Consider the following 57,671-nt stretch of genomic DNA (forward strand, 5'->3'; position numbering starts at 1 on the left):
TCGCATCCGGCCTTAGCCCCGGTTAGTCCAAGACCTTCGCGCAGCACGCGCAGCAGCGTATCTGCTGAACGAATGGTCACCTGGTGTTTTCTTCCGTTAACCGTAAGCTCGACTTCTCTTTTTCCGCTACCACGTGCTTGCATCGTCAACCTCCCCTTCGTTCCAGTGCGGCTAATGTATCCGATAAGGTATTATGAAGCACGAATCTGCGATAGTCGGCTGAAGCGAGCATATCGTTTAGCACTGGTAGCGGCCAGCTTCGAATAGCCTGATCGATCCGCATTTCAGGACGAAGCGAATGATCGTTCAGCCGCTCATCGATTTGATGTGAGCGAAACGGCACTGCGCTTACACCAGCGAAGGCGAACCGCATCCAACCTCCTGTTTTCATTGCGCAAATACGAACAATTGGATAATCGATGTACGCTATCTTAGTACGCTTCACTGTGAAGGTGAGTTGATCCAGATACCTCTGATCAGTGATGATTTGGATCAGCATTTCACCTTTCTCCAAACGTAGTCCCCCGTTAAAGACGGTATGGATCGATGCCTGCCTCACACCTTTGGGACTCGCAAGAACAACTTGACTGTCGGTGAGTAAGAAGGGCAACAATGCCTCCCGATAAAACAACTTCCCGCAGAGATGGCCACCAATGGTTATCTTATTGCGGTTCGTCTGATCAGCTAAATGTAGAACTGTCTCGGTGAGCAGCGGAAACGAATTGTCATCGGCGAGCTCTGTAAGCGTCCGGGCTGCTCCGACGATCCATTGTCCATCTTTATGCATGAGCACATTGGATTCTGGAATGGCCTTTACATCGATCATCGCCCCCGTTCGAAGCTGATTTAACCGTGCCATCGTTATTATTTCCGTACCTCCGGAGTAATAGATCGGATCCAGCCCTAGCAAGTCGGCGCGCTGAAACGCTTGAATGGCTTCCTCAATCGTAGCTGGTAATTCATACTCGAAGTCAAAAGAAATCATGGGCAGCCCCCCTTGCACGCCAGATGTACTCGGGTGTAAGCGGCAACTGATTGAGTTCAACCCCTGCGGCGATCGAGAGTGCATTTGCCACTGCGCCAGGCATGCCGATTGTTCCATTCTCTGCTACGCCTCGGGCACCGTAAGGGCCATCGACAAATGGCGTCTCAACAAACTCAACCAAATATTCAGGTTGATCGCCGAACCGGTTTATTTTATAAGTTCGTAACTGATGATTCAACACAACGCCTGCTTGGTTGAAAAGGAACGCTTCACGGGTCGCAAAGCTTAGCCCCATATTCATCCCACCAACGACTTGCCCATGCGCAGTCCCTGCATTGATCACTTTACCGGCATCGATGACGGACGCTGCCTTCAAGATCCGGTACGTGCACTCCCGTGTATCGAATTCGACGACAACCGCTTGTGCGCTTACCGTCCACTGTTGGCCGGGAATGCCCTTGCCCGTATTCGGGTCCAACGCCTTCTGATGATGCACGCGATATCTTCCACGGCCGATTACCAGATTGCCTGAAGCACTGCCATCCGGGTACATATACCCGCTAACGAGTGTTCGTATCTCCAATGAAATATTCGGCTGATTTTTCACATACACGTTCCCACCGCCAACCTCAAGTTCCTCCGGGGGTCTCTTCATCACAATAGAAGCATTATGCTTTAACTGTGAGATCGCATCCTCCGCTGCATCAAGCACGGCCCGACCGACCATCATCGTGCTGCTGCTTGCAACCGTCTTCCAATGCTCCGGCGTGATTTGAGTATCAACATCAAGTTTAATATGAACCTGATGAACCGGCATATTCATTCTCTCTGCTGCGAGCTGTGCCATAACAGTTCTATTCCCTTGACCTAGCTCGATCGAACCAACACTCAAGTTCAGCGATCCGTCATGATTGAACGTAATGGTAGCTCCTGATCCGGTATCAATCATTGAACCGGACACTTTCCAAATGCACGAGAAACCAGTGGCTCTGACCTTAAAGGGATCTTGCTGCACTCGCAGTACATCATCCCCCTGCATCAGCTCTTTCAACTTGCGAATGCATTGCCTTAAATCTCCAACGCTGCTTCGGTTCAATAGCGTTTGCGTTGGCGTCGTGTCCCCAGGCTGAATGGCATTAAGGTCCCTTAGTTCTAAAGGATCCATATGCAGCTTCTTCGCCAGCTTATCCATCGCTCGTTCTGTACAATAAAGCACTTCGGTATGACCAAACCCTCGAAATGCGGTTGCATAGGGGTGGTTCGTATACATGCTTAGTGCGTCACAATGAACATGCTCAATGCGATATGGCCCTGTACAATCCACAGCCGCAGATTCCGTTACGACAGCGCCTTCATCCGTATAACCGCCATTATCAAAAAGAAGCGTGATTTCTGCCGCAGTTAACAGCCCGTCACGAGTAGCACCAAGCTTTACTCGCGCCTCCAATCCGATATGGCTTGGCGAACCGATCATGTCGGTCTCGCGGGTATTGTTCAGCTTGACCGGGCGACCGCCGCAGGCGAGCGAAGCCAAATAACCGATGTATTCAAGTTGTACAGATCCTTTTCCTCCGAATGCACCCCCGACAAGCGGTACACGAACGATGACTTTAGATTGGTCAATTCCAAAGAAGCGCTGAAAAAATCTTTTCATCGTGAAAGGGTCCTGCGTCGACGTCTCAATTTCTACCGTACCATCTGGCTTGACCTCTACAATGGCGCAGCGCGGTTCCATCGCGCAATGATCCGACGTATTGAAAGCGTAACTTTCCTCAACGGTCACTTCGCTTAACGCCCAGCCAGCTTGCATGTCACCTTTTCGTATCTTGACGTGATTTCCGATATTGGTCCCTGGCACAGGATGAACCGCACTTAACTTGGGATAGCTCGCTATGTTCTCATGAATTAAGGGTGCTCCGGTCTGAAGCGCCCTGCTGGGCGAATTAACGACTGGGAGCGGCTCGAAGCCGGTTCGAATCAACCTCGCTGCTTCCTTGGCAATGTGCTCGTTATCCGCCACGACGACTGCATAGGGCTCGCCGTAATATCGCACCTTACCTCTGGCTAGCGGCGGCCGATCGGCGAGCACACTGCCGACAAGCACGGAGTGATCTGCTCCCGTGACAACCGCATGGACGCCAGTTACCTCGAGCGCAGCAGAGTAATCAATATATTCAATCCGGGCATGAGCGTGGGGACTTGTCACCAACCAGCCATGCAAGTGACCAGGTGACTGCGTATCATTCGTATATCGAGCAACGCCTGTCACTTTATCTTTCGATTCAACTCGCGGAATTGCTTTGCCAATGACGGTCAAGCTTTCCTCCCCCTTTTCCAAGGCCATTGTACATCTTATATGGAAAAAGGTTGTCCTATACTTGCTACTTAACGGCTGCTCAACAAAAAAAGACCCCATAGCGGAGTCTTTCCTTGTGCTTGCTTTGGGCCTCCTACACGATGTGAATTCCACTCAAATCCCCATGTGGTACTTGCCGATAGATATCTCCTGTTCTATCTTAGGAAATACTTCCCTTAGGGATGAATTCGTTCTGACGGTACTGTCCTGGTGTGATGCCTTCATACCTCTTAAAAGCACGAATAAACGTGTTACTATTTGTAAATCCGACTTTAACGCCTATATCGTTCACCGTCATGTCAAACTCCTTCAACAGTTGCTTGGACTGCTCGACACGCTGCTTATTGATAAAATCAACGAAATTCTCACCTGTTTGTTCTTTGAAAAATTTGGACAAGTAAGATGAATTGACCTCAAATCTTAATGAAACGCTCGTTAAACTGATATTATAATCTTCTAGATTTCCTTGAATATAGGAAACGATTCGATCGATCAGTTCCGTATTATGACTTTTTTTCTTAGAGCTAATGTAATCACACACCATTTGTAGAAATACGTAGATCTTATTCTCCATCTCGGCGATCGTTTCACATTCCGTCAATATCCCGATCACTTCGGACTTTTCAATGGCTAACTCTTTCGAGCTGAGCTGAATTTGTTCAACCGCCTTTAACATGGTACCAATTACCTCAAACATGAGCAGCTTGCCGAGCTTAACCGACAGTGTTCCGTCCGATACATTGACGCCAATAATCCGACTTATCACCTGTGTTGCACCCTCATAATCGCCAGATGCTATGAAATTTATCAACTGTCGCTCCGTTTCCAGTGGGTAATACAGTTCGTTCTTCGGCTGTTTAATTAAATCGTAAGGAATAATTTGATCCGAGCCAATAATCAGCTTATGTTCCAAAGCTTGAACCGCTTCATCATAACAACGCGGAATCCCTTCCAAGAACAGATGTATATCACTGATGCCCACCGAAAGACCAATTAAAAACTTATCCTTAATAAACTTTTGAGCCGCTTCAGCTGCTTCGATGAGATCCTTTTTAGCATCCTGATGACTGCTTCCGATCCCGACAAGGCAGGCCACCATACCGTCAATTTCAGTAAAGTAAGCCTTATGCTTGCGATTTACGAGCTCGCCGACGATATTCGTCACAATTAAATAAACCAATTCCAGCTTCTTTTCGATATCAACCTTCTCGTTAATCCGGAAAAGTCGTTGGAAATCGCCGATATGAAACAGCAGCGCAGCAAATCGATCCGTCTCGAATTGCATATCATACGATTCAAAAGCAAGCGCTAAAGCTGATCCAGTCTCGATCCTGCCTTTGAGCAGCCGGGCCAAAAAATGATTACGAAGTGCTTGCTGCTGGCTTTGAATCGTACGATTCGCTTCATCCCGATCTGCCGCACTTTCCCTCATGAAAGAGCGTAAGATCGAATATTCATCATTCGCTGTCTTCAAATTGTCTTTGACCTGATTGGATACAAGATCAACCAAATTGCGAATCGGCCTGTAGTTGCGGCGTGTTAGCCAATATGCCATGAAACCGCCTAATCCGATGCATAATAACAGCCCAGCTATCATTAATCGGTTCAACTTCGCCACTTTCGCGGAATATAGACTGGTTGGAACGGATACGACGTATGTCCAATCCGTTTCATCCGAGGTCAAATAAGAGACGGACACATCCTCTCCTTTTATCTTTTGTTTAAACCCGCCCTCATTCCCGGAAATATTAGCGAAATTTAATTCTTTCCATTCATCCGACTTACCCGTTGACATGACTAGCTCGCCTTTATGATTAAAAATATACAATTGCTGCATATTAGCAGGGTTTACCCCTTTTATTGCCTTTTTAAATCTGTCCTGATTAAGTTGCACAACCAGCGTTACCGGAGCGTTATATAAGTCTTGAACGGGAAGTGACTGAATGAAAACAAGTGAACTGGCATTCACATCCGGATTCCGATTAATGTTTATGAAGTTGCCTGGATAAATTTCTTTCATCAATGATTTCCAATCGTTATATGAAAGCCCGATCCCGCTATGTTGCTGGGAGTACAAAATATCAGCTTGATTTAGCGTTGTGCTTGTGATGCCCAATTCCGCATCTTTTCGATAAACATATAGATCAGCAATCGTACCATTTGATGTCGCATAAGAATGAAGCAATTCGATGAGATCACGTGCATTCAAACGAGCTTCAGTTGAAAGAGAGTCACCTGTATAGATGAATTTAAGTAACTTCGGATCGAGTGAAATTTGCAATCCAAGTCGTCTAATATCTTTTACTTGATTATCAATAGACTGCTGTATTTGTCCTAAAAGCGTCGTATTTGACTTCTCTACCTCGTCAAACAGCATGCTCTGCGATTGGAACAAAACAACCATCGCTATCGCAATCGGAATCAATAAAATTAACAAGTTGGAGTAAAGCCAGAACATAAATACGCTACGCTTCAAGATGAACCACCTTCTCTAACCTGATTAATCAAAATAGTATATCATCCTTCCGGCGTTACCTCCAATCAATTACAATTCCGGTTATTCTTTGATCGCGCCAACCATTACGCCTTTGACGAAATATTTCTGCAAGAACGGATATATGAGTAGAATAGGCAATGTTGCGACCACAATCGTCGCGTATTTGATGCTTTCCCCAATTGCCTCTCTATCAATGGAAACAGTTCCAGTCATCATTGAGTCTGTACTATTTTGCACTAAAATTTCTCTTAGAATTAACTGCAAAGGAAACATTTCGCGTTTATGCATGAATAGCATCGCGTTAAACCATGAATTCCAGTGAGCAACGCCGTAATATAACAACATAACAGCAATAATCGGCATAGACAGCGGAATAATGACTTGAGAAAAAATTCGAAATTCGCCGGCGCCATCAATCCGCGCTGATTCCAACAAACTTTCTGGAATCGCTTCGAACGATGTTCGCATGATAATTAGGTTCCAAGTGCTGATTGCACCTGGAATAATAAGCGCCAAATAGTTATTTCCCATATGCAGCGTATTGTTAATGAGCAAATAGGTTGGGATCAAGCCCCCACTGAAAAACATCGTGAAAATTATGCCAATCATGATGCCTTTGCGAAGTAAAAATTTACGTGAAAGCGCATAAGCACCAATCGAAGTTAAGACTATATTCACAGAGGTTCCAGCTAACAAAATAATGAGTGTATTTTGATATCCGGACAGAATGTTCGGATTTTTCAACACCATTCCAAAGGCATCAAAGTTTAAACCTAGCGGCGCCAAAAGCAACCCTTCATGTTGAAGGAGTAAACTTGAATCGCTAATGGAGGCCATTATGACATAATAAAACGGATATAAGGTTGCAACGACTAATAGGAGTAGAAACAACCCGTTCATCGTATCAAACACGCGATCTGCCACAGTACGTTTCATATATGAGTTCCTCCTACCATAACCGGTTCCCAGAGTAACGACGAGACAGCCAATTTGCACTGATAATGAGTACGAAATTAATAGCAGATTCGAATAGTCCCACTGCTGTTGTATAGCTGTAATCGTTTCCAGAAGATAAGCCCATTCTGTATACAAATGACGAAATAACGTCGGCCGTTTCGTAAGTATTCGGGTTATATAATAAGATGATTTTTTCGAATCCGACTTCCATCATCCCGCCAATCCGAAGAATAAGCAGAATCATGATCGTTGGAATTAGACTTGGAAGGGTTATGTTAAAAATCTGCCGAAACCGACCGGCTCCGTCTACTTTTGCCGCTTCATACAACTCAGGGTTTATCCCGCTTAAAGCAGCTAGATAAATAATGGAAGACCAACCTATTTCTTGCCAAATTGATGAAGTAACATAAACGGATCTAAAATTTCTGGCACTCCCTAATAAAGATCCCTGCTCGCCGCCAAAATATGCGACGATACTCTGAATAATTCCACCGCGGTTAGTGAAATCAATGATGAGTCCGCATATGACCACGAGCGAGATAAAATGAGGAAGGTAGGAAACCGTTTGAACCAGACGTTTAAAAACGGCTTGTCTGACTTCGTTTAGAAGTATAGCCAATAGGATCGGTGCTGGAAATCCAAAGAACAGATGGTAAAAGCTGATTAGAAACGTGTTTCGGAGCACCCGCCAAAAATAAAAACTCGTGAAAAAGTCATGGAAATTTTTAAGACCTACCCATTGACTTCCCAAAATCCCTTTCATTGGTGTGAAATCCTTGAAAGCAATTACAGCACCATACATCGGAAAATATTTAAATATGACATAGAAAAGCACAACAGGCAAAACCATTAGGTAAATTACTTTATTTTTGCTAATGTCGCTGGTAAGTCTACGCATGTAGTACATTACGATCTTCCCTTCCCACCGGTTCAACCAAACCGCTAAAAGGGGGAGTACGCTTCCCCCCTATCGATTAGTTTTTATCGTTTATTATATCGATCTAACGCTGCTTGTTGAATTTGAATCGCACGATCGATGTTCATCTTCTTAAGTTGCTCAATGGCTTTGTCAAACTCAGATACGCTTGCTGCACCCATGACGATCTTAACAACAATTTCATTTAAGTACGTATTGACATCATTCATAATTTTTCCAGTTTCTTTGCTTTCTTCAGGCGTCAAACTTACTGGTGGCATTAGAACTGTATAAGCATTATTGGCATATTTGGCATACGTTTTCACGGCATCCTTTTGTTGCTGCAATTGATAATACTGGTCATTGTAACGATCGTCGTTAGCCCCAACGAAAGGGAAATTTGCAGCAAAGTATTTTCCCATCGCCTGAGCAATCGGCAATTTATCAGGGTTCTTCAGGATGAGATCAGTGTAAACAGGCTGACCATTCACTTTCGTATAGGTTTGACCATCGATTCCGAAGTTTTTCAACATAGCCCCATCTTGGCTGAATAAATAATCAAATGCCTTAACAGCTTCTTCAGGATGCTTATTGGCTTTCGTTATGACGACACCAGTCCCGGAATACTCGTAGCTTGCTGGAATGAACTTAGGCTCATCACCTTTTTTCAAGACAGGATATTGTGTAGCCGTTAGATTAGCTTTAGGGTCAGTTGCCTGCATGGCAGGAAGAACCGAACCAATTGACCCTCCGATAAAGCCGTAAAATGCTCCTGCTTTTCCAGTTGTCACCTTAGTCGTCATTGTCTTGCCATCATTTGTTGCAAAATCGGGATCAATTAAACCGTTCTTATACCAACTTTGCATGATAGATAAATACGGCTTAAACGCAGGCTCCATAGGTCCGAATTTCACCGTGCTCCCGTCTAAGTAAAAGGAATTCATACCGCCGACACCGAATGCGCCTGCAAAATCATTTGATGAAATGACACTATCTTTATTGAGCTCAAATGGTGCCTGTGCTCCTTTCTTTTCCTTAAACGCTGTAAGCACGGTTTCCCATTCATCAATGGTTTCTGGAGATTTCAGGCCAAGCTCATCCAGCCAGTCCTGACGAATGATTAAACCGCTAAATGTTCGATATTTTCCATATTCACCGTAAGTAAGGTTCGGAAGCGTTAATATATCCCCGTTATCTGCTTTAATCTGCTTAGCTACTGAAGGGTTTTCCGCCATAATCTTCTTCAAATTAGGTGCATACTTGTCAATCAAATCGTTCAGCTTGATGATAGCTCCGTCGTTGTACAACTTAGCAATTCCGCCGGGCAATAAGGTCCATTGCATAATCATCGTATCAGGCAAATCATTGGAGGCAAGCATTACCCCTAATTGTTGAATGTAATCGTTCGTCGACGTACCTGAAGGATGGATCCAGTCAAATGTGACATTTGATTTTTTCTGCCATTCTTGGACCATGGGTATCTCACTCATGCTTTTAATAACGGCTGATTGATTTCCATTTAGAGGATACCAAACCTTTATCTTAACCGATTCCGATGACTTATTTGTGCTAGCGGAATTCGCAGAACTTGCAGAATTCGATGTGCTAGCTGAATCATCATTGCTGCATGCTGCGATTAATGAAATCGAAATTGCTGATGCCAGTACAGGTAACCATTTGATTCGCATTCTTTTTTTCATAGTTACAACTCCCCAGTTCATTTAGTTACTAAACAGTTGGGCATCGAGCCCGTGGCATAAATGTAATCGTTTGGAGCTTACTATGTACATCGACGATTTTTGATTTCATCGTACTTTTTGGCGAATAGGGATCATCATTACTGCTTATATCGACAGAATTGGGGATTCTGAATAAGAAGTGCCTACTACTACTACTAAAAACTGTATTTGAGCAATCTCTTTCTCTCTCCTTACACGTGTCTAACTACATATGAAAAAGGCGTTCACCCCAATGAGGAGTGAGCGCCTTTTGTCAGCACATCTTATCTAATCAGCATTCCAAACATCATGCAATCCCTTATGGAATTGAAATTGTTAGCGAATCCGATATTCGTCAAAATATCTAGGAAGAATAGTTGTCGAAGCGCCCGGCATTTGCGGCAATACATAGTGGCCATTCTTCACCGTAGCAGGCTCTTCAAAAATATGTCTAATCCAAGGGATATACTCAAGCATGATGGCATTTTGCGTAGAAGCTACGAGATGCTGATGGATCTGGCCCATATCCCCGACGTGCGGACAGATTGGCACATCATATGCAGCCGCTAAACCTGCCACTTGCAGCCATTCTGTAATGCCTCCAACACGGGTAACGTCCACTTGGCAATATTCGATTGCGCCTTGGTGAATATAGTCCCGGAACGCATATTTGTTATATACGTGCTCCCCTAAAGCAATTGGAACATTGAGTTCATCAGCTAGCTTCTTATGCCCCATGATATCATCTGGGTTAAGCGGCTCTTCCAGCCAGAACAGATCGAACTCTTCCAGCTTCTTGCCCCACGTCATTGCCGTATTAATATTCCATTGTTGGTTTACGTCAATCATGAAAATCACATCATCGCCGATCGCCTTGCGAACTGCCTTACAACGATCATAATCCTCACGCGGATCGGGTTTACCCACTTTAATTTTCACACCGGTAAAGCCTTGTTCAACAATCTCCGTTACATCTTTAAGTAAACGGTCTTTGGACCAGTTTAACCAGCCACCGTTGGTATTATAAGCTTTAATCGGTTGTGATTTAGCTCCACCAAGATACTGCCAAAGCGGTTTGTTCGATGCCTTCGCCATAATATCCCAAATGGCGATATCCACAGCTGCAAGCGCCATATGCGTCACGCCGGATCGGCCAATCCAATGCATTTTGCCAAAACGCATGTCATTCCATAACTCCCTTACCATAAACGGGTCTTTTCCGATCAGAAGAGGTGCATAATATTTATCAATCGTATCCACAATCATATCATCGCCATGGGCACAAGTACCTGTGTAACCGCATCCAATAAAGCCTTCATCTGTAAAAATACGAACACCGGCTAATCCCCAATGCGTAGCCACATTAATGGCGTCTGTAATCGGCGGGGTAATCGGTACATGAAGAACAAAGCTTTCAACTTTTGTAATTTTCATAGTTACATCTCCCTAGTGAATGAATGTAGTAGCAGGCTAGCGAAGCGCTTCTTATTGAATAAAGCTTCTGGTCCGAAGGTGAGAATTCTGTAAATGATTAAGCAGAGCCTCTTCCGCCATCGCTGCATCTCTTGTCACTAAACCTCGTACGACCAACATGTGCTCATCCCATTCGTCTTGCAATAATTGCTGTTCCATCCCCTTTTGAAAAAGAGACGAGTATCTTTGAATGCGATCAATATACATGTTTATCAAGCCTTTTAGCGATTGGTTGTCACAATAATCGAGAATTAATCCATGCAAACTCTGATTCATTTCTGCAATGACATTCATTTTTTCATTATCATTAACGGGTTGGCCTGTCGACCATTTTCTCATTTCCTGATCCAGATGAACTAATCTAGCTTCGGGAATTTGGGAAACTGCTTTGCGAATCGCTAATGATTCCAGCTCTTTGCGAATTTCGAACATTTCGTCCAATTCTTGCAGTGAAATTTGCGCGACATACATGCCTTTAAAAGGTACTGTATACACCAGTTCTTCTGCCATCAATCGCGTGAGTGCTTCACGAATAGGGATGTTACTGACTTCAAGATCTCGGGCTAGTTGATCGATGTTAATTTTTTCACCAGAGGGTATATCATGGTTAATGATTTGTTCCTTTAGCAACGCATAGATTTCGTCGGTTATCACAGAACGATTTAAACCCTTTTTCAAATCCATCACCTTCTCTTCGTTATATCATGTATCATACACGATTTATGATTTGGAATAAAGAGTTATCTTTTACGTTTGATAACCAACATTTCATATGTGTGTATGTTAGAAAACAACTTTGCTTAGAGACGAGCAAGAAGCCAGCCACGGGCCTTATCTACCCGATAGAAGCGGTCGAAAATGCTTTCCGAATCGTATCTTTCTTTATCATGATGTCTGAGTGCATGCTAAGCGTCATTTTAAAAGGAGTTCCTCCGAGCTGTGCGGAATTACCCTCCTAGAGCAGACCGACATTGATCGGCATACAAAATGGGGGATGAAAATGAGTATTTCGACCATGTTCAACAGACAATATTCAAATCAAGAATCACAAGTTTCGCTTCGTGACCAAGACGTCATCCGAAGGAACTTTATTGTGTTCCTTGCCATTACCGCAACCGCTTTACTCATATATATGAGTGTGCTTGCCTTAGGCGCGGGAGAGATGGATTTTAGTCTTAAGTTTACGCTCATATTCGAAACACTCATTTGGTTGACGTTTGCCTATTTGCACTTTACCAGGAAGTTTATTCATTATTTATGTTATTTCGCGGTCATTACCAGTGGCATTTCGACTACAGTACAATTGGTTGGAAAAACGGATGTCACCAACATCTTTTCCGTCTATTACATGATGATCATGGCGCTTATTTTCATGAAAATGCTGCCTTGGCTCATCTCTGCTGTATGGGGACTTGCGCTGGTACTTTACCAATTCGTCGTCCACAAAGATGCACTCCAAATAGATCCACAGACAGCACCTACTTATCTCATTTATTTTGTCTTAATTAGCGTTCTGATGTTCGCAGCTTTGAAGGTTACCGGCTATATGAACAAAAGTATGGAAGAAGCCCGGACACAAGCGGAGCAGTTCCTTGCCCTCCAACAGGAGCAACGCGAAATCGCGGCCAAGCAAGTTACGTTGGTCACTGAGCATCTGCAATCCATCTCACAATCAGCGGAAGAAGACAGCTCTTCCTTTGATGAAATGAACAATGCCTTCCAGGATATTGCAACAGGCGCAGGAGACCAAGTCGATTCCACACTATCCATTAATGAGTCCGTGAATCATATGAATAAGCTGATTAAAGAAATGTCTGACTCGATCTATAACTTGCTCGGAAAAACATCAGAAGCGGCTACGCTCTCTGACCAAGGTCTTGGCCGCATGGAGCAGCTTTCGGATACTTTCTTAGCTTTTACCAAAGATATTGAGGCGGTTTCGCAGGACACAACTTCTCTGATCGAGCGTTTAGATGAAACAAGCCAATTCAGCGACACAATTCAGGATATTGCTAATCAAACGAACCTACTCTCTCTCAATGCCAGCATTGAGGCGGCAAGAGCCGGCGAACATGGCAAAGGTTTTGCAGTCGTCGCGAATGAAATTCGTAAGCTGGCCGATATGACGGCTAAATCTGCGATTCGCATATCCGAGCAACTGAAGGAATTCACAACGCTGTCTAGCCAAACCCGTTCCCGAATGGATCAAGTCTCTCTGCGCATGCAGCAGAGCACGGAGATTACGGGCCAAACGAAGCAAGCATTTGAATCCATTACCGATTCCGTCACGATGCTTAAGGTGCTTTCCACGAATTATGGCGAGCTTATGGATCGGATTAGCAACTCCTCCGTGACGATTAGTGATTCCACGAACAACTTGGCTGCAATCTCGGAGGAAGCATCTGCGACACTCGAGGAGTTGTCTGCAACCTTGCAATCTCTGCTCGTTAACAATCGTATGAACTTGTCTCGTATTAAGGAAGCGGAACAAAACTTGCGAGTGGTTACTCAATAATGCCATAGATCAAAAAGCTATCTTCCGGGTTGGGGAGATAGCTTTTTGGCTCATTTAACAAGGATCTTTTTCATGCAGCAGCCTGCACTCTGAGTTAAAAATGCTACTGCATTTCCGGTCCAAGGCCCCTTTAACCCAATACGCTTGGATCCTGGCATAGCAAAATGGGAAAAATGTTTCATTACATACTATTCTGGATTTCGATCAAACAGATGGGATTGGGGATCAACTGTGAGCATCGAATTCTGCTCCCACCCTCAAGTACTTCTGCCTTTTGGCACCAATATCATATTCCAACACTTTAACGCCATCGATTTTAGGTTTTGTTGTTTCCCAACTTTATTGTAAAATAAATTGTCGTTAATTTTGAGAGAAGGACGGGATATCGTGTTGAATGCTGCCTATTGGTTAACGAATGTGAGATTAGAGCAGGGCTATGCCAAAGAAGAGGGACAAGTCGTTGGTACGTCTACGAAGATTTATCATATTAGGATTGACGGTGACGCTATAGCTGAAGTGATCGGATCGGAATTGGAGCCTCAAGGGCATCTTCCCAAGTACGATTGTAAGGAATCCCTGCTGCTGCCCTCTTTCGAGGAGGCGCATATCCATTTAGATAAAACATATTATGACGGGCCGTGGAAAGCGGTCAACAAAGTCTCCAGCATTTTCGAGCGGATTGAAGAAGAAGAACTACTTTTGCCCAAACTGCTTCCTATGGCAAGACAACAAGCCGAGAGCATTCTGGCGCTTATTCAAGGGTTTGGTGCCACACATGTCCGCAGCCATTGTAACATCGAACCCATCAGTGGATTACACCGTTTGGAAGCGACCAAGCTAGCTTTAGAGACGTTCTCTGGTAAAATATCCTCTGAAATCGTTGCTTTCCCACAGCATGGACTGCTTCGATCAGATTCTGTTGGGCTCGTAAAGCAATCTTTAGCAGAAGGAGCGACCCTTGTTGGCGGGGTAGATCCCTATACAGTAGATGGCGATATTGAAAAATCATTGCACACCATGGTAGAGTTAGCAGTTATGAACAATGCCGGCATCGATCTGCACTTGCATGATGGCAATGAAGCCGGGAAGCAAACTTTGCTACGGCTGGCTAATTTGACAGAAGAAGCCGGCTTACAAGGCAAAGTGACGGTTAGCCATGCATTTTGGTTTGCTAGTGCTTCTAAGCAGGAATCCGAAGAAGTAGCTGCAAGGATGTCATCTTTGGGCATGTCTATTGCCTCGACAGTGCCCATCGGGAAATCAACAATGCCTCTCCCTATGCTGCACAGCAAGGGTGTTCATGTGAAATTAGCAACAGACAGCTTGACGGATCACTGGTCTCCTTTTGGAAGTGGCGATCAGTTGGAGAGAGCCGGACGGTTCGCAGAACTTTATGGGTATAACGATGAGTTATCTCTATCTCAATCCCTTGGCTTCATTACCGGCGGGATCACACCGCTCGACCACAAAGGTGAACAAGTATGGCCTAAAGTTGGTGACACCGCAAGCTTTGTTCTCCTGCCTGCCAGCTGCTCGGCAGAAGCCGTAGCGCGAAGAACGAAGCGTCAAGCCGTTTGGTACAAGGGATCGCTCGTAAGCGGAACTCTGTGAATTTATCTGAACGATGACAACTCAAATCGCAAAAAAATTGATATATTAATATAACTAATCATTTTAATATTAAGAAAATCTCCCAGAGTAGTTCCCTAAATTGGGGCTACCACATCCCCATCATTCAAAAAAAAACACGATAACCCCTATTTGGGGTTATCGTGTTTTTTTGAGACTATCCGCAAATTAACTCAGTAACTTGTTAATAACTTCACGCCAATCTCCTGCACCAATTGAAAGATCTAAATACCATTCAAATGATGCATCTGCCGGTACTACTTGTGCAGATCCATTGCTTACGGCCCGATCAAGTGAATCATAATAGCCAATACTAGGCTCCAATGCACAAGTAACGCGATCATTGAACATCCCTTCATCCACCCATACCCCTAGATAAGGAACCTTCTCTTTGGGAACCGATATGATCAGGAAGTTTTCACTTTCCTGACTGTATAAACCAGACCAACTTACGGGCACTTGCCCCTCGTAATAAAACTTTCTTCCGTCCCCGGTAACCGCGGGGGAAATCTGAGAGACATCATCCCAAGCATACGCTTCCCCATTCTTCAGCTTATGACCTTCAAACACGCAAAGCATTTTTGTCATCGATTCGGGGAGAAGAATACGAGTTGGCTCTGTAACAGTGAACTGCGGGTGAGGCACCCACAAGAACGGCATAGGCTGATCACTCGTATTATCAACTCTGTAATTCATCCTTACTTTAGTTGCCGAATGAAAAGAGAGGCTTCTTGTAAACCGATACGGGTGCAATGGACTTTCTACCGAACACACAACCTCATTCTCTTCGACTCTATACGTCCAAGGAATCGACCAAATTTCGCCATGGTCGGGCAGATGAATGTTCTTCTCCAATTGACAAGCATTAATCGTCGGAAAACATTCATCCCAACCACTCATATCCCACTCGCCAAAGGAGGAGCCGTATACAGGCTGACTTAAGGGTCTCGCGCCTGAATCCATCAGCCACTCTTTACCACTAGGCTTGTAAAGGATTGAAACCAACTTCCCACCGAGACTTGGTACAATCTCCAATCGGATTTGCTCATTTTCAATGGTGATGGATAAGAATCCTTTATAGGTTCCCGTTGTTATGCTAGTCTTAGTCTCTTTCATCAATGACTCATACCTCGATGAATACGTGCCCCTGCATGATTAGCCTCTAGATTCAGGGCTTTATCGAACTGCTCTCTAGCCATTGCCAGGTTACCCAGTCCGAGGTGCCCCAGTCCCATCATATATAGACAGTGAACTTCATTGCGTACATTCAAATTATCCTCGAAAACCAAGAAGTCAGGTAAGGAAACCGCGAAGTAGTCAAATTTCACTTCGTCGAACACGTGTTTCTCAGCGTAATCTATTAGCTTATTGAAACGACGCTTCGCTTCCTTTTCGTTCCCTCGTGCAAGCCAAGCCATTCCTTGATAGAAGATCATATCGGGCGGTTGATCGTTGTAATACATGGCACTAGCTGGCTCCTCTAGTCCCTGTGAAGCGATTTCGAAACATTCCTGTGCTTGCTGCGTTTGGTTCAAACCCTCATGAGCGAGTCCAAGATAATAGTACACATTATTTTCTTGCGCACCAGACAGTTTACCTTCACCCAGATTCTCAGGATAAATAAGCGCTTCATGTAAAAATGATACTGCTGCTTCATAGCGATTATCGGCTAATGCAGCCTTCGCAAGCTCAACATGGGCACATACATGCTGACCCGTTACTTTGCCCTCGCCACCTTCCCAAGGATGGAAGTTGCGTGCTTGAATAGCTTGAACGGCTTTATCATGAAAACCTTGCGCATTCAGGAGAGTAACATACTCCACGTAAAGGTCGTCGCGTTTGTTCACTAAATCTTGGTGTTCCTCTAGCTTCGCGCAACGAATCGCAGCGCTGTAACTAAGCTTCTTATACAATTGATCCAGTTCATAGAAGACGCGTGCATCATCTTGATTGCAAGCAAAAGCTCTCTCCATGGCGATAAGAGCCGCTGCCGAATCCCCTCGTTTGTTATAATACGCGAGAGACAGGTTGCGATGTACCGTCGCGAAATCTTCGCCAATTGAGCGTGACGCTTCCCAGTGTAGGATGGCATCCTCGTGCCTTTTTTTATCGTAACACCAATTGCCTAGATAATAATGTGCTTTATCATCGTCATCAGTATCCGCCGAAATAACGCTTGTCAGCACTTGCAGATCGAATAAATTATTCGGGAAACAGTAATCCGAAGTTGCGTTATTCCCCTCATTCCTGTGAATACTAGCCAGTTCCGAATGCCCTGCTTTCTCATAAAGAAAGCTTAATGTGTAATGGACCATCGGGTTCACTTTGGAGGAATCGTGACCTTGGACAATTCGCCCAAGCAATTCGATGGCTTCCTCGAACAAACCGCAATTCGCATAATCCGATGCCAGGTTCAAATAATTATGCGCATCCCCGCGCATGAGGCGAGTCAGTTCCGATAATGCTTCAATAGCAAGATCCTGCTCTCCTTGGCTTGCAAGCGTAAGGTAGCGTTCGTTGGCCGCTCCAAAATCAGCGATATCAAGAGCAAGTGTCTCCTGTGAGAAGACAACCGCTTCCTGCAATTGTCCCAACTTCCGAAGAAGTGCAGCTTTCAGGTGACGAGCTTTGTAATTGCGTGAATTGCGGACCTGTGAGCGCTCAACCAATTCCAACGCTTCACTATACGAACCCTTCTCACAAGCAATTTGTGCCAAGGTGAAGAACCCCGCATCTTGCCAATTCGCCGACCATGTCGATTTGTAGAGAGCAGCGAATGCTTCTTCCTTACGTCCCTGCTCTTTAAGTGCTACGCCTAATTGATAGAGCGCTTCACTATCATATGGATTTGGATTGCGCCAAGTAAGCGACTTGATCGCCGTCCGGAAGTGTTCCTCCGCCTGGGAGAACAGCCCACGACGCAGTAAGAGTGTACCGTAAGCGACATTAATACGGCTATCGCTTGGGTCGCGCTTTAGGCCTTCTACATAGTAATCCTCTGGCTCGAAGGTAGCGTGACGATATTGTTCTAAATGCAGGCCAGCAAAATATAACTGCTCATTCGTTTTCAACTCCGCAGGCTCCAGCAGTGGTTTAGCGGCATCCGGCACTTGCTCAATGGAAGGCTTCGCAGGCTGGTAAGCAATGAGCAGTATCCCCGTTGCATCCCTGACAGTCAGTTTCAAGTCATGTGCTTGGTCGTTTTCATCCAATGTAAGGACTGACTTCAATGTTTCAGTTGGAGAGAGCTTCACAATCTCCTTCAAATACGTTCGGTTGCGACCTTTCAACTCAACAACAGCGCCATCAAATACGGAAGTTGCGTAGGCCAATACGACCACTTCACGCGTCTTCTCGTCAACTTCTAAGTTGACGGCAGCATCGATCGAAGCATTTTTAACGACGCAAATATTTTTGTAAGGCATGAAATATTGCTTGAACGATTTTTCCTCATAAGGTTGCAGCCACGTGAAGTCCGGTTGGTTGTCTGTGTAAACACCAGTCATGAGTTCAATGTAAGGTCCGTCTTCATCCGTCAAGTTGCGATCCCACGCTTGCCCGAATTCGCCATTTCCCCATGTCCATTGTTTCTTTCCAGGTGAAACATGATGATTGGCTACGTGCAACAAACCTGCTCCAACTCCATGATCATAACCGCCAACGAAATTGTAATCGGATTTGTAGGCCATATACGAAGTAGGAACGGGAATGTTCTTATAGCGAGATATATCTACGCCAGCCGAATAATCCATTTTGTAGTACGTTCCAGTTGCAATAGGGAACCTGGAGACGTCACGTTTACCATGGTCAAAGACAGCCGTTACATCTGGCGGAAATACAGATTGCGTATTGTCATTAACCGCGACCGCGGGGTTCGCCCACCACAAGAACGTTTGTGGTTCGGATGTGCGATTATATAACTGCGCAGAAATTTCTAGGTAGGCTTTGCCCGGATACAAAGTGAAACCTGCCGTCACTTTCGTGCCGTACATGCGGTCGATCTCACTCACCCATACGGTAGCGCTTCCGTCTTCTTGCTCGGTAAGTTTATATTCAACTGGACCGTACGTATTCGGACGGTGATGCTGCGGCCAATTGAATTCGATGCCACCGGAAATCCAAGGCCCTGCAAGGCCAACCAAGGCTGGTTTAATGACACGATTATAATAAACGAAGTCATAGTCGTTCGTTTTGTCCAACGCACGGTAAATGCGTCCGCCAAGCTCAGGCATAATCTCGATGCGAACATACTCGTTTTCCAAGATCACCATACGATACGACTGGGGCTTCTTCTCGTCTTCAATTTTATCAATAACGGGATGCGGATATACCTTACCAGAGCTTCCTTGATAAACACGTTTCTCCAGGAACATCGGATTGCGATCAGGCTCACCAATGCCATACGTCGGGATCGACGTCTCTTCTTCCCATATGCGAACTTTCTGACTCAACATCATCACTCCCTTATTCGATTGTCTCTACTTTACCTCGGATGCTGGCAACAGCCAATTGACAAAATGCTTAATGTAATGGATTATATTCTTATTATTAAAAGGGAGGCCATACAAATGGATATGACTAGAAAGCCAGAAGGGTTCGAAGAAGAGAAATTGTTCATCCTTCCAGAATATATGCAGACGGAACTCTCCCGCTCCGAGCTGACGCGAGATTTATTCGTTAGTGATATTGGCTTCTTCCCGCATGCCCGTCATCATTATCGGGAACGTCCTGAGGGCAGCAGCTCCCATATTGTCATCTTTTGCTCAGAAGGAGAAGGCTGGATTGAAGTAGGGCAACAAGCTGCATTCACCTTGACTCCAAATCACCTAGCCGTCATACCTGCCCACACACCACATCGATATGGTGCCTCTACCCATGCACCATGGAGTATTTACTGGTTTCATCTCCAAGGCAACCATACAGCGGCTTTTATACAGATGTACGGGATGGATACGGGTCCCCTACATTTACCCATCGGCGCAATGACCGAATATAAGGATGTTTTTGATACATGTTACTACCTGCTTTCTGATAAAACCTACTCATTACCTATCCACACACACGTTTCCCAGTCTATCCGGCAACTCATTAGCAGCATCGGTATTAGCGTGGGAGGTACAGCTAGAGACAGAAAAAGAGAGCAATATCTAGAAGTGGCCATCCAATACATGAATGATCACTTAGAAGATGCCATTAGGCTCCCTGAATTGGCCAAACACACAGGTTTATCCAGACAACATTTAATTTTATTATTCAACGAGGTAACAGGGATTCCACCAATTGAATACTTTTTGCGAATGAAAATTCAAAAAGCGGCTCAAATGCTCAGTTTAACGTCTCTTTCCATCAAAGAGGTTGCCGCAACCATCGGTATTTCGGATCCCTACTATTTCTCGAGATTATTTAAGAAGATAACCGGTTCTGCTCCTAGCACTTTTCGAAACGTTCCAAAAGGGTAATAATTGGATGAAATGATTTTGTCCTGGCATCCCCCGAATTAACAAAATGAACCCATCCAACTCAACTAAGAGTTCGATGGGTTCATTAATGTTTTCGTTCCTAACACTCTGCCCCTGTCATTTCATTCGTAAACATCCGTTTATATTCCTTCGGTGTAAGCTTGCTTGCGGAAATAGGTGCATAGTGAACTTGTAGAGCACGCCGTCTCTTTGCAGAGAAATTCGGTGGTGTTCCGTGATGAAGCAGCCCGTGAAAGATCAAGACCCCTCCTGGTTGTAGCGGAACAGCAACATCATGATCGACTTGCACAGATCTGTCGCAGAGCTGCCAGTCACGGACAGCATAGTGTGGTGCACCGCCCTCACGATGTGAATATGGGATTACATGCATACAGCCATTATCTAATTCAGCAGGATCAAGCGCAGTCCATAAGCCAATAACAGCTTTGTCATAGGCAAGCGGACCATAAGCCATGTCTTGATGCCAAGGCTTCTCGGCGCCGCCTGTTGGCGGCTTGAGAATTGCTTGATCTTGAGCAACCTTGGCTTCTTCGCCGAAGAGCTTGCCCAATGCTTCCATGATTGATGGGTGATAAGCGATGTCGCGTAGACGCGGTTCATGATCGATATAATCACTGAGCTTACGAGCGGCTAGCTCAATCTCTTCTAACGTTGTCAACTCATTACGTGGCTTGACGAATTGAATCTTAGTGCCGGTAGATGCACCTGAGAGAATATCCATGACCGCTTCCAGCGACGTGTTTACTTCTTCTATGGATAAGGCTTGCTCCACTACAAGATAGCCGCGTGCCCAAAATTGCTTCACATGCTCTTCTGTCAAATCACTCAACGTCGAGATACGATTGTCTTCGACTTGATCATAACGATACAAAGTATTAGCGATAGTATGAGCCAGCTGACGCTCTTCCTCATTTTCATAAGCATATAGCGTCTTCTGTTCTTTCGTTGACATGTGTGCAGCCCCCCTCTTCAAGCTTGGATAAAATGTCATTGTATCTAGCTTTATTCTAGCGTAGGAGGGATTCGAATGAACATGGCTCAAGCCAGTAATTCTTTGTACTTAAACCGCTTTTTTATAATTTCTTCTCTCCATGTAATCTAGGTTGAACACCGTCAAACTTAAAGTTTGAGGGCGGGAGACCATAGTGCTGCTTAAACTGCTTGCTAAACAAAAATATCGAGGAATAGCCAAGGGCATCGGACACTTGAGACACATTCATGGAGGTTTGTGAAAGTAAATATTTGGCGCGCTGCAATCGAATACGCGTGATATATTCTTTCACTGAGATCCCCGTGCACTGCTTGAATATTTTAGACAAATACTCAGGTGTTAATCCTACTAACTGCGCAAGCTCCTCGTAGGGCCTGCTCCGCCCATTGTCCTCTTGAATACGACGCATAACCTGTGTTATAACCTGACGTTGTTTTTTGGAAACCGAGGTAGAAATTAGCTCTTGAGACTGCTTTCGACTACGGTACAATTTCATGAAAAGTTGCTTCATTAAACAGTCAAACTCCTGAGCTGTCCATTCATCCCTCTTGAACTTCGTTTCAAGTACCTGATTTAACTGTTGCTCAAGCTCATAAACTTCCTCTAGATAAATAACTCGCTCAGGTAGCAGTTCCTCTGTGTATGGAGCTAGATCTTTCTCTAATCTAAAATGAATAAAAACAACCGTCAGTCTATTCTCGGGGTCTTGATCAGCTTCGGGTTGGTCGCCGGGATGTACTAGGAAACAGGCACCTTTCTGAATTGGGTATGAAATCCCATTAATACGCATTGTACCTTTGCCTGCTAAGGCACACCACAGGTCATAATCTTGAAGAGGGGCAGTACGCCAATTCCAGCCAATCTCGCATAATGCTTTCCCACTATTATTACCGTCTATGACACTAAATTTCACTTAGGTCGCCTCCTTACGTTAAGCGCTCTTGTGCTAGAGTGGTTGAATTAGAAGCAATAAACCATGTTGTAATGCAATATATCTCTTACTAAACTACTAACCTTAAATTGCTAATCTGTCAAGAAACGAAAAAAGAATGGTCTGCCTTTTATCAGCAGCCATTCTTATAAGCTCATTCCCTATATGTTTCACGAAGCCGATCAGCCATCCACCGACACGTCTCCCATAAATCACTCACAGGCTCATTCGTAAAGGGGGCTCCAGGATGCGGGACTTGAGGACCTTGCGCATAGCCGACTCGCGCTTCTTGATACGTCGATCCTTCCATTCCCCACAACGATTTGATTAATCGAATCTCCATGGCTGCATTCCCCTTATTTAGAATGGCCCCTTGGCTTTTTCCCGCTCCATCTTTCATCTACCTTCTCATTCGCCGACTGATACCTCGCATCTACACTAATCCGGTACTGATTCGTCGTATTTTCAAGGGAACAATGCATCAAGAACATGCCAAAGATGAGCACATCGCCTGCCTGAAATTCCGTTGTTGCCCATTTACCGCCAAACTTCTCCGTAATGAACAGCGGATCATCCGTATAGTGATTAACCCCATCACGATCAGAATCCTTGGAGCCATAGGACGCTTTCAATGACTCGAAACGGTGTGAGCCGAGGCAGATAGCTAGCCCCCCCATGTCATAAGGTACATCGCCAAGCGGGGACCAGACCGTATACACATTATGAGTTCCTCTACCCATGTAAACGATATCATAATGCGCCCCGGTGAAATCACCTTTCCCTACAGCTCTCAGCCATTTGTAATGGTAAGTTAATGATTGATCACCAAGAAATTCATCAAAGAAGCGCATGATATGATCGCCATTCAATACATTCAAGAGTGCAGGCAAATCTTCATTCGTCCCACCCATGAAAATGGTTTTGCTGCCATCAGCCATCACACCCTCCTCAAGCTGAGTGTCGCGATTGAGCTTGCCCATCTGCGCCATTTTTTCCAAAATGCTTGTACGAGCTTCTAACACCTTGTCCCGATTATGAAATCCGCGAATGAGTAAGTACCCGTCCTCTTCCATTCGCTCACGTAATGCTCCAATATCATGAAAAATATCATTTGAGCTTCTAAGTTCCTCTAAATGCTGCCCATGCATCTCTAATTCGCGGTTACCGACTTTCACCATCATCTTCATCCACACTCCTCCGTGTTTTCTTGCTTACTTATAGTCTAAGTATAGGCCGCACAGCTGATTTCAACCATGGATTAGCGTTATCATTTCATGTATAATCGTACAATAACAACGCCTAAAGCGAGGGATCCTACCATGACCTTTATCAACATTCCTTATAAATTAGAAAAGAGAGATGTCCCTCTCCCCGTCTTTCACTCGATCTGGATGGTGCATGCTGACAATAGCTATGAAGTAACGAAAAGGGAAGGCTTTGATTTGCCAGGACTATTCCTTACTTTTGATGGGAAGGGCAGTATTACACTGGCTAATCAGACGTATGAGCTGGATAAAAACACCTTTTTCTTCGTGGAAGACTTCATCCCTGCCATGTACAAATGTCTGAATAATGATTGGAAGTTTTACTTTTTAGATTTCAGCCAATTAGACATGACCCGCTATCTACAGATTCCAATAAGAGAAGTTATCTCTACCGGTAAAATGGCAGAAGCCATGCAACTGTGCGAACGAATGATTGACGGTTTAATCGCTCAGCCCCTTGGCTACGAATATGCGTCAAATATCTCGCTGCAAGAATTGTTACTCTTGTTTTCTAGAGAACACGCCTTGGTTGCCATTTCTCACCACACCGAGCTTAACCAAATTCTCATCTACATCCATCGAAATTTGGACAAACAAATTCGGATAGAAGATCTGCTCCAGCTATGTGGCTGGTCGCGTACGACCTTCTTCACCCGATTCCGTGCAGTGACAGGCTTGTCTCCCACTGACTATCTACTAAAACTAAAGCTAGCAGCTGCGAGAGTTGCTCTCGAAACTACTAGCTTATCGTTGAAAGAAATTGCAGCTAAGCTGCATTTTTATGATGAATTCCATTTTTCCAAGCTGTTTAAGAAAGCATTCGATCAATCCCCTAGCACATTCCGCAAGCTGAAATTAATGGGTACTGAAAAGTCCGAGTAAGACTAGTTCAGAATCTTAGTCGCAATCCAAGCAAGATCCGCAATATCGATCATGCCGTCCCCATTAACGTCAGCAACTTTAATCGAATTCCAGTCTGCATCCGCTGAAGTTGCGCCATAGTACTTCGCTACAATAGCCAAGTCACCGATACTCACTTTCGTATCATTGTTTAGATCGCCTGCTGTTCCCGTAATGACTAAAGCTTTGAAAGTTGCAAGGGCAGCACTCAATGTACTCGCTGCTTCTGCAACGTCATCTTGGCTTGCAGACGCATTATTCATGACCGTCATCGCCGAGCTAATGGCCGCAAGTAGAATCGCTTTGGAACCTCCTGGATATTGACCGACGAGTGTGCCTTCTGCTGCCCCATCATGCCATTGCTGAGCTTCGGATATGAGGGCTTGCAAGGCTGCTTTATCCACATACGCAATGGCTATGCCATGCGAAGTGATTGCGAGAGCTGTTTCCTCTCCAATGGCATTCGCAATCAACAGCTTGGAAATCGTAATCGTGGTACTCGACGACTCGTGGAGTGATTTGGATTTCCAATGAAGCTGCAACAGATCGTCGTTAACAGCCGCTTCTGCATGTCCTCCAATTTTGACAACAAGAATTCGAACCTGACCTTCTGTTAGCTTCTTGTCTACAATTGTCAAACCATCACTAACGGATTCCACACCAAGGAAATCTACTTTCGCTGGATCGTAGGTGAACGTCAAATCCTGAGCTAAGATGTTATCCGCTGTATTGGCCAATCCATAGGTCAAATCAAACGTACTTCCAGTCATGACCGTATTCACGCCATCGAGCAGAACTTTATTAGGTTGTTCCGATTTAGCTGGTACAACAATAGGTAAGCTCATAGTCACTGCTTTTGTACCATCGGATATTCGTGTCACTTCCAATACGAGATTCACCGTGTGTGCCACACCAGATGATACGATAGTTCCATCCAGTTGAATGACGGCAGGTTGATCCGTACTTTTAATTGCAATGCTATAACCAGCTGGCACATTGGGCAGTGTCACATTGCTGGCATCCTGTGCAGGAGCTGCGATCCTCGTAATGCCAGCAGCCACTTGTGCTGCTGTAGGCGCTTGTGCATTCGTTAAATCATCGACAACTAAATCATCCACAACCAGCACAACATCTATCGCTGATAATTGTGGCTGCGCCGTTTGTTTAACCGACTCAATAGCAATGTAATAATCGTCCTTGCTGCCTGTTTCAAAATCTATTACCGCGCTCGCAGTATCCGTAGATTTAATGATCGGCAGCGTAAAGCCAGGTATTAAGGATTTGCCTGTACCTGTTGCCGTAGACAATGGCACGCTATACGTCTGACCATTCGATCTTGATTTGGCCGAGAGTTGATACAACCCGGCTTTATTCGCTTCATAACTCATGCTGACTTTATAATGGGTATTCGGCAATAGCTTCAACGTTGATGGCACCGTAGCCAAGAGCTCAGCAACAAGTGGTGTACTCCCATTTGAAATGAAATCTTGTTCGTTCGACTTCAAGGAGAAATTCCCATTAATGACGTAAGTCATCGGCTGCGTAATATAAGGATCGGCAGCTTTCAGCTCGTCACTCACCTTCTCAGCCAAATGCGTCTGACCGCCGCTCGAAGCGGCTTGGAACATAAATGGACCATACCCTTCGGAGACATTCTCGAAGTCCTCATAGAAGTAATGCGTGCCAAAATCTGTCTTACTTGGATTCTCCCACAGCTTCACATCATCCCACCATACATTGGAATTCGCAGCGCTCGTTGCATCAGCTTTCAAATAAATCGTCGCTTTCCCCGTGGCATCCGCCGTAAAATCAACCTTCATCCGTTGATAGTACGTATTCTTGAATTTGCTAGGCTCTTCTAGGTTTTTAATCTTCGATGACGTGATAAAGTTCGTTACTTCCGGTCCGCCGTAGTTTTTCACGCCAATTGTGACTTTTCTGTCCGAGGTGCTGCGTGATTTGTTTTCGTTACCGTTCGATGTAGTTGCGTTATTGATGTCTACCCAAACCGAAGCCGTGTACGTTTTCCCCGCTTCCAGTCCATAGACGTTCTGTGTAATTGTCGCATCGTCTTTCCCTGCTACTTTCAGGAAGTTGTTTTTCAAGGAGTCATGCTCTACGGTTACATTCGCTGCTGCCGCATTCGTTGTAGACGTTTTCTCCCATGAAGCAAAAGCACCGCTATCAAAACCTGGATCCTTCACAGGTCCGCCGAATCCGAAATCGCCAGCTTGCTGCGTATCTGCACCTTGTTCTTCTGCTTTGGATTTGTAGATGACATACGGAACACCGATTGTTGTGTTGTTGATCGTTACCGAACCATTGGTAACTGGCAGCGTACGATCCCAAACACGACCTGTATCCGTCAGTTTATACATTTCGATGGAAGACAAACCGCTCCAGCTGTTAGGCAATTCCCACGTTGTTGAACCACCTTTTGGATTCCAGTAGTAGATCTTGGATTCATGTTGTGGATCCCATGGCAGGAAGAGCTGGCTCTTCTGGTTACTTACATCTAATTGACCTACTCCAGTGTCTCCCCAATCTTTATGGTTCAGCACATCATATTTGGCAATCGTTTTGCCGTCCTTCTTGAGCGAAGCTGTTCCAATGATATAGTTCGCATCTGCGCTATCTGCATGGTATTCATCTAAGGAAGCGACGACTCCACCCTCGAAAATGACCGTTTTATCCATACCAGCAGCATCATGTGTCGTATTGAGAATCGGGAAATGCTGCATATATTTGGTTAACAAATTGTTATTATAAAATAAATCAATCCCGTTCTGAATGTCCGTTCTTCCTTGCCAAGTACCAACCCCAGCCTGAAGCATGCCTCTCAATAAAACACTGGTATACGGGCTTGGTGCCTGGAACGTATCTTGATATTGATTTTTAATAAAGCGGATAATCTGACTTCCTGGTGTTTTACTTGGATAATAAGGATCGGTTCCCCAGTGGGTCCAAATCACATTTTCCTCTAAGGGTCCAGAGAACTCTGTGGCAAACCAAAAGCCTAATTTGTTCTGAATCACATTCGCAAATTGATTGGCGTGCCAGCCAGCTCCGCTATACACATCATCGTAAATCATCGCAAGGTTGGGAACTTCTTGTTTAAGCTGTGTATACCTTTTCTCCAAATCTCCGCCTGCTAAATCTTTCGCGCGATCAGACGGATACGTAGGGTCAACCCAGTCATAGTTCGAACTTGTGCTGCCCCAATTGTCTGGTTTTGCATAATAAGCATCAGGATCTTGACCATCAATGTTCGTATGAACGCCGACTTTTACATTGTATTTTAACCCTTCATCGACAAGTGTGTTAAAATCTTTCAGCCCACCTTCACGAATGCCGAAGTGGCCCGCGAGATCTGGATGACTGTCGTCATGCCCTTCTGCTTGATATCCTTTTTCCAAAATAAGCTGTCCGAAGCCATCGTACAAATTGTAAAGCTTCTTCGCGTTATCCAATGTACGTAAGAATGGGTTTTGCGCTAAGCTGTTGAAGTTCATCGCGATATACGAGACATAATTATTGATTTCGCTTGCGCCTGGGAGGAGATTCTCCGACCAGACATTGCGGAAATCAATTGCTGCATCTTTCCAATCGGCTGTGTGATCATCGTTTCGGTCTGGAGAAATGATGATCTTCGATGAGAAATCAAATTTTGGCGGGAATTTGCTATCGTCAATGATATCTCCTCTTGCCTTCCAAACCCCGTTCCACATCGAAAGCTGTTTATTGATGTCATCGGGCTCGTTGGCAATATTCATGACAATTTTAGCTGGCGTGTCAACGACGTCATTCATGATTGCTGCCGCCAATGTGCCATCACTAACAAAACCGTACGATCTTAGCATACTATCTGCTGTTTGATCTTTTAATTTCGTTCCATAGGTAGCGTCATTTGTATAGAACTCATCATTCATCTGATTCCACTCCCCCGTTACCCAAGAGGATACCCCTTGTGCATCGGGATTGCTGCTCGACACCGTAACTAACTTATGATTCGGGAATTCCACAGTTCGTACTTTATAACCCGCAGGCTCACTATTGATATGCGTTGCCATGTTCACAATATTACCCCTGACTTTATAAGTAACCGTCATCTTCACTATGCCTGCTGCAGCTTCTGAGTTATCATCCACAACGGGAACGTCTAGTTGATAAACAACCGTATCCCCTGCCGTTTTCGTTGCACTTTGTACTGTTGCAAAGCCGTCATTGCCGTTTATTTTCACATTGTATAGAAAATCACTTTGACCTTGCAGAGTTGCATTCGAAGCCTCGCTGCCCAGCCACGTATAATTGCGTACGGTCGGGAAGCGGTTATCCATCGTTACACGCAACTTGTCTGATGCGATTGATATTGGCTGTAACTCCGTCGGTTGCGGAGGTGTTGGTGGAATGTACGCTTCTTGTGAGATTTGGCTGATCGTTATATTTTTGGATGTGAACCAGCTTCTCAAACCAACCTTGCCTTCGGCAACTGGGAAATCTGCACTTCCGCTGACAACCAAACTATCATTCAACCAAACTTTAATGTTTTTGCCGATATATTTGATTTTGAGCGTATAATCAGTATTCGCTGTAAGGTTAGGCCCGCTGGTCGTCAGATCGCCGTAATGCGAAGCATCGGTTTGCCAGCCCCAATTGCCGTTTGTATTATAGTAAATCATCGCGTAAGGCTGAGAAGGTGAGATGTATCTGAAAATAAATCCGATACGCCCCGTATCGATATTCGTTCTGAACTTGATGGTGTAAGTACCATCTTGAATCGGCAGCGAATCGTTATCATAGATTTCCCCAAACAGATTGGTCATGTTCAGCTGATTATTCACGATGGCTGGCGTAGGCGAGTAGGCCGTTCCATCAATTTTATTCCATGTGCCTGCTAAGCCATCGTTATAGTTTCGAATGTATGTCGTTGGTTTCGGCGGCGTGTAGACGTCACCTTCTTTATACGTAACTTGCATATCATCCATATAGGTCGTTAAGGTTCCCATGGAGCTTGCGGTGTACCCCTGACTGCCATTCACAACAGCCATCCCCACTTGTGTACCCGTATAAATCTCCGTGCCATCTATGGTAAGTGTATAGGTATCCCCTTCATAAGCCACACCCACATTGTGTACCGCGCCAGGACTTAGAGGTTGATGCGTACTCGTTAAGTTATACGAGACATCTGCACCCTCTTTTTTCCCCGTCAATGTCCAATTCCCAGCGCTATCCGTTCTAACTGAACTCCAGTTGCTCTCATCGACATATCGAAACAACAATCCTGCAGAACTATAAGTGCCGTTCAGCTGCAGCTTGGTACTATAGGTTCCGTTAATGGCTAAGGGCGACTTACTATCAACAACCTGACTTGTGCCGTTCGTTGTCGTGATTTGCGCAACTTTTCCATCAAAGCCTTGTAACGGAGTTTTAAACGAATACGTAGGAACAACTGCACTTGCAGCCCCCATCTGTAAGCCGGGCGTTGCGTCATCTGTATAATTCCTTGTATAGACGACCGCATTTCCTTTATCGCTATCCGTTACTTTCACATCATCGATATGCAATGTCTTGGCCGCATAGTAAGATCGAAAACCAACCTTTCCACCTGCTGTGGGCAGCTTACCTCCTGAAGTTGACGTGTAAAAAAGCGCACCGTCGATATAAACTTCGTACGTATCACCGCTGAAGGTCATTTTGAAATCATATGTTTTGCCAGGATCCAGTTTGAGCGTCTTGTTTAGATAAGACCCCCACACTTCACTGCCGCCATTAAAACCATCCCATATCCAACCGTTCCCATCACGGGAAACCATCGCATAATGCGTTGGATCCTTATATCTAGCAATGAATCCGAACTGCTCGGAAGCCCCTCCATCAATGTTCAGCTTCGCTTCAAACGTCCCATTAGCCACATCAGGCATATCGTTAAAATAAAAGATTTCATTGCCGCCATTCGGATTTTGTGCAGCTAAAAATTGTCCGTTCATTCCCGAGTAGGTCGCCCTTGCACTGACCGTAGTGTCGGACGTTACAGCCCCTTTATCAGAGAGATTTACTTCTGTTCCATCTTCAAAATGGTTCGTGTAGGTCACACTCTGACCACCCGCTGCTAATACTGTAGAATTGCCGAGCACCTGTAACACGCCTGGTAATGGTAATACACTTGTAGCTAAGAGTGTAGTTGAAAGAATAACGCTTAATTTACGCCGGGTTGCCCTCATCTTATAACCTCCTGCTTCTTTTTTTGAAAAGACCCGAAAGATGACTATTATTCGTGTAGCTTTCGGGTCTTCTGTTTAGAAAATACGTGTTATTCCAAAATCTTGGATGCTACCCATGCAAGGTCATCAATGTCTACATCATTGTCATTGTCGATATCCGCCAGCTTGTATTGATTCCAATCTGCGTCTGCGGACGTTTTGCCATAAGCGGAGGCCACAATCGCTAAGTCACCAATGGTGAATTTGCCGTCTACATTCAAGTCTCCTGAAATTGATCTGATTTGAACACTGAGCGAGTTTCCGATGGCGTGTGTTTCCACCCCGTTACCATTCGCTACCTTTACGTCGCTTAATGTAATCGCTGCGGATTGCGTGACCGATTTGGCCTGCCAATGCAAGGCTAGCAACGGACCATTCACACTGGCTGCATCTGCTGTCGTACTGGCAAGAATTAGTCTAATCCGGCCAGGCTCTTCTGATTTATCCACAATAACTAGATGTGGATAAAGTGAATCCACCGAAATAAATGACATTTGATCCGGGTTATACGTAATCGTTAGATCCTGTGCATACACATTCTGCATAGGAGTCACAGCATATTGAACGGTAAAATTAGCACCGGAAGTAATGAATGCCGGTCCAGTTAAGCTCGCTGTCGGTTCACTTGGGACAACAGCAGATACAATCACATCTTGAGTAGCCTGTTTTCCTCCCCATGTTGCAATAATGGTTGCTTGCCCTGGGGTTAAGGCGTGGAGGACGCCCATGCTGTCGATGGAAACCACCAACGGATTACTGCTCTCATACGTTACGCCCTCTGTAACAAGTGAGATATCGTTCGCGCCATATGTCGCATAGACGACTGAACTCACTGTGTCTCCGACTTTCATCGCTGTCGGAATATTCGTTAGTGTAATTGACTGGAGGGAATTCGATGCAGCTGCTGGCGTATACGCAAAAGCATCGATGGCGCCAATTGCGCTGCTGGATGCAGCATTTTTCGTTCCTTTCACGACAACCTTAATCGTGTGCGTTCCCCTCTCTAACCCACTTCGACTAAACAGGACGACTTGTTTGTTCGTCGATGTGGCATAGCAATCAATGTCCGCCTGTGCTAATACGCCGTCCAGATACACATCGATTTTCCCCAGATTCGTTTGCTTCATGCTGATGAAATCAATCGAGGTGCCCGTAAACGTAAACTCAGCAGAAGCGCCAGCTACACCGCTGTATTTCTCCGTACCGCTATAATCAGCACTGTCGTTATAAGTACTCCATGCCCCCGTGTAAACGATGGCGGGATCAAGGTCATCAACCTTGATTTTCTGTACGGGTTGAACAGCAACCGGTCTTGTATTGATATAGTTCACATCGTCGATAACCAATACTTTGCTATCAAACCATGTTCTCAGTCCTATTTTCCCAGGTGTATTTAAAAAATCAGCTACGGTTGTAGAGCCAACCTGTTGACCGTCGATCCATAGTTGAATACTGGCATCAACAAAACTCGCTTTCACGTCATACGTTTTGCCATTCGTAAGCGTTATGGGAGCTAGTTCACCATAGTGTTCTACTCCGTCTTTCACGTAATACCATAGCCATTTGCCATCATACAGCACACCGGCATAATTGTTCACGTCCGTGTAACGGAAGAGCAGTCCGACTCTCCCCATCCCTGTTTGAACCTTCAGCTTCATAGCCAAATCAGCATCTTTGTACGCAGGAGAATTGTCGTCAACCATGATCGCAACTGGATTAGCGACGACTTTCAACCCATTATTTTCTACGCTGAACGCAGCGCTTCCCGTCGTAGATGTCTTTCTCCAACCGCCAACTATACCATCGTCGAAATTTTGCTGATAAGCATTTCCTACAAAGGTAAATGCAGTCGTTTCATTACTAGTCGTAGAAAGTATCCCTTCGGCATCCTTGGACCAAACCACGAAGCGGTATAACTGCTTCTCGTTTAGCCCCGTCACCTGCACGCTGGTGCTTGCAGCCGGCACATTCAGACTTTTTGTTTTTGTCGCACCTTGATAAACATCCACCACATAGCCCGCCACAGTCGCACCGCTTGTAGGAGCTGTCCACTGCAAATCCACCGTTGTAGCTGTGTGTGTCGGTGACTGCACTTGGGTTGGTGGAAGTGGCGGCGGTGTGACGCTGGATGTAATGGTATAGGATTGGCCCACTTCCGTATTGAAAGTGATCGTATCACCACTCCGCGTGTAGTTCACCGGAGAAGCGTCATCCGTCTTCAATACTTGAAATTGGCCAGGATGAATGAATGTCTTCTCCTTTACTTTTGCCACATTGCCTTGTAAGGAAGTGATTGTCGCATTCGTCAGTATCGTGCCATTCCAACTCATATCTACTTCAAAATCGCCTCTTGCCTTTAGGCCCTTCACATCACCTTTGGGCCATGCAGAAGGCAGTGCGGGTAACAAGTCGATACTTCCTGTATGACTTTGCAAGAGCATCTCTGCAATCCCGGAAGTTCCTCCAAAGTTTCCATCGATTTGGAAAGGCGGACCTGCATTGAATAAATTCGAATAGGTACTCGCGTCAAGCTGTCCTTGGAGAATCTTCTTAGCATGGTTACCATCGAGCATGCGAGCCCACATATTCAGTTTGTTCGCTCTGCTCCACCCCTCTGCTTCATCACCACGCTCGGTTAGTGTCACTCTCGCTGCATGAAATAGATCTGGTGTTGTTACCTTATTTATTAAATTACCAGGAAATAAGCCAACTAAATGAGAAATGTGGCGATGTTGGTCGTTCGGATCATCAATATCTTCCTTCCATTCCTGTACTTGCCCGTATTTCCCGATTTTCGGCATAGAGAGCTTGCTGCGTTTATCTATCAACTCATTACGGAAAGCTTCATCGATGCCAAGTACAGTACTCGCATCGATGCAATTCGTGAACAATTGCCAAACCAACTCTTGGTCATAGGAGTCACCGATACTTAAGGAGCCATGTTCAGGCGAGACACCAGGCGTCGATACTAAAGTCCCGTCTGTATCCGTTACAAGTGTTTTCGTCCAAAACTCAGCGGCTTCTTTCATGATCGGATACAGCTTCGTTCGCAAATAGGCAGTATCACCTGTAAATAAATACTTCTCCCAAAGCTGCTGGGAAAGGAATGCGCCAGCGGCTGGCTGCCAGCCCCAATTACTAATGTCCCAACCCGGTGCCGTATAGCCAAAAATGCTAGTAAACGTATGGATCGTCCACCCTGATCCCGTTACACCATGATGTTTCTGGGCTGTGACTCGGCCTGGAGCTCGTAAAGAATCAATAAAATCAACATAGGGAATTGCGGTCTCGCTCAAATTCGTCACTTCAGAAGGCCAATAATTCATTTCTAGATTAATGTTGGTATGGTAGTCGGCTCCCCATGGCGGTGTCGTTGCGTTGTTCCAGACACCCTGCAAGTTGGCTGGGAGTGATCCCTCACGCGAAGAGGAGATGAGCAAGTAGCGGCCATATTGGAAAAAAAGTGCTTCTAATGCGCTAGTAGGATTACTTTTATAACTAGCCAGAAGCTGATCCGTCGGTATCGTGGCAACTTGATCATTCAAATTTAGCGATACTCGCTTAAAGAGTTGTTGATAGTCCGCTAGATGGCGTGCACGCAGCGTCTCATACGACTTGGCAGAAGCTGCTGCCAGTCTGTCATTCACGGTTACATGCGGATCTGTTCCTATGTAGTCTGGATAATGATTGGCATAGTCTGTCGCTGCCGACATGAGGATGGTCACTGAGCTAGCACCCGCTACCGTCAGCTTTCCGCTGCCAGCCGTCACCGTTCCCTCCTCGGTTTGGACACGGAATTGCGATTCATACGCCATGTTATTATCTGCTATGTGACCTTTTAGAGTCAGCGTATTTCCCGTAGCCACGATAGAAGGAGCTGCCTGCGGGCTAGTGACCCTAACATCCAAATTCATTTGATTCGGTTGACTGCTCGTAAGTCTCATAGCCATTACATTATCTGGATAGCTCATGAAGTATTCACGGGTATACGTGACACCATTCTGCTTGTAGGTCACTCGCGCAATGCCGTCCTCCAGATCAAGCTCGCGCCGATAGTCCGTAGCGGTTACCGCAGCAGGGAGTGCGAAATCAAAGTAGATATCGCCGAAATTTTGATAATTGCCGAATTGCGGATAATCATTTAATGTGCCTGTTAAATATTGCTCAGCAATAGCACTTGCACCAGCTACATCGCCACTGGCCAGCTTTTGACGCACATCCGCTAAATGGTCCGCCGCCCCATCTCGATTGCCGTCTCTTCCTCCTCCAGCTATAGATCTTGGACCTCCCGTCCAGAGCGTCTTCTCATTAAACTGAATATGCTCTTGATCGACACCCCCAAACACCATGCCACCCATGAAACCGTTGCCAATCGGCAGCGCTTGTGTTTCCCAATCTGTTGCCGGTTGGCGATACCATAGTGCCAGATTGTGCGCTGGAGGCACCGCCGCACCTGTGTAAGTAATGGTAGATGCAGCATGTGCCGTTTCAAAGGGAACAACAGCAGATAGGCCAGTAAATCCGGTAGTAATACATGCGGCCATCAGGAGACTTACCATCGACTTCTTCGTAAAGGTTACTTTCAGCAGCTTGCGCAAAACAATCACCCTTTCTGGCTATCCAAAAGTGGTCTTGCCTATTGCGACGAAATTCGACATGATACGACATGTATCATTGAAGGCATAACGAATCAAGCGTATCTTCACCGAAAATACACTTTTATCGTTCATTAACGCTACCCGTTCATCAAATTCTCCCGATACAACTTCGGGCTGTAACCTGTCGTTTTCTTGAACATTCTGCTGAAATGCTCTACATTCAAATACCCGACCGTTTCAGCGATATACGTAATTTTATTGCCCTTCTTTTTCATTAACCGTTTCGATTCCTCAATGCGCAAGTTCGTTAAATACTGGATAAAATTACAACCGACCTCTTTGGTAAATTGCTTGCTTAAATACCCCTCGCTAACGCCCACCATTTCGCTGATCAATGTGAGGTTGACGTCCTCCGTATAATGGAGATCCAGAAACTGCTTGGCTAGTGTGACAACACTGCTATAGTTGGCCTCCATTGTCTTACCGTGAATGTGTTGAAATAACTGACTGCACATGCGATGCAGCCAGGTCTTCGTTTCATCCAGTGTCTCCAAACTCTTCATATATTCAAAAGGATGCTGGAGTTGTTCGTCGAGGTCATCCCAACGAATGCCTTTGCGATAAAGCAATCCGCCAAGCTCCCATAGCAAATCTTCAAACGCGGTGTGGACATCTTGCGGTCTCCAGCCCCATGTTTGCCCAAGCAGCAGCTCCATCTGCTCAAACTCCTTGGACCATAACTGAGCGTTACTTTGCTCTAGCAGCTGCGCTATGCTTGCTCCTGTTGATTTCAGCGTAACCTGCAGCTTACGGGCATGCTCAATCCCGCTATCCCCACCGTATTTCCCCAGCTCCATACAACTTTCTGGATAGAACACTTTATTAAATCCGGCAAAATAACTCATAGAACCCAAATGAGCTGCTTGCTGATACAAACGGTACCAAACTTTCGTGCCGCTAGCTAGATCGCTAATCCCAATCGATATAGACACATTGACATATTGATTGAGCCGCGTTTGAATCATAGAAAAGGCCGCCTGTACTTTTTCCCGAATCATACTTTCACTTCGAAATGTTGCGAACGAACAGAAAAGCACATATTCCGACTGGCTATTTGCATACAAGAGATACTTCATGGACATGGCGTCCAGAACAGATTGCACGGATTGCATGATAAACCGCTGCGTCTGACCATCCCTTGAACTTCTCCCCGCCATTGCCCCCTCAGATGAGCCTTGCGAAATGGTAATGACGGCAACGAGTTGATTCGATTCTTCGAGCAACTCCGAGATACCAGCCCCTGCAGCCGCATACGCCGATTCATCCTGCTGGGGATTGATGGAGATGAGTTGCCGAAGGATTTCACTCCTCCGATCAATGTCATCTTCCACACGCTGGATAACAGGCGTTGACGTCTCCCGCGTTTGAAGCTCATTGATTGCCTTCAAGACAACAGGCACCAGGTGTTCCTCATCCATATCCGACTTCACAATGAAATCAATGGCGCCAAGCACAAAAGCTTCTCTGACATAGCTATACTCACTGTAGGCACTCAGCATGATGGCGACAGGTCTTCGCTTCTGTACAATTGCCGGATGTGCTCGCAGCAGCTCAATGCCGCCCAGTCTAGGCATCTCAATATCAAGCAGCATCAGGTCGATATCGCCGTGCTGCTCCAGAATAGCAAGAGCTTCCAACCCATCGTCAGCTTCAATAACAACCTGGATGCCCATACTATCCCAGTCAATCATATGTAGAAGCGCTAGACGAACAAGCGGTTCATCGTCGACAATCATCATTTTAAACAACCTGTCCATCCCCCATCTGTGAAGTTGATTCCTTCCTATCTATCCTTTCACCGCGCCATCCATAAGTCCTTTAAAAATATACCGCTGAAAAACGATATAGAAGATGGCACTCGGCAATAAAACGATAATAATACCTGCACAGAGCATAGACAAGTCCGAACTGCGCGTACTCACGAAGGAAGTTAAGGAAGTCGCCAACGTCGCCAGCTTCTTGTCAGGCATATATAACTGCTGAACGAAGATATCATTCATGATCGTTACACTTTTCAAGATTGCCAGTGTTGCCGTAGCAGGCAGCAGCAGCGGGAAAATGATCGAACGGAAAATTCGAACGTACGAAGCGCCATCCAGCATAGCACTCTCGTCAAGCTGTACCGAAATCTTTTCGAGAAATTGCATGTAAATATAAATCTGCATAATATCAGTGCCAATATAAATAAGCAGCGGTGCCCCGAGCGTATTATAAACGCCGAGCGTATGCAGGAGTTGAAAGCGAGCAATTTCTGTCGTGTAAGCCGGAATAATCATCGACATCATAAAAAGAAGGAGGATCCACTTTTTCATGCGGAACTGGAACCGATTGAGCACAAACGCGGTCATCGTCCCGAGCAGCATATTGCCAAGCATACTCAACACGACAAGCAGGAATGAGTTCCCCAGCCCGCGAATCATATTACCTTCTTTCAGAGCACCAGCATAATTATCGATATGTAGAAAACTCTTCGGAAGCGAAAACGGCGACGTTTCGGCAAGTTCCAAATTCGTCTTAAACGAACCAAATACAACGAGTAAAATCGGTACGAAAATCACGATAGCCATGAGCGTAAAAAGCACATAGTACACGATATTAGCAGCTACACGCTGTTTGCTCATTGATCGCGTACGGCTTGGCAGCGACTGCTTACTCATTTTCTCAAGCGATAGTGCACGTTCCATGTTAAGCTTCACTCCTGTCTTTCACGATCCATGCTTGCAACGATGAAAAAACGATAATCATGAGCAAGAGAATAACTGCCATCGCTGAGGCCAGACCGTAATTGTTGTAAGTAAATGCCGTTTGGAGTGAAAAGAGTCCAAATGTGCTGCTCGCGCTGCCTGGACCGCCGTTCGTCATTACAAGCGGAATATCATACTGTAGAAGGGCTCCAGATACATTCATGAACAAAATAATTTCGATCACGCGTCGGATGCCTGGAAGCGTTACATACCTTTGCTGCTGCCAAAAGTTCGCCCCATCAATTTCTGCCGCTTCATACAGGTCTTTCGGAATCGATTGCAGTCCTGCTAGAAACAACACAATATGCACGCCGCTGTAGCGCCATAAAGAAACAACGACTAAGGAATAATTGACTATTTTCGCATCGCTCAGCCAGCTCTGGATCCACGATTCGAGTCCCATTGCTTTCAAAAGCTCATTCAACGGACCATTGATAGGATTATAAATGTAGCTGAACATATACGCCACCGCGATACCATTAATGATGTAAGGCATTAACACCGAGAAGCGGAAAAACGCGCTCCCCCGCAGTGCTCTTGTTAAGAGAACAGCCATGATGATTTCAAGCGGAATCGCAATGGCATGTAAAATAAAATAAGTAACATTGTTTCTTATGGCATGCCAAGCTTCAGGAAAATCAAACAGCATTTGCTTATAATTGTTAAAGCCAATGTACTTAAAACTTGGGCTATACCCATCCCAACTCGTAAAGCTGTAGCGAAACAACTGCAAAGTCGGATAGATGAGAAACAAAAGTAAGAGCGCAACAGGTACGAATAGAAACGAAACGATGACGACTTTCTGCTGCATGCGATAATTCATGTAATCACTCCTGTATACAAGAGAGGGCACTATTCCAATCGCTCAGATAGCACCCTCTATTTAATTACCTATTTGTTCGATTCAACCGCTTTCTTCCACTTGTTGTTCAGTTCTTTTTCCAAGGTATCGATCGGCTTGCCGGAGTAAATTTCCTGCGCCGCTTTTTTGAAATCAAATTGTGCCGCACCGCTTACTTTGGCAAAGCCTTCATCTGTTGCTGAGTAGATAAAAGGTTTAAACGGATACTTTTCTGTCCATTTGTTAAAGAAAGGAAGATCCGTGCTGACACCATTGATCGTTGAGAACTGTTGCGCCATATTAATGAACGATTGGTATACATCTTTACTGAACATCCAGTCGAAGAATGCTTTGGCCTCTTCTACGTTTTTGCTGTTTTTGTTAATCCCGATATTCATATCGGATACGGTCATGGATGTAAGTGGCTCGCTTTCAGTGCTGCGGAACGGAAGTGGGAATACGCCAAGATCTTCATCCGTTTTCACTTTCGTCGCGTAGTCACCGTAATACCATTGACCCGCTGCGATCATGGCTGCTTTTTTCGATTCAAATAACTGTGTGGATTGATCAAAAGATATGGATAAGGCATCAGGTCCTGCCAACTTCTTTGTTGACATTTCTTTAATAATTTTCCCGGCTTTATCAAATGTACTGCCCTCTCCGAAAGGCTCCGGCGTCTTCGCCAAATTCGCTAAGTAATTCTCATCCCCAGAGAGGATATGAGGGCCGAATTCCATGAATGGATAGAACGTCCAGTCTTCCTTGCCGCCAATGGCGATTGGCGTATATTTACCATTCGTTTTAATTTTCTCCATCGTGGACAAGAACTCAGGTATCGTTTTTGGCACTTCCAAGTTCAACTCTTTGAAGATACTTGGGTGAAAGTAGACAAATTCCGAGAAAGAAACGAGCGGTGCGCCTAAGATTTTGCCATCAATTTTCGCTGGAAACTTATTATTCTTAGCCCCTGCTAAGTCATCGAGTGGAAGAAGAGATTGTTTGTAAATTTGCATATGCGCTGGCTTGAGGTAGAACAAATCAGGCAAATCATTGGCAGCTAATCGTACTTTTAAGTATTGACCGCCATTATCCGGTACCATCTCAATATCTACGGTCACGTTCGGTTTTACCTTCGTGTATTCCTTCACTTTGTCTGTCCAGAATTTAAGATCCCCTTTGGCATCCCACATCGCAAGTTTTAATTTAACGGGATCCGCCGGTTTTGGCGTCGCTGCTGCCGCTTTCGTTTCGGCAGGTTTAACGGAAGCTGCTGCGGGTGCTGCCGTTTCTTTCGAGCATCCTGTCAATGCACTCAGCATAACAAGTCCGCCCACTAGCACTGTGCTTACGAATTTACTTTTGCCCATTCTTGAAACCCCTCCAATGAATGTTTCTTTGATTCGGTTGATTGTTTAACCTGTCTTTATCATACACGGGATGAAAACGCATCCAAATGATCTTTTCGGCTATGAACTTGATCTTTTATGAACTGCTTTAAGCCTCCAGCTGAAGTGGCCGCTCTTCTTCCTGATCCCGATGAATAATCGGGATTTTCATCGATACTTTCGTTCCTTTGGGCTCATTCACAGTTAAAATAATGCCGTAATCCTCGCCGTGGTGCAGCTGAATACGATGATGGACATTAGCGACGCCCATACCTGTAAACGTATGCGGGCTTCGTCTTGTTCGGAATTCCTCGAGCTGCTCTTCTGTCATCCCCTCACCATTATCGGAGATATCGATGTGCAGACTGCCTTCATGCATGCGTGCTTGAATGACGATTTTCCCACGCGTTTCTTTGCCAGCCATACCGTGTACGATGCTATTTTCCAAAATGGGTTGAAGCAACAACTTAAGTAAATACTTCGATTCTGCCTGCGGGTCGATCTGCCATTCAACTTCAAATTTGTTGCCATAACGAATTTCCATAATGTATAGGTAATGCTTCAAATTAGCGATTTCGTCGGAAAAACGGATAAGCACGCCACCTCGGTTAAACGCAGAGGAAACGAGCCGCATAAGGGCATTCGTCATGTTACGAATATTGTCCGCCTTACTGATCAGCGCCATTAGCTTGATCGCATTCAATGTATTAATAAGAAAGTGCGGATTAATTTGCGACTGCAGGGCAGCGAACTCCGCTTTCCGCTTCGTTTGTTCTTGTTCCTCACGCTGCCGTAGAAGCAACTTAATTTGATCGAGCATATGATTGAACGTTCTGCCTAGCGCTGCCATTTCCGCAATTTTCGAAGTCCCAATCTTGGCGTTCAGCTCCCCTTCCATGACAAGGGACATTTTACGAACTAAGACGTGAATAGGCCTCGTTAAACTGTGAACTAAATAAAAGGAAAGGAGCAAAAATACAACGATAACCGCGATGGTTGCGAATAGGACGAACTTAAAAATGCGTTCATAATTGGCCGTTACTTTACTATAAGGGATCTCTTGAATCGCTTTCCAGCCTGTATCTCCAACGCTCGCATAGGTAACCATCATCTTGCGACCGCTCACCTGATCGATAAAATGACCCTCACGCGCACCTCTGATCTGCTCAAGCTTAGCCGGTGTTAAGCTCGATTGATCCCAATTGTAGCTGGCTGTGACAACTTGCCCTTCCTTGCTCACAATGACATAGGTGGAATCATCGTTGGGCTGCTGTCGCAAGATTTTATCAAACGCTTCTTCGTTCAGTGAAAAATAAATCATCTCGACATTACTAAGCGTATGGTAGTCACTGGGTGCAATCGCTGCTGTCACAGCTAACGGTTCCCTCACTCCGTATAGAAGCGTTTCCTGAAGGCTTAGAAACTGCACACTATCTTTGTGCTGAAGCAAGTTCTGATACCATGATGCTGAACGCAGCTCCTGCTCATCCTTGATCAAGTTCTGCTTAAACGAATACACGCCGCCATCTTTATAAAAAAAGTGGATCGCCAGCAGCTGGCTAGACATCGAATACGTGTATCTGCTTAGCGCAAGTGTAAGGTCGTTAATATACTTAAATCGGTTGCTTTCATCCGCTTGAATCAAAGATGTTACCGTTGATAGCACATCGCGATCGACACCGACGGCAGCTGCAGCGTATTCGATTTTACCGATCTCCTGCTGAGCGGAATAGGTGACCGCATGGAGGGTTTGCAGGGTCCGCTCCGTTGTTTGCTGTAGTAAATCTCGTTTGTATACTTGAAGAATCATGGTAGAGATGGTCACGATCGGGAATACAACCATGACGACTAACAAGATATGGAGAGTCACTGAAAACGACCATGGTTTCGTAAATAACTTCAACACCTTCACCCCGTAATTTCAAATACGAAATATGACTTCGTAGACATACATTCGGGCTGATCAGGGCGATGTCCTTTAATTGTAAAATCGACAAAATCTCCCTTTTTCCCAGCTGACCGGCAGCATCTCCCCCTCACTCTATCCCAGCCAAGAGTCGCTTCAGAACTACAACCGCTTCGGCTCGACTTGCTGATGCCAGTGGTGCAAAGTCTGTCGTCGTTCGCCCCTCCATAAGTTTCGCTCCGACGGCAAGTTTGACGAAGGGAACTGACCAGTGACTCACTGCGTCATCATCGCCAAAATGGATCGATTCATCCACCTTCATTTCCTCCACTTTAGTTCCGCTTGCATATGCCTTAGCTCTGATCAGCATCGCTGTCATTTCCTCCCGTGTAATGATCGTCTCAGGAGCAAATGCCGTCGCCGAAACCCCATTAATAAGTCCGGCGGAGAACGCCTTTTTCACGGTCCCTTCATACCAGCTGCCGGTTGCTACATCGTTGAATGGCATCTTTCCAGCTTCGGCATCTTTCAACTGCAGCGCTTTAGCGAGCAGGGTCGCAAATTGTGCCCTAGTCACGCTCGTATCCGGCGCAAAGTGATTGTCATCCATTCCCTCTACAATGCCTTGACCAACCATCTGCATAACATCTGTCTTAGCCCAATGGCCTGCAAGATCGCTGAAAATCTTAGTAAAATCGACGGCATCATTCCGTGTAAAAGATTGACTTTTTAAATTGTGATCTACAATTTTTAGATGGGTCCATTCGATGTTCGTTACGCCCGCTTTCTTCGCGCGGAAGGTGATTGTGCCGATATCTAAATTCCCCTTCTCGCCAACTACCTTGCCCACTTTGGTATGTGCGATTGTCAGCTCATTCCCTTTCATCATTGGAGAAATAGAGAAGCCATCTATGTTCGTATCTGCGCTTACAACCTCCAGTTTGCTCGGATCAAGGCTAAATTTGACCTCATAGGCATACAAATCCTGAATATTCTCTCCTTTCATGGTAACTGTGAATTCACCCGTCGATTCTAGATCTGATGTCTTCATGACAAATTGGGAAACATTCTCCGCGAAAGCGGGAGCTGTCCCAATTAAACCTATACAAAGATTGCAGACTACGGCAGCCAGGATCGTATTACGTTTCATCCCACTCATCCTCTCGTATAAAGCGACATTTTTTGCAAGCGTTTGCAAATTACTAAATGACAAATCACTTCCGTCTCTAAGAAAATTATAGCTACAGCTATGACGTATTTTCATGATCTTTTTGGTTGTTTACATGATGATTTTTATTCTCCATTCTAAATTTGAACCATCGTTTGAACGTTCCATCAAATGGTATAATTTTCAGTTTATTTTGTTGAGTGACATACTCGTTGGTAACCGATATAGTAGAATAATAAAGCTAGACAGGAGTGACTCCAATGAAGTTTGAGAAGCTAAATCATCAGCTGGCTCAAGTGGACATGTCGGCAGCCGAACGGGTCAAGGCTTATTTCCAATTTATTAGCGAACATTATTCCGTTAGTTTGAACTTTCATGACATAGCTGGGCTTAGCGAGATGGATAGTACACTATTTATGGTATTCTCACCTTATCTTTATCACAATAATGCTTTCTGCAATTATGTGAAGAGGTTTGAAGCTAGTTTTCAAGCATGCTCTCGCAACAAACAAGTATTATGCCGAATGTGTACGAGATCAGCCACACCTTTATACGGCTCTTGCTACATGGGTATTGAAGAACTGCGATTCCCTATTCATTGGAAGGGACGGCTGATCGCATTCCTGTGCGTCGGCCAATTCAGCTCAGATTTCGAGGCTGCCTCTTTACGACTAGAAACGCAAGCAGCAAAATATGGCTTGAATGCGAACGAACTAAAGCAACGATTCCATGCTACCACCCGTCCCCTTGATCTTGATCTCGGAGAGTTGCATGCGCATATCGGGATGCTGACCCAATACTTGATCCTGCTCTATGAGAACTTCCTGCTGAACACTCAGCATGAACAAAGCATGGATCAACGCGCTGAAGCCCATCATCGAAGCTTTATTGTGAATAGGACCCTTCAATATATTAAAGATAATTTTAATTACCCTATAACATTAAGCGCACTGGCGGGTATTAGTTTTTGCAGCGAGACCTACCTAAGCCATCAATTCAAGGAGACAATTGGAACGACGATTACCGAGTATATTAATCAATTAAGAATTCAAAAATCCAAAAATTTATTGGACATAACTACCTATTCGATTACTCATATCGCACATCAAAGCGGCTTTAATGATTCCAATTATTTCTCCAGAGTGTTCCGGCAGCATACCGGCATGAGTCCCAAACAATACAGAGGGCGGACTAGTGAACATATACAGGTAAGTAGCCCTTCAGTTAACTGAAGGGCTTTTGGTAGATGCTATTGTTGTTAGTACTTAGTACACACTCTTGCCGTTGTCCCCGCCCTGGAGCATCTCCTTTAGCGGAACCATGGATGGCTCGGGCAGGTAATACTTAAAGCAATTACTACTGATGTCGCCTAAAAGCTGACGTTGAATCGGGCTAGCTCCTTCTAGCAGTTCATCTGATGCCTTATGATAATCAATAGGCCGCATCCATAGTGGGCTATACCCCATAAACAATTGGCGACGGGTATACTCGGAACGATTCGGACCTCCTGCATGCCACAGGTTTTGACCGAAGATAAATACATCACCCGGCTTGCCGCAAACCTGAATCTCCCCTTCTACGGGAACATTCACATCATGCTGTATGGGTCTGTAACCCGGTTTCATGTGGCTGCCAGGGATAATCTTCGTGTTGCCTCGATTCGGTTGGCTCATGTCACTTAAAATATAGCAAACTTTCACGTAGTACAAGGAAGTCACACCTGCGTGGGATGGGAAGTGTGGGTTGGGTCCATCTTGATGCCAATCAATGAAGCTTGCTGATTCCGTTTTCTGATCATTCGGATTCGGCTTGCGTACGGTCAGATGGGAAATATGCAACTGGATATTGTAGCCCAGAATGTTAGCCATCAATTTCGTCACAGCAGGCTCATCAATCAGAGAGAGAAATTCTTTATCTCTGGCCACCGAGTGATACCAATTGTAGCTTAAGCTCTCCTCTTCCTCTGATATCAGCCGATCTACCGCTGCATTGAGACGTTCTATCTTCTCTGCGCTAAGCACATCACGCAAAATCACATAACCGTCTGTTTGAAACTGTTGCACCACTGACTGAAAGTCTAGCGTTTGTTGTACCATAAGATGAATTCCTCCTTCGTTTGATACTCTCATTTTAAGGCGAACTCTCTTCCCGATACCTTCATTTTATTTCGAATTTCTAGCATTATTTTTAAGTGAAATAGCGTCATCGCCGCCGATAGATCTCCCTTCGTCGACTTGCCGATGCTGCACCCGATATTCACTAGGACTATACCCATATTTGGAGCGAAATGCGCGGCAGAAGTACGGGTAGCTGCGGAAACCGGATGCTTCAGCAGCATCCTCAAGCCGCATGTCACTGTACAGAATACGGTCGCTGGCAATGGCTAGCCGAACCTCGATGGCATAACGCATAGGCGGCAAGCCATAAGCCAGCTTGAACATATGAGAGGCAGTCGACAAACTGATTCCATTACGCGCAGCCAGTTCCTCCAGCGTGAGCGCTTCTGTCGCATGCTTTTCAATATATTGCTTGAGCTTATGTGCGATGAAATGTTCCTTGCGGCTGACACCAGCCAATAAGTTAACGATAGACCGTTCAAGGGTTAAACAAAGCAACTTGGCGCAGTAGGCAATTATTTCTGTGTTGTTCTCATGTAAATTTCGTTTTTCATAAATTAACCTCCGCCACAGACTAAGTAAATCATCATTGACCTCTATGTGAGCGAAATCCGTTAAGGTCTGATTGGAGAGCCATTGATCGACCCATTCCCCCCCACATACCACATAGTAATCCGCACTATCGACAACACACTGTCCATCCAGTCCGCTCTCTTCGCCTATGAACAACTGATAGGTGCTCCCTGGTCTGGAGACAATCAAATCGCCAGAGCGAATAGGATGTGTAATCCCATTCAGATCAACACGGCAAGTCCCATTCACTTGCAACCTTATCAGTACGCCATCCTTTCTGCGTTCCAACTGGTTGCGGTGTGGTGCTCGGTGGTGAGAGTAACCCACATCTATATAACGAAATCCGTAATTGTCCATGATCGTCTCCTTCATTTTCTTTCACACTAAAAAAATGCAAAATAAGTTAACACTTACAAGATCGGATATTCCGAGATATAACTACATTTCTTATACTAAAATTGCAGGATTAGATAAGCAACAAAAATTAAATTGTAAGGCAAATTTGGCCTACATGAAGGAGTAGCGAACAATGAAATCAACTTATCGAATTGGCATTGCTGGAGCAGGTGGTATTTTTAAGGAGTCGCATGTGTCGGCTTGGTTGGAGAATCAAGAGTGTACGATCGTCGCCATTTGTGATGTGAATGAACCGCGTGCGCGCGAAATGGCCGAGCTGTCGGGTGCAGAACTCGTATACACCGATTATAAGCAAATGATCGCTGAGGCGAATTTGGATGCAATCGATATTTGTACGCCGAACCTATATCACTCGGAAATTGCGATTGCGGCTTTACAAGCGGGAATCCATGTCATTTGCGAGAAGCCGGATGCGGTCTCTCCCGTCGAAGCGCAGAAGATGGCTGATGCTGCAACCCAAAGCGGCAAGCTGCTCATGACGATCCGCAATAATCGCTTCCATCCGAACGCGCAACTCCTGCAACAATTCGCGAAAGAGGGCGGTCTCGGCGAGATCTATACCGGGCGTTGCGGTTGGCTTCGCCGCAGGGGCATCCCAGGCAAAGGTGGTTGGTTTACGACGAAGGAATTGTCTGGCGGCGGCCCTTTAATTGATTTAGGGGTTCATTTTATTGATATTGCGGTATGGGTCATGGGCAATCCCAAACCGGTCGCCGTCAGCGGAGCCACCTATCGTAAATTTGCTGACAACGATGTATCGGACTCGAAACATAGCAACTTCGGAGAGAAGCAGAGTGATGGAACGTTCGATGTGGAAGATTTGGCTATAGGCTTTATCCGCTTTGACAACGGCGCCTCGCTGCAAATCGAGTTCAGTTGGGCTTCCAATATTGAGGAAGAGACGTATTTTGTCGAGCTTCGGGGGACGAAAGCCGGTGCAACTTACCGAAATTACGAGTTAGGTCTATTCTCAGAAATGAACGGCCAATTAGTGGACACCAAATCCTCACGTAACCAAGGGAAACCGGTTAAGATGCATCATGCCAATATTAATCACTTTATCGATTGCTTGGCAGGTCGAGCAGAGCCAATTATTCGACCGGAACATGGCGTGGAAATGATCCAAATCTTGTCCGCCATTTATGAATCAGCAGAAACAGGCCGAGAGGTTCGCCTCTAAGTGCAGAAATGGAAACGGCGGAACGCATGAATTGCGTTACCGCCATTTTTTTATGAACTACGGAGCTAATTTCACCTCGACATCATCAAAATAAACTTTGAGCAAATGCGAGTACACGCCAATCTTCCCTGCGGAGAATGTGCTGTCTGTAGTGGTAAGAATTAGATTCCCATTCACATAAGCCTGTAGCGAATTCCCTACCACTGTGAATCGCAGCGTATGGTAGGTACCTGCAGCAAGCGGTGTAATCGCAGCTGAAATGGCTAAGTCAGTAATGTTACCGTTTAGCAACTTACTCAGATACACTTTCTTCGTAAAGGTATCATACGTCATCGTGTAATAGTTGTTATAGTCGACGTATCTCGCTACGAACCCTATTCTGCCGCTACCTGTCTCCATTTTACCCTTAGCTTCTACGCTATAGTTAGTCCATGTTGATGTGCCTGCAACTGACTTCGTTCCTCCTTTATCTGCATTATCAGATAAGTAAGCTTTCGAGCCGTATACGTCTGATACTACGGAGTAATTCCCCCAAGAAGATACGACCGTCCACCCACTCGCGTTACCGGACTCAAAATTATTGGTCAGAAGCGTGCTGTTTGTAGTGACGACGGCTTCAGTGCTTGCTTCGGACTGATTGTTCGCCGCATCTAACGCCTTGACTGTGTAGTGATACGTCGTAGCCAGGTTCAATCCCGTATCTTTGTACGTATTCACCGTACCATTAACGGTACCTATTATTTGCTGATCACGATAAATAGCATAGCTGGTTACCCCTGCATCATCGGATGATTGCGACCATGACAACGCTGCTTCTGTGGATGATAAAGCAGCGGCCGTCAGTCCTGTTGGGGAAGTCGGCGGCGTTACGTCAGGCTTCGGAAGTAGATTCACCACGATGTCGTCAAAATAACCTTTCAATAGGTGCGTATATACACCGATCTTCCCAGCTGGAAAAGCACTATCCGTGGCCATGACAAGCAGTTGCCCATTCACATAACCCTGCAAAGTATTTCCCGACATGGTGAATTTCAACGTATGGTATGTGCCAGCAGCAAGCGGTGGGATCGCAGCTGAAACGGCTAAGTCGAACGTATTACCGTTTTGCACCTTACTAAGGTAAACTTTTTGGGTATAGCTTTCATAAGTCATACTATAGTAGTTGTTATAGTCAACGAATCTAGCTACAAGTCCAATTCTCCCCCTCGTCTGGTCCATCTTAGCCTTGGCTTCTATCTGATAGTCGGTCCACGATGTTTGCCCTGCAACAGACTTCGTAGCCCCTTTGTCCGTATTGTCGGACAGATAGGCTTTTGTACTACCGTCCGTTACCACGGCGAATGCCCCCCATGATGATACGACAGACCACCCATTCGCGCTTCCCGACTCGAAATTATCTTCCAGCAGCGTGCTTTTCGTCGTCGCGATGGCTTCACTACTTAGTTCTGAGTGATTATTCGCTGGGTCAAATGCTTTCATTGTGTACGCGTAGGTAGTACCAAGACTTAAACCCGTATCCACATAACTCGTGCTCATCCCATTGACTGACGCAATTTCTTGCCCATCCCGATAAATAATGTAACCAGCTACACGCTCATTATCGCTAGACGGGGTCCAAGAGAGGGATATTTCATATGACGAGAGTGGAGTTCCCGTCACATTGGCAGGTATGGAAGGTGCTGTCACATCTCGGTACGTAACGAGGAAGTTATCATAAGAAACAGGACCCATAACCCGCTTTAAGACTTCCAGCAATTTTGTTAAAAAAGTGCCGTTTGAACTTGAGATCCCTTCATTGATAGACCCCTTAATCGCGCTCCCAAGCGCTGCTATCCATTGTTGACTAGCTGTGCCAAGAGGGAATCCTGCTGGCAGTACGAGATCCTTGGTTAGTATGCCTGCTGATCCATTGGCAATCGTGCTATCTGTTGCTGTAACGACTAATTGACCATTGATATAGCCATTTAAGCGATTACCCGCCACGTCAAACCTAAGTTTGTTCATGACATCTAGCGGCATTGCCAATCCAGAGGTTGTTTGGAGAACGATTGTTTGATCATTGTTCTGTCTCTCGATGGATGCCTTGCCAAGTAGTGCATCATAGGTGAAGCTATAATACTTACCTTGATTCACGTATCTGGCAAGGAGTCCTACCGTATCCTTAAAACTTGTCATGCGAACATCAGATTCAACGTAATAGTCCGTTCCGTAGGTTTGTGCAACAACGGATGTTGATTGTTTTGTTGTCCGATACACATGATTGCCATTGCTCTCCGTTTGAATCCCGAAGCTCCCTTTGACCGTCGTCCATTCCGCTGCACCTGACTCAAAATCTGTGGAATAAAGCGGATCGTATACGAGCTCAAAGGCTAATCCTTTATCCGTGTCCAAGGTAACAGACACTACCTGACCATTCACGGTCACAGGTACTTCCTGAAGACGCGCTCCATTTAGTGCAAGCTTATAGGCCTTATAACCACCTGCAGGTTTCGTCGTTGTTAACGTGAATTTAGCTCTTTGCTGCTTCACTAAAGTTGGCAGTGTACCTTTGTAGTACTTGATTTCACCAGAAGGCTGCGAAACATATTGTTCCCCAGTAGCTGCTACATCCGTTGTATAGACAAGGAGCATGCGGTCGCTATCCTTCAGCGCATTTCCATCCAAGGAAGAAGCGAAAAAAGTACCCTTGTCAACATCGCCAGTCACTGTCGCTTGCCCCAGTGCGAACGTATGATTATTCATTGTTCCCGCTGCCGCAATGACTTTCGGCGTATTCACGAAATAGGTATCCAGATTGAGATCAAACGTTAGCTCACCGGTATCTGATAGCAGCTTATTCTGACTCAATGCAGCTAACATTTCAGCTTGCTTATTCGCATCATCCAACGAATGAATGAACAATTCGGCCATCTGTCTATTAGACATCGAAGACGAAATCGGCAGCTTGTTGGCTTCTGGCAGATTGCCGCTAGCAATCTGTTCTGGTGTGTTGTCAGGCGTGATTTTGTACACAGTTAACGGCACATTCGGTTTATCCCCATACACAGACACAGTCTTGAACAGGTGCGGAATGTACATCATATTCGTCAGATACGCATCGCCTTCTGAGGCTGCCGCCTTATCGCGCGCCCATGTGCGATCCCATACGAACACGAATTTCGGACTTGCGGCTTGAATGGCCCCATTTCGGAATAAGAGCACAGCTTCAGCTTCCGACATAATAGCAAGCGGATCGCCTACGATAGAGAACTCTTCAGGAGCACCTAACTTCATATTTTTATAAGCATCCCCTATATTGACGCCGAAGGAGTATCGGTTCATCATGTCCCAGCCTTGGTAAGTCCCAACTGCGCCATTGAAAATACCGATGTCTTCACGCCCTTTGACGGGTTGCGTATCCTGAAACTCCGTAAGCACAAATGGTTTGGCATATGGCTGCCTTAATGATAGGGCTGGATAGTAAGATCCAAAGTTCGTATCCGTCGGCCAATCCTTCGGATAATTGGCAATTGTCGTGCTATTGAACGCCATACTTAGACGAGGCTCCTTGAGCGGATTGTACTGATAGCCACTCCCATTACTGTCCGTAAATCTATTGTTTGAAAATTGGTAATAGGCATGTGTTTCATACACATCCGACGCTTGATCGCGCCAATAGTTCACATTCGGGCTATAAATGTAATTTAATCCGCCAATAGGCGCTTTAACGCCAAGACCATTTTTTAAATAAGTCCTCATCGCATTTGAGACATGAATGGTTTTATTGGAATAATACGCGCTAAGCTGATCCTTCATGTCCCCAGCTGCATCCCAATAATTGCTTGGGAAACTTAAGATCTCTGGCTTACCTATCGCGTGCAGATACTGGTTGAAATCCTGCAGCATATAGTCGCGCAAAGGTACCTTCATGCCGCTAAGACTCATATTCAGAAGCAAGGATTCATTCCACGGGCTAACACCGATTAGAACGGGATCATGCTTCAAAGGGAGACCCGTATAAGGGTTAACATGGGATAGCCACATGTCTGCAATCGCTTTCCACATGTCGAGCGCTTGGGGGAGGAGGGGAAGCAAATAAGGTGATTTCGTCCCATCTGCGTATTCGCCAAGCCCCGGTATATTCTTGAAATCATACAGGTGAAAAATGTCAATTGTTACGTAAATCCCCTTCGACTTCAACTTTGCAATAAAGTACTCTAATCGATCCAATCGATCCATATTAAGTTGTGGCGTTGTTGATCCATTTTGGATGAAAATGCCTTGTACCCAATCGGCCATGGCATCCTGCGCATGTATTCTAACTGCGTTATAGCCTAAACGTGCCAGGCGATTCGCAGTTTGATCCGCATCATCATGCGAGCCGTAGAACATATTCCATGTTATATTGGCTCCGTATAACTTCACCTTTTTTTGCGGTGCTTGCTCAAACGTATAGTCGCCGTCAATGCCTTGTTGGATGAAACCATATTTACCTGCTGGCGCATCATTCAATCCAGATAAATCCACGGCGCTGCCAGGAACCGTCATCGGCTCTGTATCCATAGGCTTCCATACATCTGCCCCCTGAGCTACCGGTGCATAGCCTAATATACCAGTGCTGCCAATAACAGATAACACCATGGTAAAAACAAGCAAAGTGGTTATTCGTTTACGGATCCATGTGTACATTATCATTCTGCTCCTTTGTTTCCGATTCAGTCGATCTCTCCATCTATCCACTGGCACAGTACGGGATATAAGCCTTCTGTGCTTTATTTTGAATGGGTTCGCCTTATCCCCCCTTCCATTAAAGTCCACAAAAAGGCATATGCAAGCGTGCGAAGACAGCTATCCACTCACGAACATTGCATATGCCATTGTTTAACCCTATTGTCTAGCTAACTCTTATTTCTTCTGATTTGTTGGCCAAGCAAACTGAATGCCAAGCGCTTTTTTCGCTTGCAAAAACTGATTGTTCTGGTAAGCATACAGTTCCTGATAACCGAGATTTTTTTCCAGCTCGATCTCTTCGTTATAGAACTTCTCCACATCGGCTTCCGACTTGGCTAGGAACATTCTGGCTCTTGCCTTCACACGGCTTTCTTCAATTTTTGCATTAATTCCCGCTTCTTTCGTCCCGCCTAACGGAGTCGTCGATTCGAAGGGCAGCATATCGTACGTATATTGAGCAAAATAGTCCGTCGCTTGTTTCTTCAAGGTGTTATCCAACGTCTTCGTTGTTGGTGAAGTCCGCGCGATGGGTACCCAGTTGATCAGCCAATTCAGTGTGCCATTTCCATATTTCAGCTTGGCTTTGTTCGCATCTTCGGCATTCAGCTTATTGAACTCGTCTGTCAGCTTCACTTTGCCATTCTCATCGAAATTCCAAGCTGCGCCTTTCGGACCGTAGTTCACATTCAAACTCATCTCGTCCGTGGATAAAAAATGGAATAGTTTAATAATCCGATCGGGATATTTGGATTTGGAGCTAACCATGGACAGCGTCCAGCCTGTGACATTGACAGGGTCAACGTATGGCTTATTCCCCTTGCTGCCAACTACAGGACCGACATGCACATAGGTTGCTTTCGGATCCTTCTGATACAAGGCACTCCAGTCAATATTCTTGTTCGTGTAAGAGAATACCGCACCATTTGCAACCTTTTCCTGAATCTGATTCTTGTTCAGTGTCTGGCTGTCCTCCGGCATCAAGCCCTCACGATACAACTGATTAAGGAACTTGTATGCTTCCAGGGATTCTACCGTACGCTCACGGTCAATCAGATTACCTTGTGCATCCTCACGAGGCGCCCCGAAGAAGTTGGAAATAATCCAGCTGTCAAAATAAGCAGGCGTCAGCGCAAAACCGTTATATTTAGCGCTCGAATCCTTCACCTTGCGAAGAGCTGCGACTAAGCCATCTTTCGTTTTAAAATCGTCGGCTTTGATGCCGAGTTGGTCCATAATATCTTGACGCGCATATAATCCTTGGTTGCTGGCGATATAGTCGCCGGGCTGGAACGTTTCCTTGGCCCAGAAGTAGCTGGCGTACCCGTAGAAGTGTCCGTCCGAGTTGCGGAACCAATCCTGCATGGTTTTCGCTACTTTGAAGGAGGGGTCGTATTTCGCGATCAGGGTATCCATCGGTGCAACCAAGCCGGACTTCTCGAGTACTCCGCGCTGCGGGGATCCTTTATCGACAGTGATCACATCCGGAATGTCCCCCGCTGCGATGATCGCACTCAGCTTATCTGAACTTCCTGAGGTGAAATCGATCGAAACGCCGGTCGCGTCTGTAATCATTTTATCCAGCAAATCGTTGACCGCATCCCAATTCTTCTTGTAGTAATCCTGATCGACGAACCAGGTGATCTTGATTGGCGACTTGTCCTCTGTTGCTGCTTTCTGTGTAGCAGATGCTGTTTCCGAGGATGTTGGAGCCGACGACGGCTTATTTTGGTTGTCGCCTGTAACAGAGCATCCTGCTAATAACGAACCAATCATCATTAAGGCAATCCCTGATTTGTGAAAACGCTTTCTTTTAAGCACTTGTTTTCCTCCCCTTCGTGTAGGCCTATATATTGTTAATGTACAGCAAAAGCAACCCACTTGCATGCTTTTGCTGTGCAGATTAACCTTTCACAGAACCAATTAACACACCTTTTACGAAAAACCTTTGGAGAAACGGATACACAACTAAGATCGGAGCCGTTGTTGCCATCATCATGGCAAGCTTCAGGGTTTCGGAGCTGATCTGCTTCGCTTCCTCCGGCATATTCCCCGCTACTTGCTCCCCAAACTTCTGCGCGACCGATGCATCTGTCACCATGCGTTTTAAAAACAGCTGCACAGGCTCAAGATAGTCCTTGGTTGTAAAGAACAGAGCATCCGTATAGGCATTCCAGTGATACACGCAGTTGAACAGCGCAATTGCAGCCAAAACCGGCTTGGTCAGTGGAAGAACGAGCTGCAGGAAAATGCGGTATTCGCCAGCGCCATCAATTTTCGCGGATTCAACAATCGACTCCGGGATCGTCCGGAAAAATGACATAATAATAATCATATCCCACACGCTGAACATCGTCGGCACAATGTAAACAAGGAAATTGTTCAACAAGCCGAGCTGCTTGTAAAGCAAATAGGTGGGAATCAAACCGCCGTAGAAAAACATCGTAAACAGCATGATAATCAGATACACATTACGCCCCGCCAACGATTTGCGAGACATGCCATAAGCAACGAGCGCAGTAAACGCCACGTGAAGAATCGTGCCGATCAGCGAGCGAGATACCGTGATGAAATAAGCATGGTAAATCGTGTTATCAGAGAAGATCGACCTATAATTGGCGAGTGTAAACTCGCGTGGCCATAAGTAGACGCCTCCCCTCATATAATCGACGCCTTGATTCAATGAACCAACCAGCGCGAACCAGAAGGGGGCAAGCGTCAGGACGACAATGGCCAGCATGAGAAAGACGTTGAAAGCATCAAACCATTGATCTCCTCTTGAACGGATTTTCATTAGTGGATCCTCCTGAATAAAGTTAGAACAGACTGTTGCCGGATATTTTACGGGTGACTTGATTGGCGCCGATCAGTAGAATCAACGCGACCAGTGATTTGGCAAGCCCCACGGCTGTCGAGTAGGAATATCGCATTTGCTGCAGCCCCACCTTGTAGACGTAAGTGTCGATCGTTTCACTGACATTCAGGTTCAGCGGATTCTGCATGACCAGCATCTGTTCAATACCGGTATTTAGAATCGAGCTGACCGCAAAAATAAGCATAATGACGATTGTTCCCATGATGCTGGGCACCGTAATGTACCACATGCGCTGAAACCTGCCGGCTCCGTCGATTTTGGCCGCTTCGTACAGCTCCGGATCGACCCCGGCAATAGCCGCAATGTAGATGATAGCTCCCCAGCCGATTCCCTTCAGCATCTCCGCCCCAACCATAATGAACCAGAACAGATCTGGCTTGCCCATAAAATTGAGCGGTTCATTGATGATATGCAGCTTCTGCAGCAGCAGGTTGAGGATCCCGTTCGAAGGCGAGAGCACGGTCATAATTAAACCGCCAAAGATGACCCAAGAGACAAAGTGAGGTAAATAAGATACCGTTTGCACAAAGCGTTTGAACTTCGAAGTCGTCAGTTCGTTCAGAAACAGCGCGAACACGATCGGTGCCGGGAATCCAAAAATGAGAACGAGGATATTCATCGCCAACGTATTGCGAAGCACGTTCATAAAATTAGCATCGGTAAAGAACTCCCGAAAATGTGCCAAACCAACCCAAGGTGAACCCGATACACCTAAGAATAGATCATAATCCTTAAACGCAATTAAAATTCCATACATGGGAATGTAGGAAAATATCAGCAGGAACAGCACCCCTGGCCATACCATGCTTTGCAAGGCCAACTGGCTCCTCCATCTTGTATGTCTGCCAGTAGCCGCTTTGCCTGCTGCACGAAAAGGACGATCTGTCGTTACGGCTCTTTCCACTTCTTGCCCCCTATCTCGTTATTCATTGAATGCCCACCCGCATGAATAACGTTCACATTATTTTATCCGTATTCGATTTACTGAGATTTGCCTCTTTTAAACGACTTCGGAAGTATAAATCTACTATACGTTTTGTAAGCGCTTATAAAAATATCTTCGTTTTTGTTTTAATACCTTCATTTTGGGTTAGCAAGCAGCGAGAGAGGTTTCTTGCACAGGTTGTCGAATAGGGTTAAAAACAACTCCTCTCAAGAAAGAAGGTCCGCCATTGCGTCGCTATCTGAACACCATGAGCCTCAAAAGTAAGGTGACACTCGCATTCGTACTGTTGATTCTGCTGCCTTTCATAGGTCTGGGCCTGTATACCTACGACCAAACGCAACGCTATATGAGAGATCAGTTGATTGCGAATTCGCAAATGACCTTGAAGCAAGTGAAATCTACAATTGAGAACAAACTTGATCTCATTGAAAGCGTTAGTAACAGCATCACGTACAATTACCGTCTGCAGCAATTTTTGGCTGCCCCCTACTCGCAAGCCAATAATTCCATAGATGACTATTTCAGCTATGCCGTACCGCTCATTAATTACGCCATGCTGTTCCAAAAAATTAATACAGAGAAAATATCGGTGTATATGAGCAACGAAACGATACCGGAAGGATTCGGGGCCTTTTACCATGAAACGAAAGCAATACAGGAGTCTTGGTACGATACCTTCAAGCACTCTGAGAAAAAGTCTGCTTGGGTGATGCGTAGCAGCCTGGAATTGGGGAAAACGTTCGGGTATATGCAGAAAATGATCTCCCTGGAAGACCATGATCTTGGTTTCACCCTTGTCGATGTGCGGCCAAGCGATCTGCTTGATCCTATCTCACGAATATCAGAAAGCAACCAGCATATTGTCCTCATGGACGACCACAATCACATTCTATTTCCTGAAGGATCAATCACAGCTGATCGCGCTCCATCGCTCATGCCTCCTCCATCTGGAAGCTACGTCATTCAAGATAACCAGTTATTCATCTCAGAGCCGCTAAAGGGACTCGGCTTATCCATGCTGATGACGATTACACTGCCTAGATCATTCGGCTCTCTTCAGGTGGTTACGAATCTCGCTTTCCTCACGGCGATGGTTTTACTATTGTTTGCCTTTTACTCCGTATTGAAGATAGCACTAAGAAAGATGAAAACGAGCATTGGGCAGATGGCCCACGCGATTGAATCCGGTTTCGTGCCCATTCCAATTGATCGCCAGGATGAATTCGGAGTTATTACAGAGAAATTCAATCTGCTGCTAAATAAAATCAACCTGCTGATGAA

36 protein-coding genes and 1 pseudogene (2 of these 37 cut by a window edge) are annotated in these 57,671 nt (G+C 45.4%); 7 read left to right on the top strand and 30 right to left on the bottom strand.

Going from position 1 to position 57,671, the window contains the following annotated elements; translation table 11 throughout:
- From HQN88_RS30950 to HQN88_RS30990, 9 genes are all read right to left on the bottom strand, one after another.
- On the bottom strand, nt 1-143 hold the beginning of the coding sequence (locus HQN88_RS30950) for a (2Fe-2S)-binding protein (RefSeq protein WP_173119554.1). Its footprint begins 349 nt before the window's first position; 143 of the gene's 492 nt are visible here — the first part of the coding sequence; the start codon lies at nt 141-143; its stop codon lies off the left edge, out of view.
- Between the two features lie 2 nt (nt 144-145).
- A complete protein-coding gene (locus tag HQN88_RS30955; RefSeq protein WP_173119556.1) occupies nt 146-985 on the bottom strand; it encodes an FAD binding domain-containing protein in 840 nt (279 codons plus the stop codon).
- Nucleotides 972-3,329, bottom strand: coding sequence for a xanthine dehydrogenase family protein molybdopterin-binding subunit (locus tag HQN88_RS30960; protein ID WP_173119558.1), 2,358 nt, complete (start codon nt 3,327-3,329; stop codon nt 972-974). The genes HQN88_RS30955 and HQN88_RS30960 overlap by 14 nt, the downstream gene beginning before the upstream one ends.
- A 172-nt stretch (nt 3,330-3,501) precedes the next feature.
- Nucleotides 3,502-5,817 carry a helix-turn-helix domain-containing protein gene (locus HQN88_RS30965; RefSeq protein WP_173119560.1) on the bottom strand — a complete coding sequence of 772 codons (2,316 nt, stop codon included), beginning with the start codon at nt 5,815-5,817 and terminating at the stop codon, nt 3,502-3,504.
- An 81-nt stretch (nt 5,818-5,898) separates the two neighbouring features.
- Entirely contained in the window at nt 5,899-6,774 is an 876-nt protein-coding gene (locus HQN88_RS30970; protein WP_173119562.1) for a carbohydrate ABC transporter permease, read from the bottom strand.
- Nucleotides 6,775-6,787: 13 nt separating this feature from the next.
- A complete protein-coding gene (locus HQN88_RS30975; RefSeq protein WP_173119564.1) occupies nt 6,788-7,702 on the bottom strand; it encodes an ABC transporter permease in 915 nt (304 codons plus the stop codon).
- 74 nt (nt 7,703-7,776) lie between these two features.
- A complete protein-coding gene (locus HQN88_RS30980; protein ID WP_173119566.1) occupies nt 7,777-9,411 on the bottom strand; it encodes a type 2 periplasmic-binding domain-containing protein in 1,635 nt (544 codons plus the stop codon).
- A 354-nt stretch (nt 9,412-9,765) separates the two neighbouring features.
- On the bottom strand, nt 9,766-10,863 hold the full coding sequence (locus HQN88_RS30985; protein ID WP_173119568.1) for a mandelate racemase/muconate lactonizing enzyme family protein: 1,098 nt from the start codon (nt 10,861-10,863) through the stop codon (nt 9,766-9,768).
- Nucleotides 10,864-10,914: 51 nt separating this feature from the next.
- Entirely contained in the window at nt 10,915-11,580 is a 666-nt protein-coding gene (locus tag HQN88_RS30990) for a GntR family transcriptional regulator (protein ID WP_173119570.1), read from the bottom strand.
- Between the two features lie 322 nt (nt 11,581-11,902).
- On the opposite strand from HQN88_RS30990, the gene HQN88_RS30995 reads away from it, so the two are divergent.
- A complete protein-coding gene (locus HQN88_RS30995; protein WP_173119572.1) occupies nt 11,903-13,417 on the top strand; it encodes a methyl-accepting chemotaxis protein in 1,515 nt (504 codons plus the stop codon).
- A 98-nt stretch (nt 13,418-13,515) separates the two neighbouring features.
- On the opposite strand, the pseudogene HQN88_RS37925 reads toward HQN88_RS30995, so the two are convergent.
- Nucleotides 13,516-13,713, bottom strand: a pseudogene (locus HQN88_RS37925) (glycoside hydrolase family 30 protein); the annotation flags it as partial.
- A 94-nt stretch (nt 13,714-13,807) separates the two neighbouring features.
- Between HQN88_RS37925 and HQN88_RS31000 the strand changes: the two are divergent.
- Nucleotides 13,808-15,028, top strand: coding sequence for an amidohydrolase (locus tag HQN88_RS31000; RefSeq protein WP_173119634.1), 1,221 nt, complete (start codon nt 13,808-13,810; stop codon nt 15,026-15,028).
- A gap of 186 nt (nt 15,029-15,214) precedes the next feature.
- Here HQN88_RS31000 and HQN88_RS31005 read toward each other — a convergent pair whose 3' ends face one another.
- Complete coding sequence (locus HQN88_RS31005; protein ID WP_173119574.1) at nt 15,215-16,162, bottom strand: aldose epimerase family protein; 948 nt, start codon at nt 16,160-16,162, stop codon at nt 15,215-15,217.
- Nucleotides 16,162-19,500, bottom strand: coding sequence for a DUF5107 domain-containing protein (locus HQN88_RS31010; protein ID WP_420794172.1), 3,339 nt, complete (start codon nt 19,498-19,500; stop codon nt 16,162-16,164). The genes HQN88_RS31005 and HQN88_RS31010 overlap by 1 nt, the downstream gene beginning before the upstream one ends.
- 114 nt (nt 19,501-19,614) lie before the next feature.
- Between HQN88_RS31010 and HQN88_RS31015 the strand changes: the two genes are divergently transcribed.
- Complete coding sequence (locus tag HQN88_RS31015; RefSeq protein WP_173119578.1) at nt 19,615-20,505, top strand: AraC family transcriptional regulator; 891 nt, start codon at nt 19,615-19,617, stop codon at nt 20,503-20,505.
- Between the two features lie 100 nt (nt 20,506-20,605).
- On the opposite strand, the gene HQN88_RS31020 is transcribed toward HQN88_RS31015, so the two are convergent.
- From HQN88_RS31020 to HQN88_RS31035, 4 genes are all read right to left on the bottom strand, one after another.
- Nucleotides 20,606-21,478: a phytanoyl-CoA dioxygenase family protein gene (locus HQN88_RS31020; RefSeq protein ID WP_173119580.1), complete on the bottom strand. Its 873-nt coding sequence runs from the start codon at nt 21,476-21,478 to the stop codon at nt 20,606-20,608.
- 121 nt (nt 21,479-21,599) lie between these two features.
- Entirely contained in the window at nt 21,600-22,430 is an 831-nt protein-coding gene (locus HQN88_RS38505) for an AraC family transcriptional regulator (RefSeq protein WP_173119582.1), read from the bottom strand.
- A 172-nt stretch (nt 22,431-22,602) separates the two neighbouring features.
- Nucleotides 22,603-22,791, bottom strand: a complete 189-nt coding sequence (locus HQN88_RS31030) for a hypothetical protein (RefSeq protein ID WP_173119487.1) — start codon at nt 22,789-22,791, stop codon at nt 22,603-22,605.
- 13 nt (nt 22,792-22,804) lie between these two features.
- Nucleotides 22,805-23,635, bottom strand: a complete 831-nt coding sequence (locus HQN88_RS31035) for a phytanoyl-CoA dioxygenase family protein (RefSeq protein WP_246320550.1) — start codon at nt 23,633-23,635, stop codon at nt 22,805-22,807.
- 132 nt (nt 23,636-23,767) lie between these two features.
- Between HQN88_RS31035 and HQN88_RS31040 the strand changes: the two genes are divergently transcribed.
- Nucleotides 23,768-24,595 carry an AraC family transcriptional regulator gene (locus tag HQN88_RS31040; RefSeq protein WP_173119584.1) on the top strand — a complete coding sequence of 276 codons (828 nt, stop codon included), beginning with the start codon at nt 23,768-23,770 and terminating at the stop codon, nt 24,593-24,595.
- Between the two features lie 2 nt (nt 24,596-24,597).
- On the opposite strand, the gene HQN88_RS31045 is transcribed toward HQN88_RS31040, so the two are convergent.
- From HQN88_RS31045 to HQN88_RS31080, 8 genes are all read right to left on the bottom strand, one after another.
- Nucleotides 24,598-30,834 (bottom strand): endo-alpha-N-acetylgalactosaminidase family protein, encoded by a 6,237-nt coding sequence (locus HQN88_RS31045; RefSeq protein ID WP_173119586.1) that lies wholly within the window; start codon nt 30,832-30,834, stop codon nt 24,598-24,600.
- An 89-nt stretch (nt 30,835-30,923) separates the two neighbouring features.
- A complete protein-coding gene (locus HQN88_RS31050) occupies nt 30,924-35,471 on the bottom strand; it encodes a glycosyl hydrolase family 95 catalytic domain-containing protein (RefSeq protein WP_173119588.1) in 4,548 nt (1,515 codons plus the stop codon).
- Nucleotides 35,472-35,608: 137 nt separating this feature from the next.
- Nucleotides 35,609-37,270 carry a helix-turn-helix domain-containing protein gene (locus HQN88_RS31055; protein WP_246320555.1) on the bottom strand — a complete coding sequence of 554 codons (1,662 nt, stop codon included), beginning with the start codon at nt 37,268-37,270 and terminating at the stop codon, nt 35,609-35,611.
- A 48-nt stretch (nt 37,271-37,318) separates the two neighbouring features.
- A complete protein-coding gene (locus HQN88_RS31060) occupies nt 37,319-38,215 on the bottom strand; it encodes a carbohydrate ABC transporter permease (protein ID WP_246320551.1) in 897 nt (298 codons plus the stop codon).
- A gap of 1 nt (nt 38,216) precedes the next feature.
- On the bottom strand, nt 38,217-39,098 hold the full coding sequence (locus tag HQN88_RS31065) for a carbohydrate ABC transporter permease (protein WP_173119592.1): 882 nt from the start codon (nt 39,096-39,098) through the stop codon (nt 38,217-38,219).
- Between the two features lie 68 nt (nt 39,099-39,166).
- A complete protein-coding gene (locus tag HQN88_RS31070; protein ID WP_173119595.1) occupies nt 39,167-40,483 on the bottom strand; it encodes an ABC transporter substrate-binding protein in 1,317 nt (438 codons plus the stop codon).
- A 127-nt stretch (nt 40,484-40,610) separates the two neighbouring features.
- Nucleotides 40,611-42,404, bottom strand: coding sequence for a sensor histidine kinase (locus tag HQN88_RS31075; RefSeq protein ID WP_173119597.1), 1,794 nt, complete (start codon nt 42,402-42,404; stop codon nt 40,611-40,613).
- Nucleotides 42,405-42,537: 133 nt separating this feature from the next.
- Complete coding sequence (locus HQN88_RS31080) at nt 42,538-43,557, bottom strand: S-layer homology domain-containing protein (protein ID WP_173119599.1); 1,020 nt, start codon at nt 43,555-43,557, stop codon at nt 42,538-42,540.
- Nucleotides 43,558-43,835: 278 nt separating this feature from the next.
- Between HQN88_RS31080 and HQN88_RS31085 the strand changes: the two genes are divergently transcribed.
- Nucleotides 43,836-44,807, top strand: coding sequence for a helix-turn-helix transcriptional regulator (locus HQN88_RS31085; RefSeq protein WP_173119601.1), 972 nt, complete (start codon nt 43,836-43,838; stop codon nt 44,805-44,807).
- A 33-nt stretch (nt 44,808-44,840) separates the two neighbouring features.
- On the opposite strand, the gene HQN88_RS31090 is transcribed toward HQN88_RS31085, so the two are convergent.
- Both HQN88_RS31090 and HQN88_RS31095 read right to left on the bottom strand, forming a co-directional pair.
- Nucleotides 44,841-45,671 carry a phytanoyl-CoA dioxygenase family protein gene (locus HQN88_RS31090; protein ID WP_173119604.1) on the bottom strand — a complete coding sequence of 277 codons (831 nt, stop codon included), beginning with the start codon at nt 45,669-45,671 and terminating at the stop codon, nt 44,841-44,843.
- A 66-nt stretch (nt 45,672-45,737) separates the two neighbouring features.
- Nucleotides 45,738-46,622 (bottom strand): helix-turn-helix domain-containing protein, encoded by an 885-nt coding sequence (locus tag HQN88_RS31095; RefSeq protein WP_173119606.1) that lies wholly within the window; start codon nt 46,620-46,622, stop codon nt 45,738-45,740.
- Nucleotides 46,623-46,794: 172 nt separating this feature from the next.
- Between HQN88_RS31095 and HQN88_RS31100 the strand changes: the two genes are divergently transcribed.
- On the top strand, nt 46,795-47,862 hold the full coding sequence (locus HQN88_RS31100) for a Gfo/Idh/MocA family protein (RefSeq protein ID WP_173119608.1): 1,068 nt from the start codon (nt 46,795-46,797) through the stop codon (nt 47,860-47,862).
- 57 nt (nt 47,863-47,919) lie between these two features.
- Here the strand turns inward: HQN88_RS31100 and HQN88_RS31105 are convergent, their stop codons facing one another.
- The 4 genes from HQN88_RS31105 to HQN88_RS31120 form a co-directional block, all read right to left on the bottom strand.
- Nucleotides 47,920-52,530, bottom strand: a complete 4,611-nt coding sequence (locus HQN88_RS31105; RefSeq protein WP_173119610.1) for a 3-keto-alpha-glucoside-1,2-lyase-like domain-containing protein — start codon at nt 52,528-52,530, stop codon at nt 47,920-47,922.
- A gap of 216 nt (nt 52,531-52,746) precedes the next feature.
- The gene (locus HQN88_RS31110) at nt 52,747-54,390 is read right to left on the bottom strand and encodes a type 2 periplasmic-binding domain-containing protein (RefSeq protein WP_173119612.1); all 1,644 of its coding nucleotides are present in this window, start codon (nt 54,388-54,390) and stop codon (nt 52,747-52,749) included.
- Between the two features lie 82 nt (nt 54,391-54,472).
- The gene (locus tag HQN88_RS31115; RefSeq protein ID WP_173119614.1) at nt 54,473-55,363 is read right to left on the bottom strand and encodes a carbohydrate ABC transporter permease; all 891 of its coding nucleotides are present in this window, start codon (nt 55,361-55,363) and stop codon (nt 54,473-54,475) included.
- A gap of 22 nt (nt 55,364-55,385) precedes the next feature.
- Complete coding sequence (locus HQN88_RS31120) at nt 55,386-56,348, bottom strand: ABC transporter permease (RefSeq protein ID WP_274319310.1); 963 nt, start codon at nt 56,346-56,348, stop codon at nt 55,386-55,388.
- A 268-nt stretch (nt 56,349-56,616) separates the two neighbouring features.
- Between HQN88_RS31120 and HQN88_RS31125 the strand changes: the two genes are divergently transcribed.
- A protein-coding gene (locus HQN88_RS31125) for a cache domain-containing sensor histidine kinase (protein WP_173119616.1) crosses the window boundary here: on the top strand, nt 56,617-57,671 show its 5' portion. Its footprint extends 679 nt past the window's final position; 1,055 of the gene's 1,734 nt are visible here — the first part of the coding sequence; it begins with the start codon at nt 56,617-56,619; its stop codon lies off the right edge, out of view.

Source organism: Paenibacillus qinlingensis (assembly GCF_013204845.1).
Taxonomy (GTDB): domain Bacteria; phylum Bacillota; class Bacilli; order Paenibacillales; family NBRC-103111; genus Paenibacillus_E; species Paenibacillus_E qinlingensis.

Coding starts and splice junctions, on each gene's coding strand:
- HQN88_RS31115 (WP_173119614.1), bottom strand. CDS start 55,363: ATGAAAATCCGTTCAAGAGGAGATCAATGGTTTGATGCTTTCAACGTC.
- HQN88_RS30970 (WP_173119562.1), bottom strand. CDS start 6,774: ATGAAACGTACTGTGGCAGATCGCGTGTTTGATACGATGAACGGGTTG.
- HQN88_RS31105 (WP_173119610.1), bottom strand. CDS start 52,530: ATGTACACATGGATCCGTAAACGAATAACCACTTTGCTTGTTTTTACC.
- HQN88_RS30985 (WP_173119568.1), bottom strand. CDS start 10,863: ATGAAAATTACAAAAGTTGAAAGCTTTGTTCTTCATGTACCGATTACC.
- HQN88_RS31060 (WP_246320551.1), bottom strand. CDS start 38,215: ATGGAACGTGCACTATCGCTTGAGAAAATGAGTAAGCAGTCGCTGCCA.
- HQN88_RS31065 (WP_173119592.1), bottom strand. CDS start 39,098: ATGAATTATCGCATGCAGCAGAAAGTCGTCATCGTTTCGTTTCTATTC.
- HQN88_RS30955 (WP_173119556.1), bottom strand. CDS start 985: ATGATTTCTTTTGACTTCGAGTATGAATTACCAGCTACGATTGAGGAA.
- HQN88_RS31055 (WP_246320555.1), bottom strand. CDS start 37,270: ATGATGATTGTCGACGATGAACCGCTTGTTCGTCTAGCGCTTCTACAT.
- HQN88_RS31045 (WP_173119586.1), bottom strand. CDS start 30,834: ATGAGGGCAACCCGGCGTAAATTAAGCGTTATTCTTTCAACTACACTC.
- HQN88_RS30995 (WP_173119572.1), top strand. CDS start 11,903: ATGAGTATTTCGACCATGTTCAACAGACAATATTCAAATCAAGAATCA.
- HQN88_RS31080 (WP_173119599.1), bottom strand. CDS start 43,557: ATGAAACGTAATACGATCCTGGCTGCCGTAGTCTGCAATCTTTGTATA.
- HQN88_RS31100 (WP_173119608.1), top strand. CDS start 46,795: ATGAAATCAACTTATCGAATTGGCATTGCTGGAGCAGGTGGTATTTTT.
- HQN88_RS31090 (WP_173119604.1), bottom strand. CDS start 45,671: ATGGTACAACAAACGCTAGACTTTCAGTCAGTGGTGCAACAGTTTCAA.
- HQN88_RS31085 (WP_173119601.1), top strand. CDS start 43,836: ATGAAGTTTGAGAAGCTAAATCATCAGCTGGCTCAAGTGGACATGTCG.
- HQN88_RS31095 (WP_173119606.1), bottom strand. CDS start 46,622: ATGGACAATTACGGATTTCGTTATATAGATGTGGGTTACTCTCACCAC.
- HQN88_RS31040 (WP_173119584.1), top strand. CDS start 23,768: ATGACCTTTATCAACATTCCTTATAAATTAGAAAAGAGAGATGTCCCT.
- HQN88_RS31070 (WP_173119595.1), bottom strand. CDS start 40,483: ATGGGCAAAAGTAAATTCGTAAGCACAGTGCTAGTGGGCGGACTTGTT.
- HQN88_RS31010 (WP_420794172.1), bottom strand. CDS start 19,500: ATGTTGAGTCAGAAAGTTCGCATATGGGAAGAAGAGACGTCGATCCCG.
- HQN88_RS31005 (WP_173119574.1), bottom strand. CDS start 16,162: ATGAAAGAGACTAAGACTAGCATAACAACGGGAACCTATAAAGGATTC.
- HQN88_RS31015 (WP_173119578.1), top strand. CDS start 19,615: ATGGATATGACTAGAAAGCCAGAAGGGTTCGAAGAAGAGAAATTGTTC.
- HQN88_RS30960 (WP_173119558.1), bottom strand. CDS start 3,329: ATGGCCTTGGAAAAGGGGGAGGAAAGCTTGACCGTCATTGGCAAAGCA.
- HQN88_RS31035 (WP_246320550.1), bottom strand. CDS start 23,635: ATGAAGATGATGGTGAAAGTCGGTAACCGCGAATTAGAGATGCATGGG.
- HQN88_RS30980 (WP_173119566.1), bottom strand. CDS start 9,411: ATGAAAAAAAGAATGCGAATCAAATGGTTACCTGTACTGGCATCAGCA.
- HQN88_RS31020 (WP_173119580.1), bottom strand. CDS start 21,478: ATGTCAACGAAAGAACAGAAGACGCTATATGCTTATGAAAATGAGGAA.
- HQN88_RS30975 (WP_173119564.1), bottom strand. CDS start 7,702: ATGTACTACATGCGTAGACTTACCAGCGACATTAGCAAAAATAAAGTA.
- HQN88_RS31030 (WP_173119487.1), bottom strand. CDS start 22,791: ATGGAGATTCGATTAATCAAATCGTTGTGGGGAATGGAAGGATCGACG.